Source organism: Spirillospora albida, assembly GCF_000718255.1.
Taxonomy (GTDB): domain Bacteria; phylum Actinomycetota; class Actinomycetes; order Streptosporangiales; family Streptosporangiaceae; genus Spirillospora; species Spirillospora albida.
In genome coordinates, this window is record NZ_JOFJ01000004.1 from 1 (window position 1) to 57,032 (window position 57,032).

Consider the following 57,032-nt stretch of genomic DNA (forward strand, 5'->3'; position numbering starts at 1 on the left):
AACCACCCGTTCTGGGCTCCGGGCGCGGGGGAGTGGATCGGCGCCGGGCGGCTCGTCTTCGGGGACGACCTCGCCACGCCGGACGGCGGCCGGGCGATGATCGTCGGCTCGCACCGCTACACGGCGGAGCGTCGCGTCCACAACCTCACCGTCGCCGACCTGCACACCTTCTACGTGACCGTGGGCGGACGCCACCTCCTCGTCCACAACACCCCGACGCCAGGCCCCGGTGACGCCTGTGACGTCGGCGGTCCCACCCCCACTCCCACACCGAAGCCGACGAGCAGGGTCCCGGACGACTCCCATCTGCCGCCCGCGAGCGACCTCATCAAGAACGGCCAGCAGTTCAACGGACGCAGGCTGCCGCAGCGGAACGGACCGCCCAACGGAACGCTCTACAAGAAGGACCCGCAGACGGGACAGGTCACGAACTACACCGTGTACGACGCGAATGGGAACCCCATCAAGCGCGTCGATATCATAGGCCGTCCCCACGGCGGGGTGCCGACACCGCATGTTGTGTACTATGAACACAATGTGAACCCTAAGACCGGCCAGATATTCCCGGAAGAACAGAGAACCGTCCGCCAGGCCCGTCCCGATGAGATTCCATGACCACGACCAAGCCGACGCTGACAACCCGCTCACTGCCGGAGTTCTTTCTTGACTGGCGTCAGGATTTCGTTCCCGGCGGTGAATTTTTTTCACCTCTGAATTTCCTTAACCAGCAAGCGGCCATCCCGTTCCTCATTTCCGCCGCTTGGCTGTTCTGCCCCGAGGTCACCGAATACCGAGGGGGCGTTTTCAGAGTCGCGCGCTTCGATCCCGAGAATGTGGACCAGTGGCTTGCGGACACAGCAGGCGAGGTCAGCCGAACCGAAGCGGTCGTCAACGAACTTCACGTCTACAGTCTCTTCGGGAACTGTGACATCGACGCATACTCGGATGCGGAGCTGATGCAGTTCGCCATGGCGATCGGAGAGTGCTGGCAGGGCGTCCTCACGCGGCGTTTCCCGGCCCGGGAGGTGGTCGTGGAGGTCTCCGGCGAGGAGGACGGCGAGTACGGGCCGACGATCACCTTCTACACGCGTCCGGGTACGTAACGCTCGTCTGCACGGTGACCTGACGCATCCGGGTGCTGGGCAACGTCGTCGGCGGGTGACGCGGGGGTGTCCGGTTCGGGCGTGGCGGCGGGTGCAGGCTCTAGAGTCGTCCTGTAGGCGGACCCACACTGGAGACGACGGCGATGACGAACCCCTCCGAGCCCGGTCACCCTCCGCGCCCTCCGGCGCCCGGCGGACCGTACGGGCCACCGCCGCTCCCGGGACCCGGTCCCGGCACCGGTCCCATCCCCACCCAGAGGCCCGCCGGCCCCCCGGGGCAGGAATGGGTACCTCCCCAGCGCTCGGAGAAGGGGCTGGTGGGAGCGCTCTTCGACGCCAACTTCAACTATCTGGTGACGCCGAAGCTCATCAAAATCGTTTACATCCTCTCGATGATGCTGGTCAGCATGACGTCGCTGGGGGTTGTGGCGATCGGCCTCTGGGTCGCGCAACTGCGGAACGGCTGGCTCCTCGGACTGATCATCATCGGCGCCTCGCCGGTGCTGTGGTTCTTCCAGCTGCTGCTCATCCGCATCTTCATGGAGGCGGTGGTCGTCCGCTTCAAGGGGGTCGAGCACCTGCGGGTCATCAAGGACAAGATCTAGACGGGCGGGCCGGTGGGTGACTTCGATGGGACGCCGCCGCGGGACACCCGGCGCGACCCCGGGGTGACGCGGCGGGACGCGGCCGTGCCGTCGCCGCGGCCGGGCGAGACGCGGCGGGACGGGGCGGTGCCGGAGGGGCCGCTGATGCGGTTGCCGGCGGCGCTAGCCGAGCGGTACAGCGTGGTGGCGGAGCTGCCGGTGCAGGGCGCCGAGTCGGATCTGCTGCTGGTGCAGGACGGAGAGGGCGCCGATCTCGTCGCGAAGATCTTCAGGCGGGGGTACGACGCCGACCGGGAGGTCTGGGGGAAGCTGCCGGAGCTGCGGTCGCCGCATGTGCTGCGGATCCTGGAGACCGGGCACGCGGACGGGCGCGACTACGAGATCACCGAGTACGCGCCGGGCGGCAATCTGCGGTCGCTGATGGACGCGCCGCTGGCGGCCGGCGCGGTCGCCGAGATCGCCGCGCAGCTCGCGGACGGGCTGACGGCGCTGCACAGGGCGGGCATCGTCCACCGTGACCTGAAGCCGGAGAACGTCCTCGTTCTGGACGGGGAGTCGGTTCGGGTGGCGATCGCCGACTTCGGGTTGAGCCGGGTGCTCGACCAGAGCGTGGTGTTCGCGTCGTCGTCGCGGACGCTGGCGTACGCGGCCCCCGAGTCGCTGTCGGGGCAGGTGTCGCCGGCGCGGGACTGGTGGTCGCTCGGGATGATCGTCCGGGAGCTGGCGACGGGGCGGCCGCCGTTCCTCGGGCTCAGCGAGACCGTGGTGGTCGATCATCTGGCGACGCGGCCGGTGAGCGCGGACGATGTCGCGGATCCGCGGCTGCGGCTGCTGTGCCGGGGGTTGCTGATCCGCGATCCGCGGCGGCGGTGGGGCGGCGCGGAGGTCGCCGAGTGGCTGCGGGGCGGCGCCCCGCCGGTTCCGGAGGAGGCGCCCGCGGCGGTGCCGCCGGGGACCGGGCTGCCGTTCCGGGGGCGCCGGTACGCCGACCGCGGTGAGCTCGCGCGGGTGCTCGTCGAGGAGTGGGAGCACGCGGCGCCTTACTTCTTCGGGCGGGGCGAGTCCGGCGAGGCGTGGCGCAGCCTGCGGGAATGGCTCGCCGAGGTGCCGGACGACAGCCGCATCGGCCTCATCGACGGCTACCTGGCGACGGATCTGCCGCCGGACGTGAAGCTGCTGCATCTGGTGCGGTGGCTCGATCCGGCGATGCCGCCGCATTTCCTCGGACGCAGGGTCGCACCGGATGACCTGCCCGCCCTCGCGGCGCTGGCGGAGGATCGGCGGCATCCCGACCATCGCACCGCGTGCCTGCTCGGACGGGCCTTGTGGGAGCAGGACCTGCTGCACGTCCTGGCCGGGTTCGAGGGCGCCGGCGAGCTCGGCCGCATCGACGGGCGGTGGCGGGCGCACGTGGCGGCGTGGGACGACCTCGTGCGGTGGCTGCGCGGGCAGCCTGGGGTGCCGGCGGCGCGGCTGCCCGAGGCCGGGGCGGCGGGCGACGATCCGCCGGTCGTTCTGCTCACGCTGCTGGCCCTCGCGGCGCGTCCGGCGGAGGCGCAGCGGGCGCTGGTCGAGGGCGCGGCGCGGGCGCGGGCGGCCGTCGCGGAGCCGGTGCCGTGGTTCACGTGGCTTTCGGACGGGGCGGGCGACGATCCGCTGCGGCTGCTGTCGGTGGTGCGCGCGGCGCCCGAGGCCGTCCTTGAGGTCGAGGGACGGGCCAGGGACCGGCGGGCCGCCGAGGAGCGGTCGGCGGCCGAACGCGCGCGGTGGGCGCAGCGGGAGAGCGAGCGGCTCGCCGGGCGCGGTGCGGCCGTCGCGCGGGCGGTGCTGTGGTCGCTGCCGCTGCTCGTCCTGTGGCTCGGCGGGAGCTGGGTCGTGGGCGGCCTGCTCGGCGGGGACGACTCGGGCGGCACGTCGTCGGTCGGGGGTTTCCAGGGCGGCGGCGGGATTCCCTTCGCGGCCCTGGCTCTGTTCTCTGTTCTCGCGTGGGGTGTGCAGTGCGGCGCCGAGGTCGTGGTCGCGCGCGCGCAGGGCGGCGAGTACCTCCGATTCGGGCCGTGGTCGTGGTTGTCGCGGCTGGCCGGCGCGAGCGGGCGCGGGCTGTCGAAGGCGTCGCAGACGATGTCCGGGGCGGCGCGGCGAACCGGAAGGCGGGGTTGCGGCGTCGTACTCCTCGCCGGGACTGTGCCGCTGTTGCTCCTGTTGCTCTTGCTGGGCGCGGTGACACCCGTCCTGAGCCTGCTGTGGGTGCTGCTGCTGGTCGCGGCGGCCGCCGCGCACGCCGTCGCGGCGGGCGTGCGGCTGCACCGCTGGCGGCAGGCCCGCTTGGTCCGACCGGAAGGAGCGGTATGAGCAGCGGCGTCGAGGCCGACATCGCGCTGGACGCGGCCGTGGTCCTCACCCTCGGCATGAACCGGGTGCTGGGGCGCGGCGCGGGTCTCGCGGGGCGCGGCGCGGAGGCGCTGGCCGCGCTCGCGGAGGGCCGGGCGGAGGCGCGGGCGGCGGCGCTCGCCGAGGTCGAGACGCACGAGCGGGCGCTCCGCGAGGTCGCCGGCCGCAACGCGCGCATCGCGGCGCTCGCCGAGACCCGCGCGAAGCTGGGCGCGGACGTGGCGCTGCCGGAACCGCTGCGGCCGGACGAGGAGTCGCCCGCGGAGCTCGCGGCATGGTGCGGCTCCGCCGACTCCGCGCTGGACGCGGCGGAGCGCGCGCTGTCGGAGCACCTGGCCGCGCAGGTGACCGAGCAGGTCTTCGCCGTCCCGGCGGAAGGGCTGCACAGGGACACCGGCCGGATCCGGCCGCCCGGCGACGCGCACAAGGACCTCGAGCGGATCCTGGCGCGCCTGCTGCCGGACGCGGCGGACGACGAGCGGCAGGCGGTCGCGGACGCGGTCCGGCTGCTCGCCGACGCCGGCACGTCCGACGAGGCGGAGGGCGTGCTCCAGGAGGTGCGGCTCCGGATCGGGGACGCCAACCGAAGGGTCGAGGAGCGGCGGGAGGCGCAGCGGCGGAGGCGGGCCGAGGCGGACGCCGCCGCGCAAGCGGAGGTCGAGCGGCGGTACGTCCTCGACTCGATCACGTCGGCGTTCGAGGATCTCGGCTACGAGGTGCGGGCCGGGTTCGAGACGGTGACGGCGGCGGGCGGGGCGCTCGTCCTGAGCCGCGGGAACTGGCCCGACCACAGCGTGCGGATGCGAGTCGAGGACGCGCAGGTCCGCGCGTCGCTGACGCGGGAGCGTCCGGCGGAGAGCGAGGACGACCGGCGGCTCGACGTCGAGCGGGAAGAGGAGTGGTGCGCGGCGTTCGAGGCGGCGCGGGAGCGGCTCGAGGACGCCGGCGTCCGCGCCGCGGTGTCGTGGCGGCTCGACCCGGGGATACGTGAACTGCCGGTGTCGGAGGCGGCGCGGCAGACCAGGACCCGTACCGGGCACCGCGAGCGCAGCCGGGAGCGTGACCAGTGAGCATCGAATCGCCGACGCTGGGCGGACGGCTGCAGGGCTGGCCGCCGTTCATCCGCGAACTGGACGCGACGCTGTCGGTGCACTCCCAGTACGTCCTGTCGGGGAACCTGCACGACAGCTTCCTCGCGCCGCCGCCGGAGGGCGCCGGACCGGCCCGGCTGCTGCCGCTGCGCGCGCTGCTGTGCGAGACGCTCCGGTCGAGCGGAGCCTCGTTCCTGGCCGTGTACGACCCGGTGGACGGGTTGCAGATCGTGCCGGGCGCCGGGGAGGACGGCGGCGACGAGGCGGCGCGGGCGGCGGAGCGGCTGCTCGGCAAGCGCAAGGGCGACGACAAGCCGTCGCTGGAGGGGCTGACGCGGTTCCTGGCGGCGGTGGCGCGGCCGGAGGAGAACGTCCGGGCCGCGTTCGTGATCGACTCGGCGTCCCGGATCGCTCGGACCCCGACCGACCTGGAGCCGGCGGAGCGCGACTTCTTCCGGTTCTGCGCGAAGCTGTCGCGCTCGGCGCGGCCCGTCCGGGTGACGGGGGCGCGGCCGAAGCCGCTCTACAACCCGGTGATCTGGCTGGTGGAGCGGCCGGGCGACCTGCCGCCGTGGCTGACCGCCGACAACGAGAACATCCGCGAGATCACGATCCCCCGGCCGCATCTCGGCGATCGGCAGGAGACCGCGCGGCTGCTGGCCCGCGCGTTCGGGGTCGCCGACGTCGGCGCCGACGAGGTCGCGGCGGCGGCCTGCGACGCGTTCGCCGAGCAGGCGGACGGCCTCACCCTTCAGTCGATGATCGAGGTGACGCGGCTGGCGAAGGAGCGCAACGTCGATCTCGCCGACCTGCCGGACGCCGTCCGCACCTACAAGCTTGGCGTGCTCGACAACCCGTGGAGCCGCGGCCATCTGCGGCGCCGCGTGCTGGAGGGCGAGAAGCGCGTCCCGGAGCGGGTGATCGGGCAGCCGCAGGCCGTCACGAAGACGCTCGACATCCTGAAGCGGGCGGTCCTCGGGCTGTCGGGGGCGCAGGCGACGCGGTCGGGCAGCCGGCCGCGCGGCGTGCTGTTCTTCGCCGGGCCGACCGGCACCGGCAAGACCGAGCTGGCGAAGTCGATCACTGAGCTGGTGTTCGGGGACGAGTCCGCGTACCTGCGGTTCGACATGAGCGAGTTCTCCGGCGAGGGGTCCGGCGACCGGCTGATCGGGTCGCCGCCGGGTTATGTCGGGCACGAGGCTGGCGGGGAGCTGACGAACGCCGTCCGGGAGGACCCGTTCCGCGTCATCCTGTTCGACGAGATCGAGAAGGCGCATCCGCGCATCCTGGACAAGTTCCTGCAGATCCTCGAGGACGGGCGGCTCACCGACGGGCGGGGGAACACCGTCCACTTCTCCGAGGCCATCCTGGTCTTCACGTCGAACCTCGGGATGTACGTGCCGGGCAGCGACCTGACGGCCCGCGACGCCGGCACCGGGTACGGGTCGGCGCACCGTGTGCAGAACATCACACCGGAGATGGCCTACGACGAGATCGAGCAGCGGATCAAGGCGGCCGTAGCGGAGCACTTCACCGAGGTGCTGAACCGGCCCGAGCTGCTCAACCGGTTCGGCGACAACGTCGTCGTGTTCGACTTCATCTCCGCCGAGGCCGCGCACAAGATCTTCGATCTGCAGTTCGCGAACATCTGCCGGCGGGTCACCGACGAGCACCGGCTCGTCCTCACGGTGAAGGGGGACGCGCTGCAGACGCTGCGCGACTGGTGCACGGCCGAGCTCGACAAGGGCGGCCGCGGCATCGGCATGCGGCTGGAGTCGCTCTTCGTGAACCCGCTGGCCCGCGCGCTGTTCGACCGCGAGCTCGTCCCGGACGAGCGGATCACCGTGTCGGGCATCCGCCGCGAGGGCGGCATCGTCCATCTGGACCTCCGGTGAGCCCGCCGCCGCTGCTGCTCGCGAAGGCGCACTATCCGGTGACGGCGCTCGGTCCCGGGACCCGCGCCGGCATCTGGACGCAGGGGTGCACGCTGCACTGCCGGGGGTGCCTCTCGCGGGACACCTGGGACGCCGATCCGGGCAAGGCCGTGCCGGTGGACGCCGTGCTCGGCTGGCTCGCGTCCCTGCCCGGACCGGTGGACGGGGTGACCGTCTCCGGCGGCGAGCCGTTCCAGCAGCCCGCGGCGCTGGAGGCGCTGCTCGCCGGGATCCGCGCGTGGCGGGACGACCGCCGCCATGAGACGATTGCGATGGACATATTGGTCTACAGCGGATATGTCTACTCCCGGCTCTCGGGCTCCGGCACGACGCGCCGGATCCTGGACCTGTGCGACGCCGTCATCGCGGGGCCGTACGTGGACCGGCTCAATCCGGAGGGGCGACACCCGGAGGGTGGATCCCTACTCTGGAGAGGATCGGCCAACCAGCGCATCGTGCCGCTGTCCCCGCTCGGGCGGGAGCGGTACGGGGCGCCGGAGGACGCCGGCGAGATGGCGGAAGGAGCAGGGCCCCGAGTGCAGGTGGCCGTGGACGAGGGGCCGGAGGGAAGGCGGGTGTACTACATAGGGATCCCGCGGAGGGGTGACATGGAGCACCTCACGTCGAGGCTTGAACGCGCCGGGGTGCGCTCGGGGGATGTGTCATGGCGACCTTGAACTGTCCTGTCTGCGACGAAGCCGTCCAGCCGGGCGATCTGCTCTGCCTGAACTGCGGGGCCAATCTGGCCCGTGCGGGCGGCGCGCGCCCGCAGGGCGGGCCGGGCGGGTACGACGCCCAGCCCCCACGGGGCCCCGGCGGCGCGCCGGGATACGGCGACGCCCCCCAGTACGGTGACGCGCCCCAGTACGGTGAGCAGCCCCAGTACGGCGGCGCCCCGCAACCCGGTGGGCAGCACGGTGGGCAGCAAGGAGCGCCCCAGCAGTACGGGCAGCCGGGCCAGCAGCAGTGGGGCGACCCGTACCAGCAGGCGCCCGACCCCTACCAGCAGCAGGCCCCGCAACAGCAGCAGCCGCCCCAGCAGCAGCCGCAGCCCGACCCGTGGGGCGCGCCGCCCCAGCAGCAGGCGCCGCAGCAGCAGGCACCCCAGCAGCAGGCGCCGCAGCAGGACGCGTGGAACGCGCCCCCGGCCCAGCAGCAGCCCCAGCAGGACCAGTGGGGCGGCGGCGCGCAGCAGCAGTACGGCGCCGGCCAGCAGCAGGACCAGTGGGGCGGCCAGCAGCAGGCCCCGCAACAGCAGCAGCCCCAGCAAGACCCGTGGAACGCGCCCCCGGCCCAGCAGCAGCCCCAGCAGGACCAGTGGGGCGGCGGCGCGCAGCAGCAGTACGGCGCCGGCCAGCAGCAGGACCGCGCCCGCCGACCCGTTCCCACCGCAGCCGCAGGACCAGCGGCCCCCGATTCCGCCGCCGCACGGCCGCGAGGCGACGCTGCTGCCGCCGGAGCACCAGGCCGGGCGTCCCGCGCCCGACAGCACGGCGTTCATGTGCCCCTACTGCGAGACGGTGCTGAGCAACCCGAGCGCCGTGCAGTGCGACGCGTGCCTGCGCCCGCTGCCGGGCAAGGGCCCCGCCGCGGCGCCGACGCTGCGCGTCCAGTTCCCGACGGGCGAGCTGAAGGTCACCGCGGGCCAGCACCTGGTGCTCGGCCGGGACGCGGGCCAGTCGCCGGTGGCCTCCACGTTCACGCAGTACGACAACGTGTCTCGGCGCCACTCGACGGTGTGGCTCGACCCGTCCGGCACGGCGTGGGTGCGGGACGAGGGCTCCACCAACGGGACGTTCGTCAACGGCGAGCGGCTCCCGCGCGGCGTCGAGGCGCCGCTGCGGGACGGCGACCAGCTCCGGCTGGCCGCCGACGTGACCGGCACCGTCCAGCTGAAGTAGCGGCCGCCGGGGAGCAGCGAACGGAGAAAGGGCCTCGCGGATGACCGCGAGGCCCTTTCCGTTGCCCGGAGCCGGGTCAGTCGGCGCGCTTGGTGCGGGCGCGGGTGCGCTCGCGCTCCTTGGCGTCCAGGACGACCTTGCGGATGCGGACGGCGGTCGGGGTGACCTCGACGCACTCCTCCTCGCGGCAGAACTCGAGGGCCTCCTCCAGCGACAGGTTGCGGGGCGGGGTGAGCCGCTCCAGCTCGTCGCCGGTCGAGGACCGCATGTTCGTGAGCTTCTTCTCCTTGGTGATGTTGACGTCCATGTCGTCGGAACGGGAGTTCTCCCCGACGATCATGCCCTCGTACACCTCGGTGGTCGGGCCGACGAAGAAGGTCCCGCGCTCCTGGAGGTTCGTGATCGCGTACGCGGTGGCGGCGCCGGAGCGGTCGGCGACCAGCGAGCCGGACGGGCGGGTGCGCAGCTCGCCGAACCACGGCTCGTACGACTCGAAGACGTGGTGCGCCATGCCGGTGCCGCGGGTCTCGGTCAGGAACTCGGTGCGGAAGCCGATGAGGCCGCGCGCGGGGACGAGGAACTCCATCCGGATCCAGCCGGTGCCGTGGTTCGTCATGTGCTCCATGCGGCCCTTGCGGACCGCCATGAGCTGCGTGACGGCGCCGAGGTGCTCCTCGGGGATGTCGACGGTGAGCCGCTCGACCGGCTCGTGCTTCTTGCCGTCGATCTCCTTGGCGACCACCTGGGGCTTGCCGACGGTCAGCTCGTAGCCCTCGCGGCGCATGTTCTCGACCAGGATGGCGAGCGCCAGCTCGCCGCGGCCCTGGACCTCCCAGGCGTCCGGGCGCTCGGTCGGCAGCACCTTGATCGACACGTTGCCGACGAGCTCGCGGTCGATGCGGTCCTTCACCATGCGGGCGGTGACCTTGGTGCCCTTCTCGCGGCCGGCCATCGGGCTGGTGTTGGTCCCGATGGTCATGGAGATCGCGGGCTCGTCCACCGTGATCAGCGGCAGCGGGCGCGGGTCCTCCGGGTCGGCGATGGTGTCGCCGATCATGATCTCGGGGATGCCGGCGATCGCGATGATGTCGCCGGGCCCGGCCTCGTCGGCGGGCTTGCGGGCGAGCGCCTCGGTCATCAGCAGCTCGGTGATCTTCACCCGCTCGATGCTGCCGTCATGCCGGCACCAGGCGACCTGCTGGCCCTTCTTGATCGTCCCGGCGTGGACGCGGCACAGCGCGATGCGGCCGAGGTAGCTGGAGGCGTCCAGGTTCGTGACGTGCGCCTGCAGCGGGGCGTCCGGGTCGAAGGCCGGCGCCGGGATCGTCTCGGTGATGACCTTGAACAGGGGCTCGAGGTCCTCGCTGGCCGGCAGCTCGCCGTCGCCCGGCTTGGTGAGGGACGCGCGCCCGGCCCGCCCGGAGGCGTACACGATCGGGAAGTCGATCTGCTCCTCGTCGGCGTCGAGGTCCATGAACAGCTCGTACGTCTCGTCCACGACCTCGTCGATGCGGGCGTCGGGACGGTCGGTCTTGTTCACGACGAGGATCACCGGCAGCCGCGCGGCGAGCGCCTTGCGGAGGACGAAGCGCGTCTGCGGCAGCGGCCCCTCGCTCGCGTCGACGAGCAGCACGACGCCGTCCACCATCGACAGGCCGCGCTCGACCTCGCCGCCGAAGTCGGCGTGGCCGGGGGTGTCGATGATGTTGATGGTCATGCCGCCGTGCTTGACGGCGGTGTTCTTCGCGAGAATGGTGATGCCCTTCTCGCGCTCGAGGTCGTTGGAGTCCATGACGCGGTCGTCGACGTCCTGGTTCTCGCGAAAGGCGCCGGACTGCCAGAGCATGGCGTCGACCAGCGTCGTCTTACCGTGGTCGACGTGGGCGACGATCGCGACGTTACGGAGGTCGTCGCGGGTGGATGTAGGCATGCGTGGCTCGCCTTGCGTGAGAGTTCGGGAGTCGCCGCAGATTCGCGCGGCCCTTCCATTCTACGTCCCGGACGCGCCGCCCCGTCCGAGACGCCCGTATCCACGGCTCCCACGGGCACCCGATTCGTCTTCTTTGCCGGATGTTTGTACTGTGCGCGGGACCCCGGTGAGAAGAGGAGAACAGCGGTTTGGCTTCGGATTCCCTGCGGTTTCCCCGGCATCGGCGCGTCCCCGCGGGCACCGCGGCCGCCCTGCTCGTCATCGGTCTCGCCGCCGCGCCGGCCGCGGCCGAGCCGACCCCCGCGCCGTCCCCCCTGCCCACCACGGAGCAGGGGTTGCGCAAGAGCCTGGACGCGCTCAACACCGAGGCCGAGATCCTCACCGAGAAGTACAACAAGACCCGTGTCGACCTGGCCGCCGCCCGCAAGGCGGAGCAGGCCGCGGCCCGGACCGCGGCCGCCCTGCAAACACAGGCCGCACCGGCCCGCGAGCGGCTCGGGCAGCTCGCCGCGGCCAGCTACATGAGCGGCTCCCCCGATCTCGTCTTCGGCGCGGGCGGCGGCACCGGCGGCCTGTCGGACACCGAGTACCTCGTGCGGAACCGCGCCGCCACCGTCGCGGCGCTGCAGAAGCAGATCGACGCGGCCGAGCAGGCCCGCAAGGACGCCCAGGCGCGGACGGCCCAGGTCCAGCGGGCCGCCGCGCAGGCCGAACAGGCCCGCAAGGCCGCCAAGGCCAAGGTCCTGGAGGTCGTGAAGCGGCTCGACAAGCTGACGACGACCCACGTCAAGGACCCGCGCAGCGGCCTGTCGGTCACCGTCCGGGGCTCCGACCTGCCCGCGAGGATGGCCCGCGAGGCGCTCACCAAGCTCGGCGCCCCGTACGTGTGGGCCGCCGCCGGGCCGCGGACCTTCGACTGCTCCGGCCTGGTCGTCTGGGCCTACGCGCAGCTCGGCAAGCCCGGCCTGCCGCACTACACCGGCGCCCTGTACGGGCTCGGCCGCAAGGTCGGGAAGGGCGAGCTGCGCGCCGGGGACCTCGTCTACTTCGGCGGCGACCTCCACCACATGGGGATCTACCTCGGGCAGGGCGCCTACGTGCACGCGCCCCAGACCGGCGATGTGGTGAAGATCTCACGATTGGCCGACCGGTCGGACTACGCGGGCGCCAACCGCATCTCCTGACCCGCCCCGACTCTCAGGCCGGATCCACGCCGAGGCCCTCGCCCGCGAGGACGTCCACCACGGGAAGGTCGCCGGGCAGCCAGTCGACGTCGTACAGCTCGCCGGGACCGAGCCAGCGGAGCGCGAGATGCTCCAGCGCCCGCGGCTCGCCCGCGACGATCTCCGCCGTCCACACCCGCAGCAGCGCGCTCGCGCCGAGCCGCCAGTCACCGCCGACGCGGCGGCCGAGACGGACCGTGACGCCGAGCTCCTCACGGCACTCCCGGACGAGCGCCGCCTCGTCGGTCTCCCCGGGGTCGACCTTGCCGCCCGGCAGCTCCCACCGGCCCGCCATGTGGGGCGGCTCCGCACGCTGGGCGCTCAGCAGCCGCCCGTCCGCGATGATCGCCGCCCCCACCACCACGAGCACGTCCGCCATCAGTCCCCTTCCGTGCCACGGCGCGCCGCCGCGACCTGCCGCACCGCGCCCCTGACGATCTCCTCCAGCCGGGCGCTGTGCGCGCCCGGCCAGTACACCCTGCCGCAGTCGGCGCACCGCCCGTACACGTCGTAGCCGCGCCGGGTGCCCGGTTCGAGGACGTCCGCGACGCTCGCCTTGTCGGTGGCCACCAGGACGCCGTTGCACGCGGTGCAGCGCGTCCACGGCCGGAGCCGGGGCGCGAACCGGTCGAGCATGTCGCGGAGCTGGTCGTCCGGCAGCGAACCGCGCACGAACGCCCCGCACCACAGCGCGCGGCGGCGCAGGAGCCCCCTGTCCTGGGTGAGCAGCACCCGCCGCTCCGCGTTCGCCTGGACGACGAGCGCCGGGTCGTCCATGTCGTTGTCGTAGGCGGTGTCGAGGCCGAGCAGCCGCATCCGCCGCGCCAGGGTGCCGAAGTGGACGTCCAGCAGGAACCGGGGCACCTCCCGGCCCGGCTCCAGCGGGACGGCCTGCGGGCGCGGCACCGCCGCCACCTCCACCTCGTCGCCGTCGCTCAGCCGCAGGGACGGCTCCACGCGCGCGCCGCGCAGCGTCATCGGGCCCGCCTCGGTCAGCGGCACCCCCAGCGACTCCACGATGTGCCCGAGCGACGACGTCCCGTCATAGGGCACGCGCCGGACCGGCTCGCGCCGCGCCGCCGGCAGGAACATGAGCAGATCGTCGGCGAATCGGATGGTCACTTCGGCCCGCACGCCGCCAGCATCCCACGCGCCCCGGCTCAGCCGCCCGGCTGCCGGGCGGCCGCCTCCGCAAGCCGGTTCTTGAACTCGGGGCGGGCGAGCGGACGCGTCGTCCCGACCCAGTCGGACCGCTTGTAGGGCTTCACGCCGATGTTCGGGACGCACGTCGAGCAGCTCGCCACGATCATCTTCCCGTCCCCGATGACCATCCCGACATGCCCGGGGTTGTTCGAGGACGTCCCGGGCCCGGAGTTGAAGAACACCAGGTCGCCCGGCTGCTCGTCACCCTTGTCGATCTTCACGCCGAACGGGTACTGCTGGAACGTCGTGCGCGGGATCGAGATGCCGACCGTCCGGTAGGCGGCCTGCAGGAGGGAGGAGCAGTCCCACGCGTCCGGGCCGTTCGCGCCGAACACGTACCGCTTGCCGCGCTGCGCCAGGGCGAACGCCAGGACGCGCCGCACCACGTCGCCCGCGTTCGCGGGGAGCTCGTTGTCCTTGCACTCGACGCCGTTGGACTGCACGACCGTGAAGTCGCCGCCGACGTAGCGCTTCGCCCAGTCCAGGACGAGGTTCACGTAGTCCCAGGAGTGGTTGTACATGAACAGCGCGGTCCGCATCCGCTGCGGGGCGCCGTTGTGCTTCAGGTACGCGGCCGCGGACGGGATCGCGTCGTCGGGGTCGTAGCGGTCCTTCTTGCCGTCCTTGTCGCCGTCCACCGCGAACGCTTTGAACGTGGCGGCGAGGAACTGCATGGGGCCGCCCGCGCCCGCGTAGTTCTCCCCGCTGCTGACGCCGGGCAGCCGGGACGTGCCGTGCCCGGTCTCGACCTTCCCGATGCCCGCGATGACGTTCCACGGGATGCCGTACGCCCTCCCCGCCTTCTGGTAGAGCTCCAGGTAGTTCGCCGGGATCGCGCCCGCGTCCGCCGCGGCGGCGGGCTGCGCGCCCGCCCGCGAGGTGTCCACGCAGTTGCCGGAACCCGCGCCGCCGCCACCGAACATGAACTGACTCGCGCCGAACAGCACCGGCACGAAGATCAGCGCGACGAACAGCAGCGCCGCGGCGCCGAACGCGCCGGCGAACAGCAGCCGCCGGGAGGTCATCAGATTCCTTCCGTAGATAGCCCTGCCTTCGGGCAGGGGAGGAAACGGGTTCCTGCCGAGCAGGTCAGGAATGGTCGGTCCGCCCCCCGAGGCGGGCCGGTGGGGAAGCTCGTAATACGCGGGACTCGGCTCGAACAGGTGTGCTAGCTTGCGGATCGTGACCAGACGTGTGCACCGGGCGTTCAAGTTCCGCTTCTACCCGACTGCGGAGCAGGCGCATCTGCTGAACCGGACGTTCGGGTGTGTGCGCAAGGTCTACAACCTGGCCCTGGAAGCCCGCACCACAGCCTGGCACCAGCGCCGGGAACGGGTGAACTACAACGCCACCTCGGCGATGCTGACGGGGTGGAAGAAGACCGAAGACCTGGCCTACCTCAACGAGGTGTCCTGTGTGCCGCTGCAGCAGGCGCTGCGGCATCTGCAGGGCGCGTTCACCGCGTTCTTCGACAAGCGCGCCGGGTACCCGCGGTTCAAGTCCAAGCGCAAGTCGCGGGCGTCGGCCGAGTTCACCCCGTCGGCGTTCCGCTGGAACGACGGTCAGCTCATCCTGGCCAAGATGGCCGAGCCTCTGGACATCGTGTGGTCGCGGCCGCTGCCGGAGGGGCCGGCGCCGTCGACGGTGACGGTGTCGCGCGATGCAGCGGGCCGCTGGTGGGTGTCCCTGCTCTGCCAGGACACCATCACGCCCCTCCCGGCGTCCGGGAACGTGGTCGGTATCGACGCCGGCCTGCATCATCTGGTGACGCTGTCGAGCGGGGAGAAGGTCGCCAATCCCCGGCATGAGCGCTCCGACCGCGACCGCCTCGCTCGCGCTCAGCGGGAGCTGGCGCGCAAAGACAAGGGGTCGGCGAACCGGGCCAAGGCCCGGGTCAGGGTGGCGCGGATCCATGCCCGGATCGCCGACCGCAGACGTGACACCCTCCACAAACTGTCCACGAGACTCGTGCGTGAGAACCAAACGCTCGTGATCGAGGACTTGGCCGTCCGCAACATGGTGAAGAACCACTCGCTGGCCCGCGCCATCAGCGACGCGGGCTGGCGTGAGCTGCGCAGCATGCTGGAGTACAAGGCCGACTGGTACGGCCGGGAACTGGTGGTGATCGACCGCTGGCACCCCTCGTCCAAAACCTGCTCGGCGTGCGGTGCCATCGCTGAGAAGATGCCGCTGAACGTGCGGTCCTGGACCTGCCCCTGCGAGGCGGCCCATGACCGGGATGAGAACGCGGCGCGCAACATTCTGGCCGCCGGGCTGGCGGTGACGGCCTGCGGAGCCGGTGTAAGACCTCAACGGGACTCCTCCCGAACGGGGCGATCGGCTGCGAAACAGGAAACCCGAGGGTGACCACGGGAATCCTCGCCCTTCAGGGCGGGGAGAAAGTCAACCGGTATCACCCTCCTGGCCCTGGTCGGCGGGCTGGAACGCGTAGACCCGCAGGGAGTTGCCGTCCCGTGCGACCGTCACCGCGTACTGGCGGCTGTCGGTGCTATCGACACCGCCCTTGCTGACCCGCTGCTTGCCGGTCACCAGGAAGATGATCGAGTTGTCCTCGATGTCGCGGACCCGGTCGAGGGTCGCCGAGCCCTGCGCGACGACCTGGTCGCGGCGCCGCTCGTCCAGGATCCCGGGGGTGGACGCGCCGCGCTCGAGCTCGGCCAGCAGCTCGTCGGTGACGAACCCGGACAGCCGCCCGGTGAAGACCTTCGGGTCCTCGTCGTAGCGGTACGTCCCGTACGCGGCGATGAAGCGCTGCGCCTCGTCCGCCGCCGTCGCGATCTCCCGCTGGGAGAACGGCAGCAGCCGGTAGATGTCGAACGCGTCCGGGTTCACGGTGCTCTGGATGCCCGGCGGCGGCGACGCCGGACCCACCGGCCTCGCCGACGCCGCGACCTTCGGGCGCTCCTTCGCACCGTCCGGCCCCGCCTGGGGCGACGCGACCGTCAGGTAGATCCCCACGCCGGTGAGCGCCACCACGATCCCTCCGAACAGGACCTTGCGGCGGCGGTCGGTCAGGTTCATCCCTCGTCCCGTTCCGGCTCACCGTTCGGACGGTCCACGGGCCGCAGCCAGAACGGGATCGGCGGTTCCTGCTCCGGCGTCCGCCGGCCCCACAGCGGCGGCGGCGCCGTCCGGCCGCCCGGCCCCGCGGCGCCGCCGTCACCGGCGCCGGCACGCGGCTTGGGCACGTTCGACGCGGAGTCGCCCCCGCCGTTGGACGGGGCCGAGGGGGGCGGCTTGGGCGCCGGGGCGCCGCCGGAACCTCCCCGGCCGCGCGCGCGGGCACCGGAACCGGCGCCCTTGCCCGCACCGGAGCCGGCACCGCCGGCCGCACCCGCACCCGCACCCGCACCCGAGGAGCGTCCGCCGCCGGGGAACCAGCCGCCGCGCCCGCTCGAACCGCTGCCGCCGCCGTTGCCCGACCCGCTTCCGCCGCCCCACGAGGTGGGCCGGGCGACGCCCTTGCCCGCCCCCGTACCGGTCGTCGGCTTCGCGCCACCGCCCGTCACGGCACCGGCTCCGGCTCCCGCGGCCGCTCCGGCGGCGCTCCCGCCGGTGCCCGCGCTCGCGCCCGAGGCGCTGTCCGGACGCGCCGCCACCGTGCCCGGGTCCCCGGGCGGACCGCCCCGGGAAGGCAGGTTCAGCGGTGGCGCGCCCCGGCGGGACCGTCCCTGTCCGGCCGCCGCACCGGCCGTGCGCGGCTTGGCGGCGAGGACGGGCGCCGCGTCCGGCGACGGGGCCTCGCCCGCGCCCGGTGCCGTCCCGGCCGTGCGCCGGTCGACCGCGACCCCCGTGCCGGCCGCCGCCGCGTCGCCCGCGGCCGCGGCGCCGCCCTCGGGCAGCTCGCGGTTGCCCCGGCGGCCCAGCCGGTAGCCGGCCGCGCCGGGCACCACCGCGCCCGCGACCGCCGTCGTGCTCTTGCGCGCCTCCACGATCGACTTGTCGAGCTGCGCCTCGCCCTTCTCACGCGCCCCGACCGCCGAGTAGCCGACGGCCGAGAACAGATGCTGGAAGGGCTTGCGGTAGATGAACGCCGCGAACGTCACCAGCGCGATCAGCAGGATCTGCAGGCCCCACGGGAGCGTCTCGCCGAGGATCAGCCCGTACGCCCACAGCAGCAGCGCCAGGACGCCGATCAGCGCCGCCTGCTTCAGCAGCATGGAGAGCAGCAGCTCCAGCCAGCGGACCGCGATGACGCGCCCCACGCCGGGATGGATCCCGATGCCGAGGAAGATCGGCCCGGCGACCAGCAGCAGGAGGAAGGCGATCTTCACGACGATCAGCGCGATCGCGATCACCATGATCAGCAGACCGGCGACGAGGGCGGCGAACAGCGCGCCGAACGAGACCGCCAGCCGGTTGGTCCAGTTCTTGCCCTGGAAGAGCGGATACGCCCCTGGATGCTCTTCCTTGATGTTCTTGGTGACGTCCTTGTAGGCGTCGGCCTTCTTGCCGAGATCGGCCTTGTTCGTCCCGTACGTCTCCGGCAGGTCGACCGCCTGCGACCACAGCAGCTTGTCGGCGTTGTCCTTGACGATCTTCGCGTTGGGGTCGGTCGTCCCGAACTCACCCTGCAGCCACGGCTTGCAGACCAGCGCCACCCAGAGCCGGTTCGAGTTGCGCGTCGTCGCGTCCAGGTTCTGCGACGCCGACGGATCGGGCCGGCCCTCGGGCGGCGGCACGCACGTCCCGCCCTTGGTGTCGCTCTGCGGCAGCGCCGCGTTGAACGCCGCGCTCGTCGCCTCCGACACCTTCGTGCCGAGCGTGGTGAAGTCGGCGGGCCGCGCGACCAGCCAGATCAGCGCCACCATCGCCGCGACCATCCAGATCACGCCCTCGGTGACCTTGCTCGCCCGCCGCCGGACCAGGCCCCACCAGGCCAGCCACATCGCGCCGAGGATGACGACCCACGACCAGTAGCGCGCGTTGAAGGTCTCGCCCATGCCGCTGATGACGCCGTCGACGGTGTCCTTCAGCCAGGACAGCAGCGACTCCGACGCCGCCGCCTGGTACACGCTGATCGTCGTCCGGTCGATCGCCCGGACGAGCGTGAACGTCGTGTTGGCGAGGGCGTTGCCCATCATCGCCATCGCGTCCGAGCAGCCCATGTCGACCGCGTACCAGGTCTGCCCGGCCGTCCCGTACCGGTCGTAGTACGTCAGCTGCTCGACGGGCGTCTTCTGCAGCTTCTCGTCGGGGTAGTCGGGCGGCTTGATGAGCCCGTCCGTCCCGGACCCGTACTGCTCCGGCGGGGGATTGTCGGCCGGACGGCAGGTGTCGCCCACGCTCGGGAACGGAATCGACGCGGATGCCGGCGAGATCGGGCTCAGCAGGAACAGCGCCATCAGCGTCAGCAGGACGGCCGAGCGGCGGGTGCGGGGGTGGTGGCGGCGGGCGCGGGGGCGGCGCAGGTCGAGACCTTCGCCGGGCGACCGCTGCAGGCGTGCCGTCCGGTGCCGGGACGACCTCATCGGCTGACCTCCTGAACGTCGGCCCCCGCGGCGGTGAGCTCCTGCCGGCCCGGGTGCGAGCGGGTCGGGTTGGTGTCGAGCCAGCGCCGCAGCTCCTCGGAGATCAGGTCGACGCCGATGCGCCCGGCGCGGCCGTCGAGGTCGCGGAAGACGCACTCGCCGTTGCCGAGGTTGCGCAGGACGGCCTTGTGCTCCTCGGACGCCTCCACCCCCAGCAGCGACATCACGTCGCCCACCTCGACGCGCTCGGTCGAACGGAACGAGAACACCGAGGACAGGCAGTTGGTCACCTGTTCATTCAAGAGGTCTCCGGCGTTCTGCGAGACCAGAATCAACGCAGTGTTGCGAGAACGCCCCATACGCGACACTTCCGGCACCAGCTTGGCGCCCTCGGGTGTCGATGTGATGGCCCACGCCTCGTCCAGGAAGATGGCCTTCGGGAGCCGCCGGTCCAGGCCGTGCATCAGCCTCCGCGCGAACTGCGACACCAGGTACATCAGCGCGACCGAGAGGCGCTGCTCGTAGGAGTAGTCCTCCCGGTTGATCGCGACGTCCGGAAGGGTGAGGCCGCCGAGCGTGAACACCGTCGTCCAGCCGGCGGTGTCGATGCGCTCCCCGCCGGACGGGTCGAAGCACAGCCGCGCGAGCCGCATCTCCGACATCGACCGCAGCACCGCGCCGAGGTTCTTGGACGCGGGGTCCTCCGCGCCCTCCAGATGGTCGACGACCTTGCCGAGGGACGGGCGCTCGCCGTTCGCGACCGCGCCGACCGCCTGGATCATCGCGGACTCGCGCTCCTCCGACATCCGCGGCAGCAGCAGCCGCAGCGTCTCGGTCGCCATCGTCTTCTTCGCGGCCAGGTCGTCGCCGAACGAGAACGGGTCGAGCAGGCCCGGCGCGGCGGACCCGAGCGGCAGGGTCCGCGCCTTGCGGCCGCGCGCCTTCAGCAGCTCCACCAGCGACTCGGCGTCGCCCTTCGGGTCGATCGCGGCGACCGTGACGCCCCGCAGCGCCATCTGGTAGATCAGCAGCAGCGCGAGGGTCGTCTTGCCGCCGCCCGGCTCACCGGTGATCGCGACCGCGGTCGGCCGGTTGCGGGCCGCCGCGACGAGCGGGTCGTAGTGCACGATCGCCCGCGCGCGGCCGAGCGTCTCACCGATGTACGGGCCGACCCAGCCCTCGCCGTTCTCGTCCGGGCGGTCGCCGAGGTCGACGGTCGCGACCGGCATCCCGCCCGCGATCGTCCGCAGCGGCTGCCGCTGCGCGTACGCGTTGAGCCGGATCCGGTCGCCGGGCAGCGACTCCAGGAACAGGGAGAACTGGTCCCCGGTGGAGTTCACGACGTCGATGCCGATGTCGCGGTAGTGCTCGATGACCGCGTCGACCCGCTGGGCGAGCAGCTCCGCCGTCGGCGCCGACACGATCAGCCGGTGCCATCCGTACACGAACGGCAGCCGCTCCTTGGTGATGCCGTGCTCCAGCATCCGCGCCGCGTCGATCTGCTCCGCGAGGGCGATCGGCGCCTCCGCGCCCGCCTCCCGGATGTGCTGGTCCATGTCGCGGGCGTGCGCGAGCTTGCGCGACACGTCCTTGGACGCCTTCGCGGGCGGGATCAGCTTCATCCGCGCGCTGATCTCCACCGGGAACGGGAGCGCGTCGGCGTAGTGCAGCCACGGCTCGCCGTCCGGGAACGGCATCAGGTCGGGGAACCGCGCGAACGACAGGTACGCCACGTACGACGCGGCCGTGGCGGCCTTGCCTGCGCCGGTGACGTCGGGCTGCTCGACCTTCAGGTACGAGCGGCCGTTGTGGATGGCGCCCTCCACCAGCGACTCGATCTCGCCCTTGCCCCACGTCCGGCGCGACACCGCCGACGGCGGCGGATCGGCGAGCGAACCGGTGACCGCGTGCTGGAACAGCCACGCCACCTCGGTCGAGGTGGCGTGCCGGGCGTAGAGGGCGGAGCCGCCGAGCGCCCGGCCTATCCGCTCCGCCTGGTCGGTCCAGCGCGCGATCTCCTTCTTGTCGATGGCGTCGTCGGTCACGCCGAGGACGTTCTCGCTCCGCTTGTAGAACCCGAGGAGCTGAGCCAGGACGCCGCCCGACAGGGTGCCGCCCATGCCGCGCGGCCCGAGCCTGACGCCGAGGTAGACCTCCTTCGTCCAGAAGTCCTTGGCCCACACGTGCGCGTAGGACTCCTCCAGGTAGGCCCGCCAGCCTGGGCCGTCGTCGGACGTCCGGTCCAGCGCGAGCGCCCAGTCGGCCGCCGGGTACGTGCGGTGCGCGATCCGGAGGTGCACCTCGGCGTCCTGCATGCGGATGCCCGCGAGCGCGATCGTGATGTTGGTGGCGAGCGCCTCGCGCTCCTCGCCGGTGGTGAACTCGTACGACACCGTCGGCAGCCGGAAGTACGCCCACGCCGCGTTGTCGGTGAGCAGGACCCTGTCGTCGAAGTACCGGACCGCGAGCCGGCTGGACTTGCTCATGCCGTCCTCCCGCGCGGGGCGATCATCGCGTGGCCTCCTGCTCCTGCTGAAGCTCCTGGTAACGCTCGGGCACGACGGTGAACCCGCCGGCGACGACGCCGGCGAGGGCAAGATAGGCACGCCGCGTCGGCGCGCGCAACGACTTCAGCTCGTTGCGCGGCGCACGGTCCATGCTCAGGTGATCGTCCCACGGGATCCGGACGAGGGCCCGGCAGCGGCCGCGCGCCACCGCCTCGGCCTCCTCGACGTCCTCCATGCTGCGGCGGCTCACCCCGTTGATGACGGTGACGGCCCGGGACCGCAGTTCTTCGTAGCCGTGCCCGTCCAGCCACTCGTACGTCATCGCGACCGCGCGCGGGGCGTCCGCGCTGGCCGGGGCGACCAGGACGATCTGGTCCGCGTACGGCAGGACGCGGGCGACGACGGCGGCCGCCGCGTCCAGCAGCGTCACCGAGTAGAACCGGTCGATCGTCCGGATGGCGAGCGCGTAGTCGCGGTCGTCGAGCGCCTGGAGCGGGTTCTTGCCGGCCGCGATGACGTCCAGCCCCGACTTGGCCTGGGACGTGTACCGGCGCATCGCCGTGAGGCTGCCGACCTGGTCGGCGCGCGTGATGAGGCCGGTCAGCGTCTCGTTCGTCTCGCTGCGGGTCCGCCGGGCGAGCGCGCCGGGGCCGGGGTTGACGTCGACGGCGACGACCGGCTCGCCGTTGTGCTGCGCGAACGTGTGTCCGAGCATCAGCGCCGTGACGGTCTGCCCGGCACCGCCCGTGCATCCGAGGACGACGATGTGCCGCGTCCCGTGGAACGGCTGCTGCAGCCGCTGCTGGTATTCGGCGTCGACCTCGCCGTGCCCGCCGCCGACGGCCTGGATGAGGCGCCGCAGCCCGCCGCTGGTGACCTCGTGCTCGGGATCCGGCGGGGTGATCGCGGGCCCGGACGGCGGCGCGGCCGGAGGCGGCGGCAGCGGCCGGGGCCGGACCGGCGACGCGGGCTGCGACCGCACCTCGCGCGGCGGCGCCTCCTCCACCTCCGGAGCCGCGCCCGGCGCCTCCTGCGGCGGGTCCGGGACGCGGTCGGGAGTGGGCGGCCACAGCAGGTTGTCGGTCGTCGCGGCCCGGAGCGGCTTCGACAGCCCCTTCGTCCAGGGCTTGGGCGGATCGATGCGGGTTGGCGCCGCCGCCCCCTCCCCCTCGGCCGCGGACTCGCCCGCCGCCCGCGCCCGAGGCTCGGCCACCGGCTGGGACTGCGGCTCGGGCTGGAGCTCAGGTGCGGACTCGCCCCTCTGCTCGTCCTCGCGCATCCCCGCGGGCTCGGCCGCAGCGCGCGATGCGTGCTCCGCCGCAGGCTGTGCGGCGCCCTCGGCCGCAGACTGAGCGGCGGGCTCGGCCGCGGGCCGCGATGCGAGCTGTGGTGCGTGCTCGACGGCGGGCCGCGGTGCGGGCGTCGGGGCGGATTCGGCCGCCGGCTGGGGCGCGGGCTCGGCCGCGGGCTTCGGGGCGGACTCCTGCGCGGGATCCGGGGCGGGCTCGGCCGCGGGCTTGGGTGCCGGGTCGGTTTCGGGCTGTGGTGTGGGGTCGGCCTCGGGCCTGGTGGGGAGGGGCGGGGCGTCGGGGTGGGCGCCGAAGGCGCCGGGGACCATGGGGATGTCCGGACGCGTCGGCGCGGCCTGGACGGGGATGTCCGGACGCGTCGTCGGGGGCGGCGCCACGGGGCGCTCGGGGGGCCTGCGCGTTCCCGCGACCTTCTTGTCGCCCGGCTCTCCGTTGAAGGGCGGCTCGGTCGCCGCCTGCGCGGTTTGCTTCGGCGGTTCCTGCACGGGAATGTCGGGACGGGTCGTCGGGGGCGGGGGCTGGTTCTCGGGCGAGATGGCCTTCCAGAACTCGGCCTGGGCACCCGGGCGGCGGACGCCCGAGGCCAGGGCGCGCTTGCCGGATCCCTGAGCTGGGGGCGCCTCGAGGCGGGGGGTGGCCGGAGGGCGTTCCAGTTCGGCCGGGGACGGCTGCGGGACGCCCGCCTGGACGTCGTCCTCGTGGACGATGTCGCGGGCCGTCCGGCGCCAGGGCTTGGCGGTGGGCGGCGCGGCGAGGCCGTTCGCGGCGGCCGGCACGCGGATGTCGTGGCCGGTGCCCGGGGAACCGGGGACCGGCGCCTCGGCTCGTGCCGGTTCGCGCTGCTCGGCGTACCCGGCGAGCGGCGGGGGCGCGTCGGCGACGGCCGGGCGGGGCATGGGCACCGGCTCCGGGTGCACCGGTTCGGCCTGGAGCGCCTGGATGGGGACGGCGGCCGGCGCGGTCGCCCCGCGCTTCTCGCGGACCCTGCGGCGCGACTCCTTCCGGGCGCGCTCCGGGGCGGGGGCGCGGCGCCAGACCCGGGCGACCACGACGACCTCGCGGGGCTCGCGGATCGGGGTGAGGCGGCACCAGGTGCGGGGCTCGGCCAGGAAGCGGCCCTGGGACAGCAGCAGCTCGGTGAGGCGCTTGCCCTCGATCACCGGACGGGTCGCGAGCCAGGTGAGGACGCCGGGCGGGACGACGTACAGGACGTGCCAGGGCGACTCGAACGGGAGGCCGACGAGGCGCATCAGCACGATCCACGGCACGAACACACCGAGGAACACACCGATCTGGACCAGCGGCAGCGGCATCGGCAGCCGCAGGTCGTACAGCTTGTAGAGCCGTTTCTCGATGCGCCAGATGTTCGTGTAGGTGGGAAGATCCACGCCCCTACTCCCCTAACCGTGCGAGCACAGCGTCCCTGTCCGGTGCTTCGTGAAGCCGCCGGCGGGCCGTCAGTCGGCGACCCCGAGGGCCTTGGCTATCGCCTTGGCCGTGGTCTCGATGATGTTGGGCACGTAGAAGACCACCCCGATCCCGATCGCGAGGACGATGAACTGGACGAAGCGCGTGATCTCACGGGTGAAGAGGAAGAAGATCGCCACGATGGAGACGATCACCAAGAAGAGCGGGCCGAAGATTCCGCGCAGCCAGTCGGCCAGCTGGTCGGTCTTCAGCTCGTCGTCGGGCGCCGCCAAGAGCTCGTGCGGAATCGACGCCATGATGTGGTGCAGCATCGACGTTGCTACCTTCCTGGGTCGGCGAATGCGTGGGGGGTCGTCATGATGCGGCCGGTCCGGTTCCGCCGCTGATGTCGCGCACATACCACGTGGCGGCCTTCTTGACCAGCGTGAGCCGGTAGGACTGCTCCAGCTCGCCGCCGGCGCCGGTGCCTGGCAGTTGCCACACGACGGTCGCGGTGACGGTGCGGGCCGAGGCGTCCCCGCGCGGCGCGACGACCTCCCTGACCTGGACGAAGTTCACCGAGCCGGCGAGGCCACCGACCGCGGTGCCGTCCGACATGCGGGACAGGACGTCCTGGTCGCCGCGCGCGTACGCCGCGAAGAAGGTGCCGAGGACGGACTGCAGGTCGCTTTCGAGGGCGGTGTCGCGGTCCTGCACGCCGCTCTGGGGAAGGGCCGCCTTGGCGGGCGGGGGAAGCAGTGCGGGGCGTCCGGCGATGACGAGCGAGCCGCCCTTTCCGGCGTGCACGGGCACCGCGAGCCGAAGCCATTTGTCCTGGTTGCGGGCGAGCAGCGTGACGGTCGCGGTGGACGCGTCGCGGGCGTCGACGCCCGCGACCTGGAGGGATTGCACCTGGAGCTGGCCGACGCCGTTCCAGCCGAACTGCGGATCGGTGCCGTCGGGGAGGAACGTCCGCAATTGCGCCTCGCGGGCGGCGGCGTTCTTCTGGTCGTAGTTGAGGTAGACGGTGGCGAATTGGAGCGCGAACGCGCTCGCCTCGCCGGAGGGGAAGCCGGTGCTCTTTCCGCCTCCGGACGCGCCGGAGGCGGGCGCGTCGTCCGCGGTGAAGCGCTCGAACGGCGCGCGGATCCCGTTCACGAGGATGACCAGGATGAGGGCCCAGAGGACGGCGCGTCCGGTCCAGACCCACCAGCGCCCGCCGGAGCCGCCCCACCGCCCGCCGCGCCGCCGGGCCGCGCCGCCGGGCGCGTCCCAGGGGTCGCCGGACGAGCCGAGCGCATGGCCCGGTCCCGCCGCGCTCTCGGCGACCGCTGTACCACGGCCTCCGGCGGCGTCACGGCCGCCCTCGGCGGCCGACTTGCGAGCCATCCTGCCTCCGCTCGCGCCTCACCCCCGATGATCGGCGCGGTCGTGTCCCAGTTCCCGATTCCCGTGCTTCCTGTGCGTGTGGCCCGATCCGGACCCCGCGCCCAGGGTAACCACGAGCGTCAATTCTTCCAGCGCATCCAAGGGAAACACACCCCCGGCGCGCGGTCGTGGACGGGGCGATCCGGCCCGCGGGGGTCGGATCGGATTGCCGAACGGTGACGATCCCCTATCCAGGGCGCCGAAGGGTGCGTCTGACCAGGTTCTGGACAAGCATGTCGGTTCGGCCGGTGATTGGTTACCCGGTGTCCGCGGCGCCCGGAATCTCTTTCCGAATCAAATCCGCACAGTGTCGAATAAGCGACATTCACGTCTAAAACACCCAGACGCGGAGGACGTGCCGTCCCCCGCGTCCATCGGCTGTATCGAACATCACACCCGGCCCGCCCGCCCCGGGCGCGCTCACACGTTGAAGCGGAACTCCACGACGTCGCCGTCCTGCATGACGTACTCCTTGCCCTCCATGCGCACCTTCCCGGCCGAGCGGGCGTCGGCCATCGAGCCCGCCTCGACGAGATCGTCGAACGACACGATCTCGGCCTTGATGAAGCCGCGCTGGAAGTCGGTGTGGATGACGCCGGCCGCCTCCGGGGCCGTCGCGCCCTTCCGGATCGTCCAGGCCCGCGTCTCCTTGGGCCCCGCCGTCAGATACGTCTGGAGGCCGAGGGTGTCGAACCCGATCCGGACGAGCTGCGACAGGCCGGACTCCTCCTGCCCCATGCCCTGCAGCAGCTCGAGGGCCTCGTCGTCCGGCAGCTCGATCAGCTCCGACTCGATCTTGGCGTCCAGGAAGATCGCCTCGGCGGGGGCGACGAGGTCGCGCAGCCGCGCCCGCAGCGCCTCGTCGGTGAGCTCCCCCTCGTCGAGGTTGAAGACGTACAGGAACGGCTTCGCGGTCAGCAGGTGCAGCTCCCGCAGCAGCTCCAGGTCGATCCCCGCCTTCGCGGCGCCCGCGAACAGCGTGGTCCCCTCGTCCAGGAGCTTCTGCGCCGCGTTGACCGCGTCGAGGACGGCGAGCTTGTCCTTGTCCTTCTTGGTGCGGGCCTCCTTGTCGAGCCGCGGCAGCGCCTTCTCGATCGTCTGGAGGTCGGCCAGGATCAGCTCGGTGTTGATCGTCTCGATGTCGCGGGACGGGGCGACGTCGCCGTCCACGTGCGTGACGTCCGGGTCCTCGAAGGCGCGGATGACCTGGCAGATCGCCTGGGTCTCGCGGATGTTGGCGAGGAACTTGTTGCCGAGCCCCTGCCCCTCGGACGCGCCCTTCACGATGCCCGCGATGTCGACGAACTCCATCGTGGCGGGGAGGATCCGCTGCGAACCGAAGATCTCCGCCAGCCTCGCCAGCCGCGGGTCGGGCACCCCGACCACGCCGACGTTGGGCTCGATGGTCGCGAACGGGTAGTTGGCGGCCAGCGCGTCGTTCTTGGTCAGCGCGTTGAACAGGGTGGACTTGCCGACGTTGGGCAGCCCGACGATTCCGATGGAGAGGCTCACGGCGGTCAAGTTTATGGGCGCCCGCGAGCGCCGCCGACGGACACCTGCCGGAACGCCCGGCACCGTCCGGTTCGTGGGGCGCCCCGGCGCGTCGCGGGCGCGCCGAGCGGTCGCGCTGCCACGATGGCCGGATGGACCTCGCGGTGTTCGCCGGCCTGTTGATCGGGGCCGTCTTCGGCGCCGTCGCCGGGTACGCGGTCGCGACGGGCCGGCAGGGGACGCTGATCGCGCGGGCCGAGGCCGCCGAGGAGAAGCTCGCCTACGCCGAGGGGCGGATGGCCGAGCACTTCGAGAGCCTCTCGGCGAAGGCGCTGGACGCCAGCAACCAGCGGTTCCTCGAACTCGCCGACGCCCGGCTGCAGGCCGCGGGCGTCGAGGCGGCGGGCGAGCTGCGGCGTCGGCAGCAGGCCGTGGAGCACCTCGTCGCGCCGCTGAAGGAGACCCTCGCGAAGGTCGAGGAGCAGCTCCGCGAGGTCGAGACGGGACGCCGCGAGTCGCACGCGATGCTGGCCAAGCAGGTCGAGTTCGTCCGGCAGAGCTCCGACCAGCTCCGCCGGGAGACGCAGGCGCTGGTGCGCGCCCTGCAGCGCCCCGAGGCGCGGGGGCGGTGGGGCGAGCTCCAGCTCCGCCGCGTCGTGGAGCTCGCGGGCATGGCGCACCACTGCGACTTCGACGAGCAGGCGGGGGCGGCGACGGAGAACGGCACCGTCCGTCCCGACATGGTGGTGCGGCTGGCGGGCGGCAAGAGCATCGTCGTCGACTCCAAGGTGTCGCTCGCCGCGTACCTGCAGGCCGCCGAGACCGGCGACCCGGTCAGGCTGGACGCCCACGCCCGCCATCTGCGCGACCACGTCGAGCGCCTGTCCGCGAAGGCGTACTGGGCGGCGTTCAGCCCGGCGCCGGAGTTCGTCGTCCTTTTCATCCCCGGTGAGGCGTTCCTCGCGCCCGCGCTCGACCGCGACCCCGGACTGCTGGAGTACGCGATGCGGCGCCGCGTCCACATCGCCACCCCCACCACCCTCGTCACCATGCTCCGGACGGCGTCGTACGCGTGGCAGCAGGCCGCGCTCTCGCGCAACGCGCAGGCGGTCTTCGAGCTGGGCAAGGAGCTGTACGAGCGGCTCGGCACGATGGGGCAGCACGTCGATGAGCTGGGCCGGGCGTTGACGTCCGCGACGAAGGCCTACAACCGGACGGTCGGCTCCCTGGAGACGCGGGTCCTGGTGAGCGCCCGGCGGCTGAACGAGCTCGGCGTCGTCGAGGACGCCCTGGACGGGCCGCGCCCGGTCGAGGAGAGCCCCCGGGCCCTGTCGGCCGCCGAACTCACCGGACATGACGGACCTACCGGGCACGACACGGCGGAGCGCGCCGGCGGCACGAGTGGATCTCAGGGGGAAACGGCCACCGAACCGGTAGGTTTCAGCGGACGGACCGTCCCGGAGCAGTCCGACGGGCGAGAGAGGTGGCGATGAGCACACCGACGGCGAACGACGCGCCGGGAGGCGGCGCCACGGCCGCCGCCCCCAGGGGGCGCGCCCGGGGGCAGCGCGGCGCGGCGGCCGCCCGCTCCCGCGCGGCCCGCGCCCGCGAGCGGGCCCGCGACCGCGGCGGCCCGGTCACCCTCACCGGGCGCGGCGGCGTCGTCGTGGTGTTCGGCACCGCGTTCGTCTGCGCGGTCCTGTCGCGCTGGCTCGACCTGCCGCTGCTCGCGGGCGGCGGGTTCGCGGTCGGCTGCGCCCTCGCCGCGTTCGCGACCCGCCCCGCCGACCTGCTCACGCTCGTCGTGTCCCCGCCGGTCATGTTCTTCGCGGCCACGTTCCTCGCGGTGCTCGTCACGTCCCTCGGCGACGGGTCGCTGCTGCGCGCCCTCACCGTCGGCGTGTTCACCGCCCTCGCCGCGACCGCGCCGTGGCTGTTCTTCGCGACGCTGCTCGTCCTCGTCATCGCGATGGCGCGCGGCCTGCCCGCGAACGTGCGGGAGCTGCGCGACAAGCTCGCCGGGGTGCGGCTGTTCGAGCAGGAGGAGAACGAGAACCCGGTGCGCTGGGACGACTCCCCGCCGCGCCGCGCCCGGCACCGCGACACCGACTGACCCGGCCCAGGCCGGACCGGTCAGACGGGCGTGATCCGCAGGTCCTTGCGCAGCTCGTGCGGGAGCGCGAACCGCATCCTCTCCTGGACCGACTCGATCTCCTCCGCCGCGCCGAACCCGCGCTCGGCGAGCCAGGCCAGCACGCCCTGGACGAGTTCGTCCGGCACGGACGCGCCGCTCGTGACGCCCACGGTGGACACGCCCTCCAGCCACGCCTCGTCGATCTGCTCGGCGTAGTCGACGAGGTGGGCGTCGTCGGCGCCGTGCTCCTTGGCGACCTCGACGAGCCGCACGGAGTTGGACGAGTTCACGGAGCCCACCACGATCACCAGCTGGCACTGCGCGGCCATCTCCTTGACCGCGACCTGCCGGTTCTGGGTGGCGTAGCAGATGTCGTCGGACGGCGGGTCCGTCAGCTTCGGGAACCGCTCGCGCAGCTTCTCGACCGTCGCGATCGTCTCGTCCACCGACAGGGTCGTCTGGGACAGCCACGCCACCTTCTCGGGGTCGCGGACCGTCACGTTCGCGACGTCGTCCGGCCCGTCGACGAGGTGGATGTGGTCGGGGGCCTCACCGGTGGTGCCGATGACCTCCTCGTGCCCCTCGTGCCCGATGAGCAGGATGTCGTAGTCCTGGGCGGCGAACCGGACCGCCTCCTTGTGGACCTTCGTGACCAGCGGGCACGTCGCGTCGATGGTGCGCAGGTTCAGCCCCGCCGCCTCGTCGTGGACGACCGGCGCGACGCCGTGGGCGGAGAACACCACGATCGAGCCCTCCGGGACCTCCTCGGTCTCGTCCACGAAGATCGCCCCGCGCTCCTCCAGCGTCTTCACGACGTGGACGTTGTGCACGATCTGCTTGCGCACGTAGATCGGCGCCCCGTACTTCTCCAGGGCGATCTCCACGGTCTCGACGGCCCGGTCGACGCCGGCGCAGTAACCACGCGGCTTGGCGAGCAGGACACGGCGCTGGCTGTTGGCGGTCATGCACACCATCGTACGAGAGCGTGCCGGACGCGCGGCACATCGGACGATCGGGGCGCACCGCCCGCTCGGGTCCCCCGGACGGAAGCTCAGGTGGAGCCCGCTATGTGACCCAATCCACGCGCTTCCGGACAGAAATCCGCTAACCCGGGGTGACCGCATTCGCACGCATGGGGCAAAGTGAAGACGGCACTTTCCATAGCCGCACCGCCCGGTTCGCAGACCAAGGACGCCAGGAGAGGGAAGACGATGACGAGATCGCCGCGCCGCCTCAAGCAGCACGTCCAGGACACGGTGGGCGAGCAGGTGCGCGACCTTCCGCTGCACGCCGTCCGCCTCGCCATGTTCGGGGTCGGCCGCGCCCTGCTGCTCAGCGACCGGGTCACCAAGGACTACAAGGAGATCACCGAGGGCGGCGGCGTGAAGCCGGTGCTCGGCCGGCTCCGCACCGACGTCCAGCACACGGCCGAGAAGGTCGTCGGTCGGGTCGTGGAGCGCGTCCGCGGCGACCAGGAGCCCGAGCCGGCCCCGGCGCCCCGCGCCGCGCGCCCCGTCCGCACGGCGCCCGAGCGCCGCGCCGGCCAGGAGATCTCCATCGGCAAGCCCGCCGCCGCGAAGCCGGAGCCGGGCAAGCCCGCGCCCGCCGAGGCGGAGCCCGCGAAGCCGAAGGCGGCCGAACCGAAGGCCGCTGAGCCGAAGGCCGCGGACGAGGCCGTGTTCGAGCCGCGGCCCGAGAGCAAGCCCGCCGCGCAGGCCGAGGCCGAGCACATCGCCGAGGAGCTGCCGGTGCCGAACTACGACACCGCCACGCTCCCGCAGCTGCGCGCGCGGCTGCGCGGGCTGTCCGCCGACCAGGTGAAGCTGCTGCGCGAGTACGAGCGCAAGCACGCCGCCCGCCCGGACGTGATCCGCATGTACGAGAACCGCATCGCGAAACTGAACGGCCTGAGCTGATCCGCCGTCCCTGACGCGGTGAAAGAGTCCCTACGGCCATGGAGAGTGATCCCGACGCCGTAGGCTGCCGGGCATGGCGATGGAGACCACGGCGGAGGCGCCGGTCCCGGTCCGGACCGTCCTGCAGGCGGTGGGCGGCTGGATCGGGAGGCTCGGCCGGATCTGGGTCGAAGGCCAGATCACCGAGCTGAACGCGCGCGGCGGGACCGTCTACATGACGCTCCGCGACCCCGTGGCGAACATGTCGGTGCGGGTCGTCGGGCCGCGCCCGGTGTTCGAGGCGGCCGGGCCCGCCGTGACCGACGGCGCGCGCGTCGTCGTGCACGCCAAGCCCGACTTCTGGATCAACCGCGGGACGTTCTCGCTCAGCGCCCTGGAGATCCGGCCGGTCGGCGTCGGGGAGCTGCTCGCCCGGCTGGAGCGGCTGAAGCGGGTCCTCGCGTCCGAGGGGCTGTTCCGGCCCGAGCGCAAGCGGCCGCTGCCGTTCCTGCCCGGAAGGATCGGGCTGATCTGCGGCCGCGACTCCGACGCCGAGCACGACGTCCTGCAGAACGCGCGGCGACGCTGGCCCGCCGTCGCGTTCCGCGTCGAGAACACCGCCGTGCAGGGCTCGTACGCGGTCGGCGAGGTGATGGAGGCACTCCGCAGGCTGGACGCCGACCCCGAGGTCGAGGTGATCGTGATCGCGCGGGGCGGCGGCGCGATGGAGGACCTGCTGCCGTTCTCGGACGAGACCCTGGTGCGCGCCGTCGCCGAGGCCCGCACGCCGGTGGTCAGCGCGATCGGGCACGAGCAGGACACCCCCCTGCTGGACCTCGTCGCGGACGTGCGGGCGTCCACCCCGACCGACGCGGCGAAGAAGGCCGTCCCGGACGTGCGAGAGCAGCTCCAGCTCGTCCGGCAGCTCCGGGACCGGGCACGGCGCTGCCTGACCGGCGGGCTGGAGCGGGAGGCCGCCTGGCTGAAGGGCGTCCGGTCGCGGCCCGCGCTGGCCGACCCCGTCCGGGAGATCGAGCGGCAGTCCGAGCAGGTCCTCGCGCTGCGGGACCGGACGCGCCGCTGCCTGTCCGCCGCCCTCGACCGGGCCGGTGACGAGCTGTCGCACACCCGCGCCCGGCTCCTCGCCCTCTCCCCCGCCGCGACGCTGGAACGCGGCTACGCGATCGTCCAGCGCGAGGACGGGACGGTCGTCCGGAAGCCGGCGGACGTCGCGGAGGCGGAGCGGCTCCACGTCCGGCTCTCCGGCGGGCGCCTCGACGTGGACGTGGCGGGCCGCGCGGACGCCTAAGGTGGTGCGCGTGGCCGAAGAGAAGCTGTCGTACGAGCGCGCCCGGGACGAGCTGACCGACGTCGTGAAGCGGCTCGAGGCGGGCGGGCTGACGCTGGAGGAGTCCCTCACGCTGTGGGAGCGGGGCGAGAGGCTCGCCGCGATCTGCGAGGAGTGGCTGGAGGGCGCCCGCGCCCGGCTGGCCGCCGCGATGGCCCCCGCCGAGGACGGCGACGCCCCCGCCCCCTTCTGAGGCCCCCGCCGCTTCCGGAGCCCGCCGCTACGGCGTCGCGGAGGGCGACGGGTTCAGCGGCGCGTCCTGCTTGGGCTGCGGCTTCAGCGCCGCCGCCAGCACCGCGAGCTCCTCGTACGTCGCCGTGCCCGTCACGACCAGGCTCACGCCGTTCGGCAGCGTCCGGGCCAGGGAGTTCGCCTTCTTGTCCTTGCGGTGGTACTTCTGCCACGTGACGCCGTTCACCTGGTACGTGCCGAGCGCGTTCCGGTTGTTCGTCATGCGCGGCACGTAGTCGGACGGCTTCTCGTTGCTCTGCTCCAGCGCCGCGTACTCGTCGCCGGGCGTCACGAACCCGAGATGCCACGCGACGGGCTTCCTGCCCGACTCGTCGTCCAGCCCGTGGACCCGCGAGCTCGTCGGCCGCCACCCCACCGGCAGCCCCTCCGGGGCGTGCACGGTGTACGGAGAGGCGTTCCGCAGCGCCCACAGCTGCGAGGCGTAGTCGACCGTCGGCAGGACCTCCTTGGTGCTGCGCGGCGTGATCAGGTAGATCGCCAGCACCAGCAGCAGGCAGGCGCCCATGGCCATCGTGAAGCCGCCGAGCCCGGTGGTCAGGCGCTTGTGCACACCGGGACTCACCTGGACCACGGCGGGCCGGGCGGGCGTCCCGGTCTCCCGGGACGCGGCCTCGCCGGTCTCGGTCTCGTCGGTCTCGGGAGCGGTGGCAGGGGTCTTGTCCGTCACCCCACCAGGATCCCGCACGGTCAGAGCTGCTCCGTACGGGGGTTGCGGATCGTCGCGACGATGTTCATGATCTCCTCGGCGAGGCGGCGGGCGGCGGCCTCGTCCTCCAGCAGCGAGATGTCCGACACGGCGCCCGCCATCGCGCCCGTCAGCACGATGACCAGCGCCTCGTCCACGCCCCCGTCGGCGGTGTGGAACAGCGCGGCGTTGCGGCGCGCCCACTTCCCGAGCCGCTGGCGCATCACGCGGTCGAACCCGGGCGGGCCGTCGCCGGAGATGAACAGCCGAGCGACGTCCCGCTCCTCCAGGCAGCCGCCGAGGTAGGCGCCCGCGCCGGCGATGAACAGCCGCATCGGGTCGGTCTCGCCCGCGTCCCGGACGGCGCTGATCGCCTCGCGGGTGCGCTCCTGCTGCCGGGCCTGGAACTCCTCGAACAGGGTCAGGTACAGGTCGGCCTTGCCGTTGAAGTGGTGGTAGAGGCTGCCGACGCTGGCCCCGGCCTTCGCGACGATGTCCGTCACCGCGGCCTGCGCGAAGCCCGACTCACAGAAGACGTCCCGGGCCGCCGCCAGCAGGGCTCCGCGGGTGGCGGCCCCCCGGTCGGAGGTCCGCGCGGGGGCGTCGCCGGCACGCGCCCCGCGGTTCTGGGCCACCCCGCCGGACGGGACGTCGATGTCGCTGCTCATGGGGCTTGAGATTACGCCCTCCGTCGAGGGGGAAACGATCCCTTACCGGTGTGACCGTCGAAACGTCGCCCTGGGACGGCCTCCACCGGTTGGTCTGGTCCAATTTGTGACGCGGCGTCCCGTCCACGGACAATCCCAGTCACCATCGACCGAAGGGGCTGCCTCGCATGTCCGACGAAACGACCGTCTCCTCCCCGCTCGAGACCGAGCCCGCGGCGCCCGACCGCAACCTCGCGATGGAGCTCGTCCGGGTGACCGAGGCGGCCGCGATGGCCGCCGCGCGCTGGGTCGGCCGCGGTGACAAGAACGGCGCCGACGGCGCGGCCGTGAACGCGATGCGCCAGCTCATCAACACGGTCTCGATGCGCGGCGTCGTCGTGATCGGCGAGGGCGAGAAGGACAACGCCCCCATGCTCTACAACGGCGAGGCCGTCGGCGACGGCAGCGGCGCCGAGTGCGACGTCGCCGTCGACCCGGTGGACGGCACCCGCCTCACCGCGCTCGGCATGAACAACGCGATCGCGGTGCTGTCCGTCGCGCCGCGCGGCTCGATGTTCGACCCGTCCGCCGTGTTCTACATGGAGAAGCTCGTCACCGGCCCCGAGGCGGCCGACGTCGTCGACATCGAGCGCCCCATCGGCGACAACATCCGCGCGATCGCCCGCGCGAAGGGCTCGTCCCCGCACGACGTGACCGTCTGCATCCTCGACCGGCCCCGCCACGAGGGCATCGTCAAGGAGGTCCGCGAGGCGGGCGCCCGCATCAAGTTCATCATGGACGGCGACGTCGCGGGCGCCATCATGGCCGCCCGCGCGGGCACCGGCGTCGACCTGCTCCTCGGCATCGGCGGCACCCCCGAGGGCATCATCGCCGCCTGCGCCATCAAGGCCCTCGGCGGCGTCATCCAGGGCCGCCTGTGGCCGCAGGACGACGCCGAGCGGCAGAAGGCGATCGACGCGGGCCACGACCTCGGCCGCGTCCTGACCACCGACGACCTCGTCACGTCCGACGACGTCTTCTTCGCGGCGACCGGCATCACCGACGGCGAGCTCGTCGACGGCGTCCGCTACCGCCAGGGCACCGCCGTCACCCACTCCCTGGTCATGCGCTCCCGCAGCGGCACCATCCGGACCGTCTCCAGCGAGCACCAGCTGAACAAGCTGCGCGCCTACAGCGCGATCAACTTCGACACCGCCGTGTAAACGGCTTTTCGGCCCCGGCCTGCGGACACCCCGGGCCGGGGCTCGTCACTTCCCACGGGTCAGGCGGCCCCGGACCCGTGATCTCAGGGTGCGCTTCGGGGAACGGGCCTTGATCGAGCCGAGGACCATGGTTCCGGTGATCTCCACCGTGGGGCCCTCGGTGGTGGGGCGGGTGCGCACGTCCCTCGGGGTGAGGAAGGTGCGGCCCGTCACGTCCACGCGGACGCCCTCGGGGACGAGGAGGCGGATGCGGCCCGCCAGGAGCGTCGAGTCGACCACGACGTGGCGGCGCTGCAGCACGGCCTCGCGCAGGTCGAGTTCGACCGTGCCGAAGAGGGCCAGGAGGGGGAGGCGGACGGGGACGACCCAGCGCCCCTCGCGGTGGGCGCGGCCGAAGAACACCGAGACGGGGCGGTCGTCGACCAGGATCGGGTCGGGGCCGAGGTCGCCGGTGACGCCGACCAGGTCGCCGAGGGTGCGGGCCTCGTAGACGCGGGACGTGCGGGCGGCGTGCTCGTCCATCGTGATGCGGCCGTCCGCGAGGGCGTCGCCGAGGACGGCGGCGACGCGTTCCCGGTCGGCGTCGGAGGCGCGCAGGTCGCGAACGCGCGTGACGGGCTCGGGGCGGGACATGTCCACTCCTAGAGGGTAGCGGCCGCGGGGAAAATCAGTAGGTCGCGGCGGAACCGGTGCCTAATGTGGAACGGATGACGGTGCAACGAGTCGAGGAGACCGGCGGCGGGCGGGCGGTCTCCGCCGCGATCAGCCTGCGCGGCGTCGTGAAGCGGTTCGGCGGCTTCACGGCGGTGGACCGCCTCGACCTGGAGGTGCCCGCGGGCAGCTGCCTCGGGCTCCTCGGGCCGAACGGGGCGGGCAAGTCGACGACCATGAAGCTGCTCACCGCGCAGGCGCGGGCGGACGAGGGGTCCATCCGCGTCCTCGGCTTCGAGGTGCCGCGCGAGTCCAAGCGGGCGCGGGCCGCGATGGGGGTCGTCCCGCAGCAGGACAACCTCGACGAGGAGCTGACGGCGCGGGAGAACCTGGAGGTGTTCGCGCACCTGTACCGGGTGCCGCGGGGGCGGCGCCGGCAGGCGGTGGACGACGCGCTGGCCCTGGCGCACCTGACGGAGCGGCAGCGGACGAAGGTCGACGACCTCTCCGGGGGTATGCGGCGCCGGCTGCTGATCGCGCGCGGGCTGGTGCACCGGCCCGCGCTGGTGCTGCTGGACGAGCCGACCGTCGGCCTCGACCCGCAGGTCCGGGCGGAGCTGTGGGGGCTGATCGACGGGTTGCGAGCGGGCGGCACGACCGTGCTGATGTCGACGCACTACATCGAGGAGGCCGAGCGGCTGGCGGACGAGTGCGCGCTGATGTCGCACGGCCGGGTGATCGCGCGCGGGGCGCCCGCCGAGCTGGTCGCGGCCTACGCGGGCGAGCGGGTCGTGGAGCACTACGGCCCGCCGGACCGGCTCGTGGAGGTGGAGCGGCTCGCCCACGAGGCGGGCCTGCCGACGCGCCGGACCGGGCCGTCGGTGTCGGTCCTGAAGGCCGAGACGATACCGCCCTCGCTGGACGATCTGCTGGGCCCGGACGGGGTCCGGCGGGCCGCCAGCCTGGAGGACGTGTTCGTCGTGCTGACCGGGGAGCGGGTGGAATGAGCGCGCAGGCCGCGGAGCGGTTGAAGAGGTTCGAGCCGGCGGCGGTGCGCGGCATCTGGCGGCACGAGCTGGCGCTGTACAAGCGGTACTGGCGCTCGCAGTCGTTCGCGTCGATGGTGGAGCCGACGTTCTTCCTGCTGGCGTTCGGCTACGGGTTCGGGTCGATGGTGGCGGCGGTCGGCGACTACCGGTACCTCGACTTCGTGGCGACGGGCGTGGTGGGGACGGCGGCGCTGTTCACGTCGGTGTTCCCCGGCATGTTCAACGGCTACATCCGGCGGGTGTTCCAGCACACCTACGACGCGATGCTGGCGGCGCCCGTGGACGTCCACGAGCTGGTGACCGGCGAGGCGCTGTGGATCGCGGCGAAGTCCTCCGTGTACTCGTGCACGCCGCTGGTCGTCGCGCTGTTCTTCGGGCTCGACCCCGCGCCGGGGATGCTGCTGGTGCCGTTCATCGCGTTCGTGACGGCGCTCGGATTCGGGCTGTTCGGGATGTGGACGTCGTCGGTGGTGCCGTCCATCAACTCGTTCGACTACGTGATCACCGGTGTGGTGACGCCGCTGTTCCTGGTGGCGGGGACGTTCTTCCCGGTCGGGACGCTGCCGGAATGGGCGGAGAAGGCGGCGCTGCTCAACCCGCTGTTCCACTGCGTGGAGCTGGTGCGGCACGCGGTGTTCGGGCTGCGGCCCCTCGCCGACCTCGGGCATCTGGGCGCCCTGGTGCTGTTCGCGGCGCTGATGTGGCTGATCGCGGTGAGCGGGATGCGCAAGCGCCTGATCGATTGACCCGGGGTCGCGGCGCTCTTAGGCTGACGCGAATATTCTTCGCATTTGCGCAGTTCTGAGGGGCGGCCCATGAGCACCACGACGCGCGACCGGCGGGCCAGGTTCGCCGCCTACACGGGCTTCGCCGTCCAGGGACTGTGCTTCGCGTCGCTGGTGACGCAGGTCCCGCAGATGCAGAAGGCCCACCATCTCAGCGACGCCACGCTCTCCCTGGTGCTGCTGATGGTCCCCCTCGTCGCGGGCGTGGGCAGCGTGATCTCCGGCGCGCTCTTCCCCCGGGTGGGCAGCGGGCTCGTGCTGCGGGTGTCCCAGCCCGGCGTGGCGCTGTCGATCGTCGCGATCGGGCTGACCGGCGACAACGACCCCGCGCTGTACGCGGCGGTCGCGCTGTTCGGCCTGTTCGTCGGCGCCGTGGACGCGTCGATGAACGCGCAGGCCGTCGCGGTCGAGCGGCGCTACGGGGTGTCGCTGATCACCGGGTTCTACGCGGTGTGGAGCGTCGCGGGCATCCTCGGCGGGCTGTGGGCCGCGCTGTCCAACAAGGTCGACCTGCCGCTGGCGGCGTGCTTCGCGGCCGCCGCCGCCGTCGGGATCGCCGCCTCGCTGGCCACCGGCCACCGGCTCTACCGCCGGACGGAGGAGGGCGACGGCCCCACCCACGCGGAGCTCAAGGCGGCGGGACGGCGCGTCCCGTGGCGGCCCATCCTCATCGTGGGGGCCGCGATGGGGGTGGCGTACCTGGCCGACGCGGCGATCTCCAGCTACGGCGCCAAGTACCTGGACGACGAGCTGGGCGGCAGCGACTGGGTCGCGCCGCTCGGCTACGTCGCCTACCAGGTCGCGATGGTCGCGAGCCGCGCCGTCGCGGACCTCGCGGTGCGCCGGTCGGGGCCGGTCCGGGTCGTCCGGATCGGCGGGCTCGTCGGCCTCCTCGGCATGATCGGAGTGGTGGCCGCGCCGAACCCGGGGCTCGCGATCACCGCGTTCGCGGTGGCCGGGCTCGGGCTCAGCGTGATCGCGCCCGTGTCGTTCACCGCCGCCGGGAACGTCGACCCGACGGGCCTCGGCGTCGCCGTGGCCCGGGTCAACATCTTCAACTACGTCGGCTTCGTGCTCGGCGCCGCCGTGGTCGGCGCGATCGCGCCGGTCAGCGCCGACCACGGGCTGCGGCTGGCGTTCATCGTCCCGACCGTGCTGATCCTGGTCGTCTTCGCGACCGCGCGGGGCTTCGCGCCCGAACCGGTCGAGGGCGCCCGGCCGGACGCCCCCGCCATGGAACGGCCCGTCGTCTGAGCCCGCGCGCGGCCGGCCGTACGAGCCTGGGCTGTTATTGGCGCCCGGCGGGCTCCTCGAGCAGCGAGACCGCGTGCTCGCCGGCCTCCTGGGCCTCCTCCGGGGTCATGTCCGTCAGGGCGCGCGAGAGGGCCACCTCGGCGGCGTCCGCCGCGGCGCGGAGCGTCACCGCGTGCTCCTGCGCCCTTTCGAGGTCGCCCAGCCCCACACAGTCGAAGGCCACCTGGGCATCGTGCGCGGCCATCTTGAGCTGGCGTGCGGCCTCATCCAGAGACATCCGTACCTCCTCCACCGTGGTTCGTTGTCCTACCCACGAGCACCCTGGGTAACCGCGCGTCCGAGCAGCTCCGCCGCCCTGGCCAGGCGGGACTCGCTCAGCCCCGCGTAGCCGAGGACGAGCGCGGGCCGCGCGGCCGCGGCCCGCGCGGGCGACCACATCGGGCGCGCACCGGTCACGCGGACGCCCGCGTCCGCGGCGCGGGCCACGACGGCCGCCTCGTCGGTGCCGGGGGGCAGGTCCACGTACAGGTGAATGCCCGCTGAGACGCCGTGAACCGTCGCGCCGGGCAGATGTTCGACCAGAGCGGCGGCGAGGGCGTCGCGGCGGGCGCGGTAGCGGCGCCGCATCGTGCGCAGATGCCGGTCGTAGGCGCCGCTCTCGATGAGCGTGGCGAGGGTGTGCTGCTCCAGGACGGCGGTGCCGAGGTCGTGGTGGCTCCGGTGGACGCGCAGCCCCTCCGCGAGGGCGGGCGGGGCCACCACCCAGCCGAGCCGCAGGGCGGGCGCGAGGGACTTGCTCACCGAGCCGAGCAGGACGACGCGGTCGGGGTCGACGCCCTGGAGGCAGCCGACGGGCTCGCGGTCGTAGCGGAACTCGGCGTCGTAGTCGTCCTCGATCACGATCCCGTTCACGTCGCGCGCCCAGGCGATGAGCGCGGCCCGGCGGGCCGGGGACAGCACGACGCCGGTCGGGTACTGGTGCGCGGGCGTGACCAGGACGGCCCGCGCGCCGGTGCGCTCCAGGGCCGCGACGTCCAGGCCCTGCCCGTCGACGGGCACGCGGACGAGCCGGACGCCCGCCGCCGCCAGCATCGGAAGCTGCCGGTCGCTCGTCGGGTCCTCGACGGCGAGGGTGCGGTGCCCGGCCGCGGCGAGCACCCGGACGACCCCCGACAGCCCCTGCGCCACCCCGTTCATGATCACCAGTCGGCCCGGGTCGGCGTGCGCGGCGCGGACGCGGCCCAGGTACCCGGCGAGCTCGGCGCGCAGGGCGAGCGCGCCGGCGGGGTCGGGGTAGCCGAGCTCCTCGCGCGGGAGGACGCGCAGCGCGGCGCGGGCGGCGGCGAGCCAGCGCTCGCGGGGGAACGCCGACAGGTCGGGGTGGCCGGGCCACAGGTCGTAGGCGGGCACGGGGCCGGGGGCGTCGTCGGGGCCGCCGGTGGCGCCGCGGCGTGCGGCGCCACCGGAACCGGCCGCGTCACGGGTTCCGCCCGCGCCGCCGGAGCGCGCCGCGCCGCCGGTGCCGCCGGTGCCGCCCGTGCCGTCGGAGCGCGCCGTGCCGTCGGAGCGGGCCAGGGGCGCGACGCGGGTGCCGTCGCCGCGGCGGGCGAGCAGGAAGCCCTCGGCGATGAGCTGCTCGTAGGCGGTGACGACGACGCCGCGGGAGACGCCGAGATCGCGGGCGAGGTCGCGGCTGGACGGCAGCCGCGTGCCGGCGGTGAGCCGGCCCGACCTGACGGCGGCGCGGAATCCGGCCGCGATCTGCGCGGAGAGCCGGCCGGCGGCCCGGTCGAGGGGGAGATGAAGGTCGGTCACGTCAATTCAGCGTTCAACGGTGTGCGGAGCGTCACCCGCCCGACCGCGCCCGGCACCGGCCGACGTCCCGGGGTGCGGACGGGCCGGGGACCGGCGGGCCGTAACCTGGGGGCGGCCCCACCGGAATCGCGCGAGGATCCTCCAAAGATGCCTGAATTCTCCTACACCGATCTGCTCCCGCTCGGCACCGACGAGACGGAGTACCGGCTCCTCACCTCCGACGGGGTGTCCACGTTCGAGGCCGGCGGCCGGACCTTCCTCCAGGTCGAGCCGGAGGCGCTGCGGCTGCTCACCGAGACCGCCATGCGCGACATCGCGCACCTGCTGCGGCCCGCCCACCTGGCGCAGCTCCGGCGGATCCTGGACGACCCCGAGGCCTCCCCCAACGACCGGTTCGTGGCGCTCGACCTGCTGAAGAACGCGGGCATCGCGTCCGGCGGCGTCCTGCCGATGTGCCAGGACACCGGCACCGCGATCGTGATGGGCAAGCGCGGCCAGCACGTCCTCACCGACGGCCGCGACGAGGAGCACATCTCGCGCGGCGTCCACGACGCGTACACGAGGCTGAACCTGCGCTACTCGCAGATGGCGCCGGTCACGATGTGGGACGAGAAGAACACCGGGAACAACCTGCCCGCGCAGATCGAGCTGTACGCGGCGCCCGGCGGGTCCTACAAGTTCCTGTTCATGGCCAAGGGCGGCGGCAGCGCGAACAAGTCGTTCCTCTACCAGGAGACCAAGGCCGTCCTGAACCCGAAGCGGATGCTCCAGTTCCTGGAGGAGAAGATCCGCTCGCTGGGGACGGCCGCCTGCCCGCCCTACCACCTGGCCATCGTGGTGGGCGGCACGTCCGCGGAGTACGCGCTGAAGACGGCGAAGTACGCGTCCGCGCACTACCTGGACACGATCCCGGCGGAGGGTTCCCCGCTGGGCCACGGGTTCCGGGACGTGGAGCTGGAGCAGCAGGTGTTCGAGCTGACGCAGCGGCTCGGGATCGGCGCCCAGTTCGGCGGGAAGTACTTCTGCCACGACGTCCGCGTGATCCGGCTGCCCCGGCACGGCGCGTCCTGCCCGGTGGCGATCGCGGTGTCGTGCAGCGCCGACCGGCAGGCCCTCGCGAAGATCACCGCGGAGGGCGTCTTCCTGGAGCGGCTGGAGACCGACCCGGCGCACTACCTGCCGGACACCACCGACGAGCACCTGGACGACACGGTGGTGCGGATCGACCTGAACCGTCCGATGGACGAGATCCGCGCCGAGCTGACCAGGTACCCGGTGAAGACGCGGCTGTCGCTGACCGGGCCGCTCGTCGTGGCGCGCGACATCGCGCACGCCAAGATCAAGGAGCGGCTGGACGCGGGCGAGCCGATGCCGCGGTACCTGCGCGACCACGCCGTCTACTACGCGGGCCCCGCGAAGACCCCCGAGGGCTACGCGTCCGGCTCGTTCGGCCCCACCACGGCCGGGCGCATGGACTCCTACGTCGAGCAGTTCCAGGCGGCGGGCGGCTCGCTCGTCATGCTCGCCAAGGGCAACCGCTCGCAGCAGGTCACGGACGCCTGCGCGGCGCACGGCGGCTTCTACCTCGGCTCCATCGGCGGCCCGGCGGCCCGCCTCGCCCAGGACTGCATCAAGAAGGTCGAGGTCCTGGAGTACCCGGAGCTCGGCATGGAGGCCGTCTGGAAGATCGAGGTCGAGGACTTCCCCGCCTTCATCGTGGTCGACGACAAGGGCGGCGACTTCTTCGCCGACACCACCGGACCCGTCCTCACGATCGGCCGTCGCTGAAAGCTCGCCGTCCCGCGACCGATAGGTCACAGTATTGGCCCGAAATCTAAGTTGGTCCCGCGGTCTCGCCGATGACCACGCGGCCACTCCGGTATCTTTTCCGCCATGTCTCAGTCAGAGCGCCTCGTGCTAGCGACGCGCTACCGGCTGGTCTCGGAAATAGGCCAGGGCGCCAACGGCACCGTCTGGAGAGGGCACGACGAGCTCCTCGATCGCGCCGTCGCGATCAAGGAGCTGCGGCTCCCGGAGGCCCTCTCCGAGGACGACCGGGTCGTCTTCTACCGGCGCACGCTCCGCGAGGCGCGCGCGCCGGCCCAGCTGCGCACCCACTCGATCGTCGAGGTCTACGACGTGGTGATCGAGCAGGGCCGGCCCTGGATCGTGATGGAGCTGATCGAGGCGCCCAGCCTGGAGCAGCTCATCGAGCGGTCCGGTCCGCTGCCGCCCGAACAGGTCGCGCACATCGGCCGCAAACTGCTGGACGCGCTCGCCATCGCCCACAAGGCGGGGATCGTGCACCGCGACCTCAAGCCCTCCAACGTGCTGCTGGACGGCGACCGGGTGGTGCTCACCGACTTCGGGCTTGCGTTCTCGTCCGGGTCGGCGAGCCTGACCAAGACCGGGCACTTCATGGGGTCGCCCGCGTACGTGGCGCCCGAGGTCGCGGCCGGCGAGAAGGCCACGCCGCGCTCGGACCTGTGGTCGCTCGGCGCGACGCTGTACGCCGCGCTGGAGGGCCGTCCGCCGTTCGAGCGCGAGAACGTGATGGCGACGCTCAGCGCCCTGGCGAACGAGTCGACGCCGTCCCCGCAGAACGCCGGGTCGCTCGCCCCCGTGATCACCGGGCTGCTGGACAAGAACCCGACCCGGCGGCTCAGCCACGCCCGCGCCGCCGACCGGCTGGAGCGGGCGCTGACCGGGCCGCGGGCGGGCCGCCGGCCGCCGCCCACGCCCCGGTACCGGATGCTCGCCGTGATCGCGCTGGTCGGCGCGACCGTGGCGTCCTGCGGGATCGGCGCGACCGCGCTGGTCGTCGGGATGATGAAGGAGAGCCCGGGGCCGTCCCCGACCTCGTCCGCCACGTCCCCGACGGGCGATCCGGGACGCGCCGCCCCGCCCGGCGTCGCCGACAGCACGCTGGTGATCCGCGCCCGCACCGCGCCCTGCAAGATCTTCGTGTCGGTGCCGGGGAACGCGAGCACGGTGCTCAGCGACGAGACGCTGAAGCCGGGCGAGGCCCGCAAGTACAGCGAGCCGCGCATCAACGCGGTGCTGTACGACGCGTCCGCCTGCGACGTGTGGGTGAAGGGCGCGCAGCAGCCCGCCGGGGCGCCCGGCGAGCGCAAGAACATCACCCTCAACGAGGAGGGCTCCGGAGGCTGATCCGGGAATTTCCGCGGGAATGCGGGAACCACCCCGTGTGCTGCCCGTAGGGCAGGACGAGAGCGGAGAGGTGGCTTGCATGACCGAGCACGGGGACTTCCGGGTCGAGCACGACTCCATGGGCGAGGTGCGGGTGCCCGCCGCCGCCAAATGGCGGGCGCAGACGCAGCGCGCGGTGGAGAACTTCCCGATCTCGGGCCGGGGGCTGGAGCCCGCGCACATCGCCGCGCTCGGCCACATCAAGGCGGCGGCGGCGACGGTGAACGCCGAACTGGGCGTCCTCGACGCGGACCTCGCGGCGGCGATCACCGAGGCGGCGCTGGAGGTCGCGGCCGGGCGGTGGGACGACCAGTTCCCCATCGACGTGTTCCAGACGGGGTCGGGGACGTCGTCCAACATGAACGCGAACGAGGTCGTCGCGACGCTCGCGCAGGAGCGGCTCGGGCGGCCCGTCCATCCCAACGACCACGTGAACGCCTCTCAGTCGTCCAACGACGTGTTCCCGTCTTCCATCCACATCGCGGCCACCGGGGCCGTCCTGGGCGATCTCATCCCCGCCCTGAGGCATCTGGAGGCGGCGCTCGACCGCAAGGCGCGCGCGTGGGCGTCCGTCGTGAAGTCGGGCCGCACCCATCTGATGGACGCGACGCCCGTCACCCTCGGCCAGGAATTCGGGGGCTACGCCGCCCAGGCGCGGTACGGGGTGGAGCGGCTGGAGGCCGTCCTGCCCCGGCTGGCGGAGCTGCCGCTCGGCGGCACGGCGGTCGGCACCGGCATCAACACCCCGCCCGGGTTCGCCGCCGGCGTCATCGCGGAGATCGCGCGGGCGACGGGGCTGCCGCTGACGGAGGCGCGCGACCATTTCGAGGCGCAGGGCGCGCGGGACGGCCTGGTGGAGGCGAGCGGCGCGCTCCGCACGATCGCGGTCGGCCTCACCAAGATCGCCAATGATCTGCGCTGGATGGGGTCGGGGCCGCGGGCCGGGCTCGCCGAGATCCGGCTGCCGGACCTGCAGCCCGGCTCGTCGATCATGCCGGGCAAGGTGAACCCGGTGATCCCGGAGGCGGTCGCGCAGGTCGCCGCGCAGGTCGTCGGGAACGACGCGGCGGTCGCGTTCGGCGGCGCGTCCGGGACCTTCGAACTGAACGTGATGCTGCCGATGCTCGCCCGGAACGTGCTGGAGTCGATCACCCTGCTGGCGAACGCCTCCCGCCTCCTCGCGGACCGCTGCGTGGACGGCATCGAGCCGGACGAGGAGCGGATGCGCGAGTACGCGGAGTCGTCGCCCTCGATCGTCACGCCGCTGAACCGGTACCTCGGCTACGAGGAGGCCGCGAAGATCGCCAAGCAGGCGCTGGCGGAGCGCAGGACGATCCGGGCGGTGGTGCTGGAGCGCGGGCACGTCGACGAGGGGCGGCTGACGCTCGAGCAGCTCGACGAGGCGCTGGACGTCCTGCGGATGACGCGTCCGCCGTCGGCGCGCCCGTAGGACCGAACGGGCGCGCCGAGGGCGCGGGGCGGGGGCGGGAGGTCAGTACCAGCCGACCCGCTGGGAGTGCGACCAGGCGCCGCACGGCGTGCCGTAGCGGTTCTTGATGTAGCCGAGTCCCCACTTGATCTGGGTGGTGGGGTTGTTCCGCCAGTCCGGACCCGCGCTCGCCATCTTCGACCCGGGGTTCGCCTGCGGGATGCCGTAGGCCTCGGACGAAGGGTTGTCGGCGTGCACGTTCCAGTGGCTCTCCTTGTTCCACAGCTTCACCAGGCAGCCGAACTCGCCGTCGCCTGAGAACCCGTAGTTCGGCATGAGCGCCTTGGCGATCCGCTGCGCCTCGCCGGCCGGGACCGGGTCGCCGGCGGGGGCGCCGCCGCCCTGCGAGGGTTCGTCGTCGGGCTTCTTCGTCGGGATGGGGGTTCCCTTGGGACGGAGAGCCGGGGCCTTCGCCTTGGTGCGGACCTGCTTGGACGCGCGCTCCAGGGCGAGCTTCTTGCGCGCCGCCTCCAGCACCTTCGGGTCGACCCGCGGGGTCGGCTCCGCGGCTGCGGCGTCGTTGAGCGGGGACGAGGCGACGGTCGCCTTGTCGCCGTCCTCCGCGTCGCCGCCGGTCATGGCGAACGCGGCGACCGCGCCGCCGCCGAGCACCACGGCCGCGCCCGCGGCCACCGCCGCGACCCGCAGGCCCTTGCGTCCGGTGCCCGCGGCGCGGGGGCGGCGGGACGGCCCGGGGCCGGCCGCGAGCTCGTCGCGGGGCGCGCCCGCGTCCGCGAACGCGGGGCCGGGGGCGCCGGGGAAGGGGGCGTCGGGGTGCGGCAGGGTGTCGCCTGCCGGGGACGGCTGCGGCGCCGAGCCCGCGACCCGCACATCGTCCTCGTGGGAGGCGCCGGCGTAGGGCTCGCCGGTGCCGGGGACGTTCGGCGGGGGGCCGAAGGTCTGTCGATCGTCTCGCCCTGAAGACCCGGGATGGTCTCCGTACAAGGCGGTCCTTCCGACGGTCGCACGCACATGGACGCGCGTGCGAACTGCTTCACCCGGTGGGGCGCGCACGTCCCGGTGCGCTCTCGCGAGGGGGTCGCGCTGCGGGACGGCACCGCTCGGGGGGTGCTTACGGGGAGACACAATGCCGGAGGGCGCGGGCTGCTCCGCAACCGAAACGAGATAAATGCTTAGAGTGCCGCACTTGTCAACCGGCGCGGCAGATCTCCGAAACGCCGGAGAGAACTGCGTTTCCTGCGCATTTGCACGGGGATTGTGACCTTCATCACAGATACACGTTAAGTATCTGGAGAATCACTTTGTGTAGACAGAAACCCGGCGCCCGATCGGACGGGTCGCCGGGTTTCCGGCCGCATTCCGCATGCGGAACGTCAGGCTTCGATATCAGCCGGTGACATCCCCCAGCATGTCGGTGACCAGCGCCGCGATCGGGGACCGCTCGGACCGGGTCAGCGTCACGTGCGCGAACAGCGGATGGCCCTTCAGCCGCTCCACCACCGCCGCGACCCCGTCGTGCCGGCCGACGCGCAGGTTGTCGCGCTGCGCCACGTCATGGGTGAGGACGACCCGCGACCCCGCCCCGATCCGGGACAGGACGGTCAGCAGCACGCCCCGCTCCAGCGACTGCGCCTCGTCCACGATCACGAACGCGTCGTGCAGCGACCGGCCGCGGATGTGGGTCAGGGGCAGGACCTCCAGCATCCCGCGATCCAGGACCTCGTCGACGACCTCCGGCGTCGTCACCGCCGACAGCGTGTCGTAGACGGCCTGCGCCCACGGCGACATCTTCTCGTTCTCCGACCCCGGCAGGTAGCCGAGCTCCTGCCCGCCGACGGCGTAGAGGGGGCGGAAGACCACGACCTTCCGGTGCCTCCGCCCCTCCAGGACGGCCTCCAGCCCCGCGCACAGCGCGAGCGCCGACTTGCCCGTCCCGGCCCGGCCACCGAGCGACACGATGCCGACCGACTCGTCCATCAGCAGGTCCAGCGCGATGCGCTGCTCCGCCGACCGGCCGCGCAGCCCGAACACCTCGCGGTCGCCGCGGACGAGCCGCACGGACTTGTCCGGCATCGTCCGGGCGAGCGCGGAGCCGCGCTCCGACAGCAGCCGCAGCCCCGTGTGGCACGGGAGGTCCCGCGCCTCCTCCAGGTCGATGGAACGGTCCTCGTACAGGTCCTCCAGATGGGCCGCGGGCACCTCCAGCTCCCGCATCCCCGTCCAGCCGGACTCCACGACCGCGAGCTCGGCCCGGTACTCCTCGGCGGCGAGCCCGACCGCGGACGCCTTCACCCGCATCGGCAGGTCCTTGGAGACCAGGACGACGTCCCGGCCCTCCCTGGACAGCCAGGCCGCCACCGACAGGATCCGGGTGTCGTTGTCGCCGAGCCGGAAGCCGTCCGGCAGCACGCTCGGATCGGCGTGGTTGAGCTCGACGCGCAGGGTCCCGCCCTGGTCGCCCTGCGGCCCCGCGATCGCGACGGGCTCGTCCAGCCGCCCGTGCTCGACGCGGAGATCGTCCAGCAGGCGGAGCGCCTGCCGGGCGAAGTAGCCCAGCTCGGGGTGGTGACGCTTGGCCTCGAGCTCGGAGATGACGACGATGGGAAGTACGACCTCGTGCTCGGCGAACCGGGTCATCGCCCCCGGGTCGGCGAGCAGGACGCTGGTGTCGAGGACGTACGTGCGCCGGTCCGGAACGGGTGCTCCGGAGGGGATCCCGGGGACGGGACGGCGCGGGGAGGTTGTGGCCACTCGATCTCCCTGACTGTCGGGGGACTCTCGGTGGCGCCGCGGCCCTGCCCGCGCGGGACGGCCCGGAGGTCCGGGAAGTCCGTGGGTGGAGGCCTGCCGTCAGGAACCGTAGCGCCGGTGCCGCGCGGCGTAGGAGCGCATCGCCCGGAGGAAGTCGACCTTGCGGAAGTCCGGCCAGTGGACCTCGCAGAAGTAGAACTCCGAGTGGGCGCTCTGCCAGAGCATGAATCCGGAGAGACGCTGCTCCCCCGACGTCCGGATGACCAGGTCGGGGTCAGGCTGGCCGCGCGTGTAGAGATGCTCGGCGATGTGCTCGACGTCGAGGCTCTCGGCGAGCTCCTCGATGCCGATGCCCCGGCTCGCCTGCTCGACGAGCAGAGAGCGCACCGCATCAGCGATCTCACGCCTACCTCCATACCCAACCGCGACGTTCACAATCAGGCCGGGGGCTCCGGATGTCGCCTCGCCCGCGTCCTTCAGCACGCGGGCGGTCTTGTCGGGCAGGAGGTCCAGCGCGCCGACCGGCTTGACGTGCCAGCCGTCCGCGGCGAGCTGCCGGACCGTGTTCTCGATGATCTGCAGCAGCGGGTCCAGCTCGTTCGCGGGCCGGTTGAGGTTGTCGGTCGACAGCAGCCACAGCGTGACGTGCTCGACCCCCGCCTCCCGGCACCACTGCAGCAGGTCGGAGATCTTGTCGGCGCCGCGCTGGTGGCCGGTGTTGACGTCGGCGAGGCCCATCGACCGCGCCCAGCGCCGGTTGCCGTCCAGGATGACCCCGACGTGGCGGGGCGTGATGTCGGTGGGCAGGGACGCCTCGACGCGCCGCTCGTACATGCGGTACACCGCGTCGCGGATCGCCGCGTAGGGGCCGCTGCGCCTGAGCGCGGACGTGAGCGAGCGCGCGTCGACGGGGGTGCGGCGCACCCCGTCCCGCCGTGAGATCCCGCGCCGTTCCCCCATGTGGACTCCCCTTCGAGCGGCCGTCCCGCACCGTGGGAACGACGCTCAATTATGACCCCGTGGCCATGGCCGTCCCACCGTTTCGGCGATATCGGCCTATTTCAGGGTACGGGGGCCGGTTCTCAGCGCACGGAATCGGCGGGACGCGCCGTCCGCTCCGCCTCAGCGACGAGATCGGCGAGGAAGCGGGCGAGGTCGGCGGAGGTCAGCACCGCCCGGACGCCCCGTCCGGCGGTGCCCCACGCCTCCAGGACGGCTCGGCGGGCGACCCGCCACCGGCCCTCGGCCGAGTCGTGCCCCCCGACCCAGAGGGACGACGTCCGGAGGGCGCAGCGGAGTTCCCCGGTGGCGGCCACGTCGCCGCGGTCCCGGTAGCGGAACGCGAACAGCTCGGGCTCGCGGACGCCGCTTTCGGGCTCCGGGAAGCGGTCGTCCGGATCGGGCCAGCGCGCCGCCTGCGGGGATCCGTCGGCGCGGGCCGCGGCCACCAGCCCCGCGAGCTCGGCGAGGAAGTAGCCGCACCGCTCCCCGACCGCGCCGAAGACCTCGCCGTCGCGCCACAGCTCCAGGGTGACCTCGAACGGCCTGCCGCACCGGTCGCGCGAGGGCACCGGCACGACCGCGAGGTCGGACCCGTCGACGCACCGGACCCTCCGCACCGTCCACCCCCAGCCGACCGCACCGTTACCAAGGCACATTAGGGCAGGTCGATACCACGGTCACACTCTGTGAAACCGGGTGTCGGGCGAGGGCGCTACGGCCGGGGGCCGGCCGCGCGGGCGCGCTCGACGTGCTCCAGCGCCGTCCGCAGCTCCTCCAGCCAGGCGTCGGTGTTCTTGCCGACCAGGCGCACGCACCAGGCGAGCGCGTCGCTGCGGCTGCGGGCCACGCCCGCCTCGACGAGCGTGTCGAGGACGCGGCGCTCGGGCTGGCGCAGCCGGGTCATGACCGGCACGGACAGGTTGGTGAACATCTGCCGCTCGCCGCCGCACTCGGCGCCCCACGAGACGCGATGCCGGAAGCGCTGCTCCGCCTCCCGGGCGATCGCCATGCGCTGCTCGCGGGTCTCCTCGCGGAACCGCTGGATGTGCCCGGCCAGCTGCGCCGCCCGCTCGGTCTCCGACACGCCGGGGCTCGCCTTCGGCTCGGGAAGGCGGCCGACGACGTTGACCTCTTCGCGGTCGACGGTGACCTCCAGATCCTCGAACCACTCCTCGGGAAGCCGTCCGTGGAACCAGCCGCGCACCACTTCCAGCGTTTCGCTCGTAGTCACGTAATCAAAATTACAGCCATGAGGGCGTACGAAACCAGAGGGCGCCGCGGATCGGCGTCCCCTGACTCGGGGGCGTGCTCTCGGAGGGGGAGGTGCCGGGTCTCAGCCGGCGACGCCGCGGGCGATCCTCGGGCTGACCCGGACCGCGCCGCGCATGTTGCGCGTGTAGACGTTCTGGACCTGGACGACCGAGCCGCGCCGGGGCGCGGCCAGCATCTTGCCGTTGCCCAGGTAGAGGGCGATGTGCGAGATGTAGCCGGGGGCCGTCGGGTCGTTCGCCCAGATCAGCATGTCGCCCGGCTGCGCCTGGGCGTACGGGATCACCCAGCCCGTGCGGGCCTGGTCGGCCGCGACGCGCGGTAGCTTGACGCCCGCCCGCGCGAACGCGTACTGCATCAGGCCGGAGCAGTCGTAGCCGCCCTCGGCCTCCGACTCGCCGCCCCACACGTACGGCCAGCCGAGCCGCGTGTGCGCCGCCCGGATCACCGTCTGCACCTGCTGCGCCGTCATGACCTGGCCGCTGGACGCGGGGAGGTCTCCGCCCGCCGACGGGAAGTCGACCACGGGGTTGACCTCGACGGCCTTGGCGCCCTTCGGCAGCACCTTGCGCAGCTTCGCGATGAAGGTCTTCGGCCGGGTCTTCGGAACGCTGATCAGCATCGCGTTGCCGGACGGCATGCCGAGCGCCCGCGCGGCCGTCCGTGAGATCACGGCGTCCACGTCGCCGATGCCCATCGTGGCGTAGGCGCCGACGCGCAGCGGGGTCCGCGCGTTCTTCCCGCCGACCGGAACCTGCGCGCCGAGCCGGATCCCGCCGTCTTCGCCCATGGTGAACGAGATCGCGACATCGCCCCCGGCCACGTTGCGCCAGAGGGCGTCGGACTGGGCGGTCGGCTTGGGCGTGTAGTTCCGGAAGGTGGAGGGGTCGACCCCGAGGATGCCCACCCGCTTGCCCGCGACCGCGCCCTGCACCGCGTCCACGATCTCGACGCCCTGGACGCCCTTCGCGCCCCGGACCCTCGCCACCAGCGCGGACGGCAGCGTCGCGGGCGCGGCCACGAGGACGTGCGGCGTGAGGCGCTTGCCGAGCGGCGCGACCGCACCGGGCGCCAGCGGGGAGTTGCCGGACGCGGCGACGTACCGCGCGCTCTGTCCGGTCCGCGGTTCGGCGGCCGGGGTCGCGCCGTGGTGCGCCACGAGGACCGCGCCGTTGACCGAGAGTGTCGCAAGCACCGAAACGCCGATGGTCGTCGGAAGTATCCGGCGGTTCGGCTTTCGCACTGCATCACTCCCTTGTCCGGCTGCCCGCAGCGAGATCCACATCACAGTGCCACAAAGTGGACGTCTAATCCAATTAACCACGTAGTTCGCGGGCCAGGTCCGCCGGCGCCGTCACCGGCAGCCGGCACGTGAACCCCCGGCACACGTACGCGGCCGGCGCGCCGTCCACGAGACCGCGGCCCGCCAGAAGAGGCACCTGGTCCGTACCCGCTTCCGCGACGCTCACCACCGTCCCGGGCATCCCGGACATCAGGGCGGTGCGGTGCAGGGCGAGCGTCCGCTCGTCCGACCGCGGACCCACGATGGCGACCTCCAGCGGCCCGGCGACCCGCGCCTCCGCGACGGCGAGGCCCCAGCCCGCGAACCGCGCGTGCTTTCGCGCGAGCGGAGCCACCGGGCCGAGCGCTGCCTCGGCCGCCTCCCGGTGCCGCTCCGACCCCGTCAGTGCCGCGTACGACAGCAGTGCCCCGGCCGCCGCGAACTGCCCGGAAGGAGCCGCGTTGTCGGTCGGGTCCTGCGGCCGGCGGAACAGCCGCTCGGCGTCGTCGGCGGTGTCGTAGAACCCGCCGTCCCCGTCGCCGAACCGCTCCACGACGGTGTCGAGCAGCTCCCCCGCGAGCCGGACGTGCGCGGGGTCGCCCGTGACGGCGTGCAGGGCCAGCAGCCCCTCCGCCACATCGGCGTAGTCCTCCAGGACGCCCGCGTTCGCCCCGGCCTCCCCGGCGCGCGACGTGCGCGCGAGGCGTCCGTCCGTGACGTGGACGTCCACCAGGAGCCGGACGACCTCCTCCGCGCCCCTGACCAGATCGGGACGGTCGAACAGGGCGCCGCACTCCGCCAGAGCGGCCACGGCGAGCCCGTTCCAGGCGGCGACGACCTTGTCGTCCCGCGCGGGCGGCACCCGCTCCGCCCGCGCGGCGAGCAGCGCCGTCCGGACCCGCTCGCACCGCTCGGCGTCCTCCGGGTCGCGCAGGAGCTGAAGCACGGACGTCCCGTGCTCGAAGGTGCCGGTGACCTCGAACGACCGCGCCGCGAAGGCCCCGTCGTCCTCCCCGAGGACCTCCCGCAGCTCCTCGGGCGTCCAGACGTAGTACCTGCCCTCGACGCCTTCGCTGTCGGCGTCGAGGGCCGACGCCAGCCCGCCCTCGGCGGTCCGCAGGTCGCGCAGCATCCAGTCGCACGTCTCCAGCGCCACCCGGCGTGCGAACGGCGTTCCCGTGAGCCGCCACCAGTGCGCGTACACCCGCGCCAGCAGCGCGTTGTCGTAGAGCATCTTCTCGAAGTGCGGGACGACCCACTCCGCGTCCACGGAGTACCGCGCGAACCCGCCGCCGAGCTGGTCGTACATCCCGCCCCGCGCCATCGCCTCCAGGGTGTGCGCGGCCATGGCGAGCGCCTCCGCGCTCCCCGTCCGGGCGTGGTGCCGCAGCAGGAACTCCAGCGCCATGGACGGCGGGAACTTCGGCGCGTCCCCGAACCCGCCCCGCGCCCGGTCGTACGACCCGGCCAGCACCGTCACCGCGTGCGCGAGACGGCCCTCGTCGGGCGCCCCGGCCCCGGCGGGCCCCGGCCCCCGCGACGTCAGCGCCCGGACGACCTGCAGCCCCTGCCCGACGACGTCCTCCCGCTGCTCGTTCCACGCCTTGTGGACGCCCTGCAGCAGCGCCTGGAACTGCGCCCGCGGGAAGTACGTCCCGCAGTAGAACGGATGCCCTTCCGGCGTCATGAACACCGTCATGGGCCATCCGCCCTGGCCCGTCATGGCCTGGGTCGCCTCCATGTAGACGGCGTCGATGTCGGGCCGCTCCTCCCGGTCGACCTTGATGTTGACGAACATCTCGTTCATGAGCCGGGCAGTGGGCGCGTGCGAGAAGGACTCGCGCGCGAGGACGTGGCACCAATGGCAGGCGGCATACCCGACAGAGAGGTGAATCGGGACATCGCGCTCGCGCGCCTCGGCGAACGCCTCGTCCGTCCACTCCCACCAGTCGACCGGGTTCTCCGCGTGCTGCCGCAGGTAGGGGCTGGTCGCGTCCTTGAGCCGGTTCATGCGTCAGATCCTCCCCCATCCGTTCGCCGCCCCACTCCCCACCTCAGGAGTCGAGAGCGGCGAGGGCGGTCTCCAGGGTGCGGTGGAACGTGGGGTAGGCATAGATCATTTCGCGGAGGGTCCGCGTCGGGATCTCGGCGTGGACGGCGAGGGCAAGGGCGGAGATGATCTCGCCGCCACCGGGGGCGGCGGCCGTCGCGCCGACGATGGTGCCGCGTTCGGCGTCCTCGACGAGCTTGATGAAGCCCTCGTTGCCCACCTTGTGGATCCAGCCGCGGGCCGACTCCGGGATGGGGGCCTTGCCGGTGCGGATGGTGAGGTTCCTGTCGCGGGCCTGGGCCTCGGTGAGGCCGACCGAGGCGATCTCCGGGTCGGTGAACGTGACGCGCGGAACCGCGTGGTAGCGGGCGGGCGGGCCGGACTCGCCGAGGATGTCGCGGGCCGCGATGTTCGCCTGGTACATCGACATGTGGGTGAAGGCGCCCTTGCCGGTGATGTCGCCGATCGCCCAGACGCCGTCGGCGGCGCGCATGCGCTCGTCGGTGTCGATCGCGCGGGCGTTCTCGTCGAGGCCGACGGCGTCCAGGCCGAGGTCCCGCAGGTTGGGGCGGCGGCCCGTCGCGACGAGGAGGCGGTCGGCGGTCACGCTCCCGTCGCCCAGGCGAAGGGTGAACCCGCCGTCCCCGTGGGACGCGCCGGTCACCTTCACGCCGGTGCGGACGTCCAGGCCCTCGTTCCGGAAGACGTCCCGGACGAGTTCGCTCGACTCGGGCTCCTCGTTCAGCAGGAGGCGGTCGGCGGCCTCGACGATCGTGACGCGGCTGCCGAAACGGGCGAAGACCTGCGCCATCTCGGCGCCGACCACGCCGCCGCCGAGCACGAGGAGGGAGTCCGGGACCTCGGTGGCCCGCACGATCTCGCGGTTGGTCCAGAACGGGACGTCCGCCAGGCCGTCGACGGGCGGGGCGGCCGGGGCCGTCCCGGTGCTCAGGACGATGCCGCGGCGGGCGCGGAACACCCGTTCGCCGACGGTGACCTCGCGTGGGGCGGTGATCGTGCCGTGGCCGCGGGCGAGCACCACGCCCTTGCCGGTGAGGCGGTCGGCGGCGACCTTGTCGTCCCAGGAGTCGGTGGCCTCCGCGCGGATGCGGTCGGCGACCGGCGCCCAGTCGGGCCGGACGGACGCGTCGCCCGCCATGCCGGGGATCCGGCGGGCCTCGGCGAGGAGCCCGGCGGCGCGCACCATCATCTTCGTGGGGACGCAGGCGTAGTACGGGCATTCGCCGCCGACGAGGCGGGATTCCACGGCGGCCACGGCGAGGCCGGCCTCCGCGAGGGTGCCGGCGAGGTGCTCCCCGCCGGGTCCGAGTCCGATGACGACGACATCCACTTCTTGGGCCATGGCTGGACTCCTGCCCATGTCGGCGTGTTTTGTCACGTGCGGCGGCGCGGGAGCGGGAGGCGGTCCAGATCGTGGACGAGAGTGATCTCGCCGGAGAAGACGGCGGACGCCTCGTCCAGGAAGAGGTGCTCGTCGGCGACGGGGTAGCGCTCGGAGAAGTGGGTCAGGACCAGGTGCCGGACGCCCGCGTCCGCGGCGGCGCGGGCGGCCTGCGCGGCGGTGAGGTGGCCGTACTCGGTCGCGAGGGCGCTGTCGGCGGACAGGAACGTCGACTCCATGACGAGCATGTCGGCGCCGTCGGCGAGCTCCGCGACGCCGTCGCACAGGCGGGTGTCCATGACGAGGGCGAACTTCTGGCCGGGGCGCCGGACGCTGCACTCCTCGAGGGTGACGGTGCGCCCGTCGACGGTGAGGCCGCCCTCCTGCTGGAGCCTCCGGACGAAAGGGCCCTGGACGCCGCGGGCCCTGAGCTCCTCGGGCAGCATCGTGATGCCGTCCGGCTCCTCCAGGCGGTACCCGTACGCCTCGACGGGGTGGGAGAGGCGGCGGGCGGTCAGGGTGAACGGCTCCTCGGCCAGGACGGCGCGCTCGCCGGACACGGGCCGTTCGCGGATGACGCCGGTGTCCCGGAACACGGACGCGTGGCGGAGCCGGTCCCAGTACGTCCGGCCGCTCGCGGGGAACGCCGCGCGGACCTCGTGCTCGACGCCGTCGCGGGCGATGCGCTGGACGAGGCCGGGGACGCCGAGGCAGTGGTCGCCGTGGAAGTGGGTGAGGCAGAGCCAGGTCACGTCGGTCGCGGAGACGCCGGCGCGGGTCATCTGCCGCTGGGTGCCCTCGCCCGGGTCGAACAGGAGACCGTGGCCGTCCCAGCGCAGCAGGTAGCCGTTGTGGTTGCGGGTCTTGGTGGGGACGGCGCTGGCCGAGCCGAGGACGGTGAGATCGCGAACCGACATGGTTCCATGGTGCCGGGTTCGCCCCCGGGTAAGCGCTTGTTTATTCTGAGGCGTCGTCGACCCGAGGAGACCGCGGTGGCCAGTGCGAAGCGTGACAGGATCAAGATGACCCCGGACGAGGTGGACGCCTACCTCGCCGCGAACTTCAAGGTGCAGGTCGCCACCGTCGGCAAGGACGGCGAGCCCCACCTGGTCACGATGTTCTACACGCTGTACGAGGGCAAGATCGCGTTCACCACGTACAAGTCGTCGCAGAAGGTGCTGAACCTGCGCCGCGACCCGACGATGACGTGCCTGGTCGAGGACGGCGTCGAGTACAACGAGCTGCGCGGCGTCGCCCTCTACGGCAAGGGCGCCGTCATCGAGGACCCGAAGCCGCGCAGCCTCGTCGGCGCGGTCGTCGGGTCCCGGATGGCCGGGCTGCCCGTGCCGGAGCTGGGCGAGCCGATCGACCCGGTGATCATGGAGGGGATCGAGCAGGCGATCGCCAAGCGCGTCCTGATCGTCATGGAGCCCGACCGGATCGTCAGCTGGGACCACGGCAAGCTGTGATCACGCCGTGAGGGCCGCGCGGCGCTCGGCCGTCCGCGCCGCCTTCGGGGACGGGACGGACGCGTAGAGCTCCACGGCCCGTTCCAGCGCGGCGCCCTCCGCCGCGGGGTCGCCGCGCAGGTGGGCCGCGTCGGCGAGGTGGACGAACGCGTCGCCCTGCTGCTCGACGGCGTGCTCGGTCCGCATGATGTCGAGGGCCTGGCCGAACAGGTTGATGGCGGTGACCGGGCGGGACGCGCCGAGATACGCCTCGCCGAGCGACGTCAGCGCCTCCGCGCGGCCCCGCCGGTCGGGGTCGGGGAGGGCGGCGAACGCGTCCGGGAGGGGCCGCAGCAGCTCCAGCGCCCGGTCGACGTCCCCGGACCGGACGAGCGCCCGCCCGAGGTCGTGGCG

General features: G+C 72.9%; 51 protein-coding genes (1 of these 51 running past the window's edge). 23 read left to right on the forward strand and 28 right to left on the reverse strand.

From position 1 onward, the window contains the following. The 7 genes from IE99_RS0106525 to IE99_RS0106555 all read left to right on the forward strand — a co-directional run. Positions 1-615: polymorphic toxin type 24 domain-containing protein (locus tag IE99_RS0106525; RefSeq protein WP_030165152.1), on the forward strand; the 615-nt coding region annotated here is incomplete at its 5' end. Continuing rightward, a complete protein-coding gene (locus IE99_RS0106530; protein WP_030165155.1) occupies positions 612-1,103 on the forward strand; it encodes a hypothetical protein in 492 nt (163 codons plus the stop codon). The genes IE99_RS0106525 and IE99_RS0106530, both read left to right, overlap by 4 nt. 317 nt (positions 1,104-1,420) lie before the next feature. Beyond that, positions 1,421-1,708 carry a DUF4282 domain-containing protein gene (locus IE99_RS0106535; protein ID WP_245623088.1) on the forward strand — a complete coding sequence of 96 codons (288 nt, stop codon included), beginning with the start codon at positions 1,421-1,423 and terminating at the stop codon, positions 1,706-1,708. A gap of 12 nt (positions 1,709-1,720) precedes the next feature. Continuing rightward, entirely contained in the window at positions 1,721-4,060 is a 2,340-nt protein-coding gene (locus tag IE99_RS0106540) for a serine/threonine-protein kinase (RefSeq protein WP_030165161.1), read from the forward strand. Then, positions 4,057-5,169 (forward strand): hypothetical protein, encoded by a 1,113-nt coding sequence (locus IE99_RS0106545; protein ID WP_030165164.1) that lies wholly within the window; start codon positions 4,057-4,059, stop codon positions 5,167-5,169. Before IE99_RS0106540 ends, IE99_RS0106545 begins: the two co-directional genes overlap by 4 nt. Then, the gene (locus tag IE99_RS0106550; protein WP_030165166.1) at positions 5,166-7,085 is read left to right on the forward strand and encodes an AAA family ATPase; all 1,920 of its coding nucleotides are present in this window, start codon (positions 5,166-5,168) and stop codon (positions 7,083-7,085) included. Before IE99_RS0106545 ends, IE99_RS0106550 begins: the two co-directional genes overlap by 4 nt. Beyond that, positions 7,082-7,801 (forward strand): 4Fe-4S single cluster domain-containing protein, encoded by a 720-nt coding sequence (locus tag IE99_RS0106555; protein ID WP_030165169.1) that lies wholly within the window; start codon positions 7,082-7,084, stop codon positions 7,799-7,801. Before IE99_RS0106550 ends, IE99_RS0106555 begins: the two co-directional genes overlap by 4 nt. Here the strand turns inward: IE99_RS0106555 and IE99_RS0106560 are convergent. Then, on the reverse strand, positions 7,705-8,625 hold the full coding sequence (locus IE99_RS0106560) for a hypothetical protein (RefSeq protein WP_157610094.1): 921 nt from the start codon (positions 8,623-8,625) through the stop codon (positions 7,705-7,707). The genes IE99_RS0106555 and IE99_RS0106560 overlap by 97 nt on opposite strands. Here IE99_RS0106560 and IE99_RS0106565 point away from each other — a divergent pair. Then, positions 8,624-9,025, forward strand: coding sequence for an FHA domain-containing protein (locus tag IE99_RS0106565; protein ID WP_051712126.1), 402 nt, complete (start codon positions 8,624-8,626; stop codon positions 9,023-9,025). The two genes, IE99_RS0106560 and IE99_RS0106565, sit on opposite strands and share 2 nt — an antisense overlap. 76 nt (positions 9,026-9,101) lie before the next feature. Here IE99_RS0106565 and typA read toward each other — a convergent pair whose 3' ends face one another. Then, the gene (gene typA, locus IE99_RS0106570) at positions 9,102-10,955 is read right to left on the reverse strand and encodes a translational GTPase TypA (RefSeq protein WP_030165186.1); all 1,854 of its coding nucleotides are present in this window, start codon (positions 10,953-10,955) and stop codon (positions 9,102-9,104) included. Between the two features lie 188 nt (positions 10,956-11,143). Here typA and IE99_RS0106575 point away from each other — a divergent pair, with 188 nt between their 5' ends. Further along, positions 11,144-12,139, forward strand: a complete 996-nt coding sequence (locus IE99_RS0106575; protein WP_030165189.1) for a C40 family peptidase — start codon at positions 11,144-11,146, stop codon at positions 12,137-12,139. Between the two features lie 13 nt (positions 12,140-12,152). On the opposite strand, the gene IE99_RS0106580 is transcribed toward IE99_RS0106575, so the two are convergent. The 3 genes from IE99_RS0106580 to IE99_RS0106590 are packed head-to-tail and all read right to left on the reverse strand — an operon-like array spanning position 12,153 to position 14,406. Further along, the gene (locus tag IE99_RS0106580) at positions 12,153-12,557 is read right to left on the reverse strand and encodes a (deoxy)nucleoside triphosphate pyrophosphohydrolase (protein ID WP_030165192.1); all 405 of its coding nucleotides are present in this window, start codon (positions 12,555-12,557) and stop codon (positions 12,153-12,155) included. After that, positions 12,557-13,312 carry a Mut7-C RNAse domain-containing protein gene (locus IE99_RS0106585; protein ID WP_037558842.1) on the reverse strand — a complete coding sequence of 252 codons (756 nt, stop codon included), beginning with the start codon at positions 13,310-13,312 and terminating at the stop codon, positions 12,557-12,559. Before IE99_RS0106585 ends, IE99_RS0106580 begins: the two co-directional genes overlap by 1 nt. A gap of 26 nt (positions 13,313-13,338) precedes the next feature. Then, the gene (locus tag IE99_RS0106590) at positions 13,339-14,406 is read right to left on the reverse strand and encodes a C40 family peptidase (protein WP_030165196.1); all 1,068 of its coding nucleotides are present in this window, start codon (positions 14,404-14,406) and stop codon (positions 13,339-13,341) included. Between the two features lie 154 nt (positions 14,407-14,560). On the opposite strand from IE99_RS0106590, the gene IE99_RS0106595 reads away from it, so the two are divergent. Further along, on the forward strand, positions 14,561-15,748 hold the full coding sequence (locus IE99_RS0106595) for an RNA-guided endonuclease InsQ/TnpB family protein (protein WP_425423802.1): 1,188 nt from the start codon (positions 14,561-14,563) through the stop codon (positions 15,746-15,748). 36 nt (positions 15,749-15,784) lie between these two features. Here the strand turns inward: IE99_RS0106595 and IE99_RS0106600 are convergent, their stop codons facing one another. From IE99_RS0106600 to ychF, 7 genes are all read right to left on the reverse strand, one after another. Continuing rightward, the gene (locus IE99_RS0106600; RefSeq protein WP_030165202.1) at positions 15,785-16,423 is read right to left on the reverse strand and encodes a hypothetical protein; all 639 of its coding nucleotides are present in this window, start codon (positions 16,421-16,423) and stop codon (positions 15,785-15,787) included. Continuing rightward, a complete protein-coding gene (locus IE99_RS0106605; RefSeq protein ID WP_051712128.1) occupies positions 16,420-18,873 on the reverse strand; it encodes a type IV secretion system protein in 2,454 nt (817 codons plus the stop codon). Before IE99_RS0106605 ends, IE99_RS0106600 begins: the two co-directional genes overlap by 4 nt. Beyond that, positions 18,870-21,359 (reverse strand): ATP-binding protein, encoded by a 2,490-nt coding sequence (locus IE99_RS0106610; RefSeq protein ID WP_030165207.1) that lies wholly within the window; start codon positions 21,357-21,359, stop codon positions 18,870-18,872. Before IE99_RS0106610 ends, IE99_RS0106605 begins: the two co-directional genes overlap by 4 nt. Before the next feature lie 22 nt (positions 21,360-21,381). Beyond that, on the reverse strand, positions 21,382-24,078 hold the full coding sequence (locus IE99_RS0106615) for a TcpE family conjugal transfer membrane protein (protein WP_030165208.1): 2,697 nt from the start codon (positions 24,076-24,078) through the stop codon (positions 21,382-21,384). Between the two features lie 69 nt (positions 24,079-24,147). After that, complete coding sequence (locus IE99_RS0106620; RefSeq protein WP_030165210.1) at positions 24,148-24,429, reverse strand: hypothetical protein; 282 nt, start codon at positions 24,427-24,429, stop codon at positions 24,148-24,150. A 43-nt stretch (positions 24,430-24,472) separates the two neighbouring features. Beyond that, positions 24,473-25,486, reverse strand: coding sequence for a conjugal transfer protein (locus tag IE99_RS0106625; RefSeq protein WP_037558844.1), 1,014 nt, complete (start codon positions 25,484-25,486; stop codon positions 24,473-24,475). Positions 25,487-25,945: 459 nt separating this feature from the next. Then, positions 25,946-27,037: a redox-regulated ATPase YchF gene (gene ychF / locus IE99_RS0106630; protein ID WP_030165215.1), complete on the reverse strand. Its 1,092-nt coding sequence runs from the start codon at positions 27,035-27,037 to the stop codon at positions 25,946-25,948. A 131-nt stretch (positions 27,038-27,168) separates the two neighbouring features. Between ychF and IE99_RS0106635 the strand changes: the two genes are divergently transcribed. Together IE99_RS0106635 and IE99_RS0106640 are read left to right on the forward strand one after the other, a co-directional pair. Beyond that, entirely contained in the window at positions 27,169-28,509 is a 1,341-nt protein-coding gene (locus IE99_RS0106635) for a DNA recombination protein RmuC (protein WP_084219329.1), read from the forward strand. Then, positions 28,506-29,129 (forward strand): DUF6542 domain-containing protein, encoded by a 624-nt coding sequence (locus IE99_RS0106640; RefSeq protein WP_030165221.1) that lies wholly within the window; start codon positions 28,506-28,508, stop codon positions 29,127-29,129. Before IE99_RS0106635 ends, IE99_RS0106640 begins: the two co-directional genes overlap by 4 nt. Positions 29,130-29,149: 20 nt before the next feature. Here IE99_RS0106640 and IE99_RS0106645 read toward each other — a convergent pair whose 3' ends face one another. Continuing rightward, positions 29,150-30,115 (reverse strand): 4-hydroxy-3-methylbut-2-enyl diphosphate reductase, encoded by a 966-nt coding sequence (locus IE99_RS0106645; RefSeq protein ID WP_030165223.1) that lies wholly within the window; start codon positions 30,113-30,115, stop codon positions 29,150-29,152. A gap of 246 nt (positions 30,116-30,361) precedes the next feature. Here IE99_RS0106645 and IE99_RS30080 point away from each other — a divergent pair, with 246 nt between their 5' ends. The 3 genes from IE99_RS30080 (at position 30,362) to IE99_RS0106660 (ending at position 32,586) form a co-directional block, all read left to right on the forward strand. After that, positions 30,362-31,066 (forward strand): DUF8129 domain-containing protein, encoded by a 705-nt coding sequence (locus tag IE99_RS30080; RefSeq protein WP_051712130.1) that lies wholly within the window; start codon positions 30,362-30,364, stop codon positions 31,064-31,066. Between the two features lie 73 nt (positions 31,067-31,139). Continuing rightward, a complete protein-coding gene (xseA, locus tag IE99_RS0106655) occupies positions 31,140-32,354 on the forward strand; it encodes an exodeoxyribonuclease VII large subunit (protein WP_030165230.1) in 1,215 nt (404 codons plus the stop codon). 10 nt (positions 32,355-32,364) lie between these two features. After that, complete coding sequence (locus tag IE99_RS0106660) at positions 32,365-32,586, forward strand: exodeoxyribonuclease VII small subunit (RefSeq protein ID WP_030165232.1); 222 nt, start codon at positions 32,365-32,367, stop codon at positions 32,584-32,586. 27 nt (positions 32,587-32,613) lie between these two features. Here the strand turns inward: IE99_RS0106660 and IE99_RS28905 are convergent, their stop codons facing one another. Further along, the gene (locus IE99_RS28905) at positions 32,614-33,312 is read right to left on the reverse strand and encodes a DUF4245 domain-containing protein (RefSeq protein WP_084219330.1); all 699 of its coding nucleotides are present in this window, start codon (positions 33,310-33,312) and stop codon (positions 32,614-32,616) included. Between the two features lie 20 nt (positions 33,313-33,332). Then, on the reverse strand, positions 33,333-33,998 hold the full coding sequence (locus IE99_RS0106670) for a TetR/AcrR family transcriptional regulator (protein WP_030165237.1): 666 nt from the start codon (positions 33,996-33,998) through the stop codon (positions 33,333-33,335). Between the two features lie 167 nt (positions 33,999-34,165). On the opposite strand from IE99_RS0106670, the gene glpX reads away from it, so the two are divergent. After that, complete coding sequence (glpX, locus tag IE99_RS0106675) at positions 34,166-35,200, forward strand: class II fructose-bisphosphatase (RefSeq protein WP_030165240.1); 1,035 nt, start codon at positions 34,166-34,168, stop codon at positions 35,198-35,200. Positions 35,201-35,245: 45 nt separating this feature from the next. Here glpX and IE99_RS0106680 read toward each other — a convergent pair whose 3' ends face one another. After that, entirely contained in the window at positions 35,246-35,833 is a 588-nt protein-coding gene (locus tag IE99_RS0106680; protein ID WP_030165242.1) for a DUF1707 SHOCT-like domain-containing protein, read from the reverse strand. A gap of 74 nt (positions 35,834-35,907) precedes the next feature. Between IE99_RS0106680 and IE99_RS0106685 the strand changes: the two genes are divergently transcribed. The 3 genes from IE99_RS0106685 to IE99_RS0106695 all read left to right on the forward strand — a co-directional run bounded on the left by IE99_RS0106685 (position 35,908) and on the right by IE99_RS0106695 (position 38,939). Continuing rightward, entirely contained in the window at positions 35,908-36,858 is a 951-nt protein-coding gene (locus tag IE99_RS0106685; RefSeq protein ID WP_084219331.1) for an ABC transporter ATP-binding protein, read from the forward strand. Beyond that, positions 36,855-37,646, forward strand: coding sequence for an ABC transporter permease (locus tag IE99_RS0106690; protein WP_030165249.1), 792 nt, complete (start codon positions 36,855-36,857; stop codon positions 37,644-37,646). The genes IE99_RS0106685 and IE99_RS0106690 overlap by 4 nt, the downstream gene beginning before the upstream one ends. A gap of 69 nt (positions 37,647-37,715) precedes the next feature. Further along, positions 37,716-38,939 carry an MFS transporter gene (locus IE99_RS0106695; RefSeq protein ID WP_030165251.1) on the forward strand — a complete coding sequence of 408 codons (1,224 nt, stop codon included), beginning with the start codon at positions 37,716-37,718 and terminating at the stop codon, positions 38,937-38,939. 34 nt (positions 38,940-38,973) lie between these two features. Here IE99_RS0106695 and IE99_RS0106700 read toward each other — a convergent pair whose 3' ends face one another. Further along, complete coding sequence (locus tag IE99_RS0106700) at positions 38,974-39,216, reverse strand: hypothetical protein (protein ID WP_030165254.1); 243 nt, start codon at positions 39,214-39,216, stop codon at positions 38,974-38,976. 29 nt (positions 39,217-39,245) lie between these two features. After that, positions 39,246-40,754 (reverse strand): MocR-like pyridoxine biosynthesis transcription factor PdxR, encoded by a 1,509-nt coding sequence (pdxR, locus tag IE99_RS0106705; RefSeq protein WP_030165257.1) that lies wholly within the window; start codon positions 40,752-40,754, stop codon positions 39,246-39,248. Between the two features lie 147 nt (positions 40,755-40,901). On the opposite strand from pdxR, the gene IE99_RS0106710 reads away from it, so the two are divergent. The 3 genes from IE99_RS0106710 to IE99_RS0106720 all read left to right on the forward strand — a co-directional run bounded on the left by IE99_RS0106710 (position 40,902) and on the right by IE99_RS0106720 (position 45,414). Beyond that, the gene (locus IE99_RS0106710; protein WP_030165260.1) at positions 40,902-42,542 is read left to right on the forward strand and encodes a fumarate hydratase; all 1,641 of its coding nucleotides are present in this window, start codon (positions 40,902-40,904) and stop codon (positions 42,540-42,542) included. Between the two features lie 105 nt (positions 42,543-42,647). Then, entirely contained in the window at positions 42,648-43,925 is a 1,278-nt protein-coding gene (locus IE99_RS30085) for a serine/threonine-protein kinase (RefSeq protein ID WP_084219332.1), read from the forward strand. 79 nt (positions 43,926-44,004) lie between these two features. Continuing rightward, the gene (locus IE99_RS0106720; protein ID WP_030165265.1) at positions 44,005-45,414 is read left to right on the forward strand and encodes a class II fumarate hydratase; all 1,410 of its coding nucleotides are present in this window, start codon (positions 44,005-44,007) and stop codon (positions 45,412-45,414) included. Positions 45,415-45,456: 42 nt separating this feature from the next. Here the strand turns inward: IE99_RS0106720 and IE99_RS0106725 are convergent, their stop codons facing one another. The 9 genes from IE99_RS0106725 to IE99_RS0106765 all read right to left on the reverse strand — a co-directional run bounded on the left by IE99_RS0106725 (position 45,457) and on the right by IE99_RS0106765 (position 56,087). Further along, complete coding sequence (locus tag IE99_RS0106725) at positions 45,457-46,284, reverse strand: aggregation-promoting factor C-terminal-like domain-containing protein (RefSeq protein WP_051712134.1); 828 nt, start codon at positions 46,282-46,284, stop codon at positions 45,457-45,459. 516 nt (positions 46,285-46,800) lie between these two features. Then, positions 46,801-48,129, reverse strand: coding sequence for an RNA 5'-3' helicase PhoH2 (phoH2, locus tag IE99_RS0106730; RefSeq protein ID WP_030165271.1), 1,329 nt, complete (start codon positions 48,127-48,129; stop codon positions 46,801-46,803). A 135-nt stretch (positions 48,130-48,264) separates the two neighbouring features. Continuing rightward, positions 48,265-49,125 carry an isoprenyl transferase gene (locus IE99_RS0106735; protein ID WP_084219333.1) on the reverse strand — a complete coding sequence of 287 codons (861 nt, stop codon included), beginning with the start codon at positions 49,123-49,125 and terminating at the stop codon, positions 48,265-48,267. A gap of 122 nt (positions 49,126-49,247) precedes the next feature. Beyond that, a complete protein-coding gene (locus IE99_RS0106740; RefSeq protein ID WP_030165277.1) occupies positions 49,248-49,784 on the reverse strand; it encodes a hypothetical protein in 537 nt (178 codons plus the stop codon). Positions 49,785-49,879: 95 nt separating this feature from the next. Beyond that, positions 49,880-50,398 carry a hypothetical protein gene (locus IE99_RS0106745; protein ID WP_030165280.1) on the reverse strand — a complete coding sequence of 173 codons (519 nt, stop codon included), beginning with the start codon at positions 50,396-50,398 and terminating at the stop codon, positions 49,880-49,882. Between the two features lie 102 nt (positions 50,399-50,500). Beyond that, entirely contained in the window at positions 50,501-51,631 is a 1,131-nt protein-coding gene (locus IE99_RS0106750; protein WP_245623089.1) for a C40 family peptidase, read from the reverse strand. A 121-nt stretch (positions 51,632-51,752) separates the two neighbouring features. Beyond that, the gene (locus tag IE99_RS0106755; protein ID WP_030165285.1) at positions 51,753-53,729 is read right to left on the reverse strand and encodes a thioredoxin domain-containing protein; all 1,977 of its coding nucleotides are present in this window, start codon (positions 53,727-53,729) and stop codon (positions 51,753-51,755) included. Between the two features lie 43 nt (positions 53,730-53,772). Then, positions 53,773-55,131: a dihydrolipoyl dehydrogenase family protein gene (locus IE99_RS0106760; RefSeq protein ID WP_030165288.1), complete on the reverse strand. Its 1,359-nt coding sequence runs from the start codon at positions 55,129-55,131 to the stop codon at positions 53,773-53,775. Between the two features lie 32 nt (positions 55,132-55,163). Further along, the gene (locus IE99_RS0106765; RefSeq protein ID WP_030165290.1) at positions 55,164-56,087 is read right to left on the reverse strand and encodes a ribonuclease Z; all 924 of its coding nucleotides are present in this window, start codon (positions 56,085-56,087) and stop codon (positions 55,164-55,166) included. A 75-nt stretch (positions 56,088-56,162) separates the two neighbouring features. Here IE99_RS0106765 and IE99_RS0106770 point away from each other — a divergent pair, with 75 nt between their 5' ends. Next, positions 56,163-56,639 (forward strand): pyridoxamine 5'-phosphate oxidase family protein, encoded by a 477-nt coding sequence (locus IE99_RS0106770; protein WP_030165293.1) that lies wholly within the window; start codon positions 56,163-56,165, stop codon positions 56,637-56,639. Here the strand turns inward: IE99_RS0106770 and IE99_RS0106775 are convergent, their stop codons facing one another. Next, positions 56,640-57,032: the final stretch of a tetratricopeptide repeat protein gene (locus tag IE99_RS0106775; protein WP_030165296.1), read on the reverse strand. The gene runs 441 nt beyond the window's last position; the window shows 393 of its 834 coding nt (coding positions 442-834); its start codon lies beyond the right edge, outside the window; it ends in the stop codon at positions 56,640-56,642. It lies immediately after the preceding gene.

Excerpts from the sequence above, each read along its gene's own strand:
- IE99_RS0106530 (WP_030165155.1), top strand. The coding sequence starts at position 612 with ATGACCACGACCAAGCCGACGCTGACAACCCGCTCACTGCCGGAGTTC.
- IE99_RS0106545 (WP_030165164.1), top strand. The coding sequence starts at position 4,057 with ATGAGCAGCGGCGTCGAGGCCGACATCGCGCTGGACGCGGCCGTGGTC.
- IE99_RS0106565 (WP_051712126.1), top strand. The coding sequence starts at position 8,624 with ATGTGCCCCTACTGCGAGACGGTGCTGAGCAACCCGAGCGCCGTGCAG.
- IE99_RS0106560 (WP_157610094.1), bottom strand. The coding sequence starts at position 8,625 with ATGAACGCCGTGCTGTCGGGCGCGGGACGCCCGGCCTGGTGCTCCGGC.
- typA (WP_030165186.1), bottom strand. The coding sequence starts at position 10,955 with ATGCCTACATCCACCCGCGACGACCTCCGTAACGTCGCGATCGTCGCC.
- IE99_RS0106580 (WP_030165192.1), bottom strand. The coding sequence starts at position 12,557 with ATGGCGGACGTGCTCGTGGTGGTGGGGGCGGCGATCATCGCGGACGGG.
- IE99_RS0106590 (WP_030165196.1), bottom strand. The coding sequence starts at position 14,406 with ATGACCTCCCGGCGGCTGCTGTTCGCCGGCGCGTTCGGCGCCGCGGCG.
- IE99_RS0106600 (WP_030165202.1), bottom strand. The coding sequence starts at position 16,423 with ATGAACCTGACCGACCGCCGCCGCAAGGTCCTGTTCGGAGGGATCGTG.
- IE99_RS0106605 (WP_051712128.1), bottom strand. The coding sequence starts at position 18,873 with ATGAGGTCGTCCCGGCACCGGACGGCACGCCTGCAGCGGTCGCCCGGC.
- IE99_RS0106610 (WP_030165207.1), bottom strand. The coding sequence starts at position 21,359 with ATGAGCAAGTCCAGCCGGCTCGCGGTCCGGTACTTCGACGACAGGGTC.
- IE99_RS0106620 (WP_030165210.1), bottom strand. The coding sequence starts at position 24,429 with ATGCTGCACCACATCATGGCGTCGATTCCGCACGAGCTCTTGGCGGCG.
- IE99_RS0106625 (WP_037558844.1), bottom strand. The coding sequence starts at position 25,486 with ATGGCTCGCAAGTCGGCCGCCGAGGGCGGCCGTGACGCCGCCGGAGGC.
- IE99_RS0106635 (WP_084219329.1), top strand. The coding sequence starts at position 27,169 with ATGGACCTCGCGGTGTTCGCCGGCCTGTTGATCGGGGCCGTCTTCGGC.
- IE99_RS0106640 (WP_030165221.1), top strand. The coding sequence starts at position 28,506 with ATGAGCACACCGACGGCGAACGACGCGCCGGGAGGCGGCGCCACGGCC.
- IE99_RS0106645 (WP_030165223.1), bottom strand. The coding sequence starts at position 30,115 with ATGACCGCCAACAGCCAGCGCCGTGTCCTGCTCGCCAAGCCGCGTGGT.
- IE99_RS30080 (WP_051712130.1), top strand. The coding sequence starts at position 30,362 with ATGACGAGATCGCCGCGCCGCCTCAAGCAGCACGTCCAGGACACGGTG.
- xseA (WP_030165230.1), top strand. The coding sequence starts at position 31,140 with ATGGCGATGGAGACCACGGCGGAGGCGCCGGTCCCGGTCCGGACCGTC.
- IE99_RS0106670 (WP_030165237.1), bottom strand. The coding sequence starts at position 33,998 with ATGAGCAGCGACATCGACGTCCCGTCCGGCGGGGTGGCCCAGAACCGC.
- glpX (WP_030165240.1), top strand. The coding sequence starts at position 34,166 with ATGTCCGACGAAACGACCGTCTCCTCCCCGCTCGAGACCGAGCCCGCG.
- IE99_RS0106680 (WP_030165242.1), bottom strand. The coding sequence starts at position 35,833 with ATGTCCCGCCCCGAGCCCGTCACGCGCGTTCGCGACCTGCGCGCCTCC.
- IE99_RS0106685 (WP_084219331.1), top strand. The coding sequence starts at position 35,908 with ATGACGGTGCAACGAGTCGAGGAGACCGGCGGCGGGCGGGCGGTCTCC.
- IE99_RS0106690 (WP_030165249.1), top strand. The coding sequence starts at position 36,855 with ATGAGCGCGCAGGCCGCGGAGCGGTTGAAGAGGTTCGAGCCGGCGGCG.
- IE99_RS0106695 (WP_030165251.1), top strand. The coding sequence starts at position 37,716 with ATGAGCACCACGACGCGCGACCGGCGGGCCAGGTTCGCCGCCTACACG.
- IE99_RS0106700 (WP_030165254.1), bottom strand. The coding sequence starts at position 39,216 with ATGTCTCTGGATGAGGCCGCACGCCAGCTCAAGATGGCCGCGCACGAT.
- IE99_RS0106710 (WP_030165260.1), top strand. The coding sequence starts at position 40,902 with ATGCCTGAATTCTCCTACACCGATCTGCTCCCGCTCGGCACCGACGAG.
- IE99_RS30085 (WP_084219332.1), top strand. The coding sequence starts at position 42,648 with ATGTCTCAGTCAGAGCGCCTCGTGCTAGCGACGCGCTACCGGCTGGTC.
- IE99_RS0106720 (WP_030165265.1), top strand. The coding sequence starts at position 44,005 with ATGACCGAGCACGGGGACTTCCGGGTCGAGCACGACTCCATGGGCGAG.
- IE99_RS0106735 (WP_084219333.1), bottom strand. The coding sequence starts at position 49,125 with ATGGGGGAACGGCGCGGGATCTCACGGCGGGACGGGGTGCGCCGCACC.
- IE99_RS0106755 (WP_030165285.1), bottom strand. The coding sequence starts at position 53,729 with ATGAACCGGCTCAAGGACGCGACCAGCCCCTACCTGCGGCAGCACGCG.
- IE99_RS0106760 (WP_030165288.1), bottom strand. The coding sequence starts at position 55,131 with ATGGCCCAAGAAGTGGATGTCGTCGTCATCGGACTCGGACCCGGCGGG.
- IE99_RS0106765 (WP_030165290.1), bottom strand. The coding sequence starts at position 56,087 with ATGTCGGTTCGCGATCTCACCGTCCTCGGCTCGGCCAGCGCCGTCCCC.